General features: G+C 71.9%; 49 protein-coding genes and 1 pseudogene (2 of these 50 running past the window's edge). 32 read left to right on the forward strand and 18 right to left on the reverse strand.

Annotated elements, in window-relative coordinates; genetic code table 11:
• The 6 genes in view from IOD16_RS15210 to IOD16_RS15235 are tightly spaced (at most 51 nt apart) and all read left to right on the forward strand, a layout consistent with a single transcriptional unit that may run on beyond the window.
• Positions 1 to 181 carry the 3' portion of an ESX secretion-associated protein EspG gene (locus IOD16_RS15210; RefSeq protein WP_201440590.1) on the forward strand. Its footprint begins 617 nt before the window's first position, so only the last 181 of its 798 coding nucleotides appear in the window; the start codon falls outside the window, past its left edge; the stop codon is at positions 179 to 181.
• A gap of 51 nt (positions 182 to 232) precedes the next feature.
• Positions 233 to 580 carry a YbaB/EbfC family nucleoid-associated protein gene (locus tag IOD16_RS15215; RefSeq protein ID WP_201440591.1) on the forward strand — a complete coding sequence of 116 codons (348 nt, stop codon included), beginning with the start codon at positions 233 to 235 and terminating at the stop codon, positions 578 to 580.
• A complete protein-coding gene (locus IOD16_RS15220; RefSeq protein ID WP_201440592.1) occupies positions 577 to 900 on the forward strand; it encodes a WXG100 family type VII secretion target in 324 nt (107 codons plus the stop codon). Before IOD16_RS15215 ends, IOD16_RS15220 begins: the two co-directional genes overlap by 4 nt.
• Positions 897 to 1805, forward strand: a complete 909-nt coding sequence (locus IOD16_RS15225; RefSeq protein WP_201440593.1) for a WXG100 family type VII secretion target — start codon at positions 897 to 899, stop codon at positions 1803 to 1805. The genes IOD16_RS15220 and IOD16_RS15225 overlap by 4 nt, the downstream gene beginning before the upstream one ends.
• Positions 1802 to 2551, forward strand: coding sequence for a serine hydrolase (locus IOD16_RS15230; RefSeq protein ID WP_201440594.1), 750 nt, complete (start codon positions 1802 to 1804; stop codon positions 2549 to 2551). The genes IOD16_RS15225 and IOD16_RS15230 overlap by 4 nt, the downstream gene beginning before the upstream one ends.
• The gene (locus IOD16_RS15235; RefSeq protein WP_201440595.1) at positions 2548 to 3615 is read left to right on the forward strand and encodes an alpha/beta hydrolase; all 1068 of its coding nucleotides are present in this window, start codon (positions 2548 to 2550) and stop codon (positions 3613 to 3615) included. Before IOD16_RS15230 ends, IOD16_RS15235 begins: the two co-directional genes overlap by 4 nt.
• 123 nt (positions 3616 to 3738) lie before the next feature.
• On the opposite strand, the gene IOD16_RS15240 is transcribed toward IOD16_RS15235, so the two are convergent.
• From IOD16_RS15240 to IOD16_RS15270, 7 genes are all read right to left on the reverse strand, one after another.
• Positions 3739 to 5334 (reverse strand): cellulase family glycosylhydrolase, encoded by a 1596-nt coding sequence (locus tag IOD16_RS15240; RefSeq protein ID WP_201440596.1) that lies wholly within the window; start codon positions 5332 to 5334, stop codon positions 3739 to 3741.
• Positions 5335 to 5434: 100 nt separating this feature from the next.
• A complete protein-coding gene (locus tag IOD16_RS15245; RefSeq protein ID WP_201440597.1) occupies positions 5435 to 6052 on the reverse strand; it encodes an alpha-ketoglutarate-dependent dioxygenase AlkB in 618 nt (205 codons plus the stop codon).
• 76 nt (positions 6053 to 6128) lie between these two features.
• Positions 6129 to 6296 carry a hypothetical protein gene (locus tag IOD16_RS15250; protein ID WP_170184915.1) on the reverse strand — a complete coding sequence of 56 codons (168 nt, stop codon included), beginning with the start codon at positions 6294 to 6296 and terminating at the stop codon, positions 6129 to 6131.
• Positions 6297 to 6428: 132 nt separating this feature from the next.
• Positions 6429 to 8555, reverse strand: a complete 2127-nt coding sequence (glgB, locus tag IOD16_RS15255) for a 1,4-alpha-glucan branching protein GlgB (RefSeq protein ID WP_201440598.1) — start codon at positions 8553 to 8555, stop codon at positions 6429 to 6431.
• Positions 8552 to 9820, reverse strand: a complete 1269-nt coding sequence (locus IOD16_RS15260) for a maltokinase N-terminal cap-like domain-containing protein (RefSeq protein ID WP_201440599.1) — start codon at positions 9818 to 9820, stop codon at positions 8552 to 8554. Before IOD16_RS15260 ends, glgB begins: the two co-directional genes overlap by 4 nt.
• Entirely contained in the window at positions 9817 to 11499 is a 1683-nt protein-coding gene (gene treS, locus IOD16_RS15265; protein ID WP_201440600.1) for a maltose alpha-D-glucosyltransferase, read from the reverse strand. The genes IOD16_RS15260 and treS overlap by 4 nt, the downstream gene beginning before the upstream one ends.
• A gap of 4 nt (positions 11500 to 11503) precedes the next feature.
• A complete protein-coding gene (locus tag IOD16_RS15270; RefSeq protein WP_201440601.1) occupies positions 11504 to 13489 on the reverse strand; it encodes an alpha-1,4-glucan--maltose-1-phosphate maltosyltransferase in 1986 nt (661 codons plus the stop codon).
• Positions 13490 to 13782: 293 nt separating this feature from the next.
• Here IOD16_RS15270 and IOD16_RS15275 point away from each other — a divergent pair, with 293 nt between their 5' ends.
• The 10 genes from IOD16_RS15275 to IOD16_RS15320 all read left to right on the forward strand — a co-directional run bounded on the left by IOD16_RS15275 (position 13783) and on the right by IOD16_RS15320 (position 24891).
• A complete protein-coding gene (locus IOD16_RS15275) occupies positions 13783 to 14607 on the forward strand; it encodes a type 1 glutamine amidotransferase domain-containing protein (RefSeq protein WP_123741368.1) in 825 nt (274 codons plus the stop codon).
• A gap of 121 nt (positions 14608 to 14728) precedes the next feature.
• Positions 14729 to 16255, forward strand: coding sequence for a thiamine pyrophosphate-binding protein (locus tag IOD16_RS15280; RefSeq protein ID WP_236594997.1), 1527 nt, complete (start codon positions 14729 to 14731; stop codon positions 16253 to 16255).
• Between the two features lie 16 nt (positions 16256 to 16271).
• On the forward strand, positions 16272 to 16958 hold the full coding sequence (locus tag IOD16_RS15285; protein ID WP_123741370.1) for a DJ-1/PfpI family protein: 687 nt from the start codon (positions 16272 to 16274) through the stop codon (positions 16956 to 16958).
• 89 nt (positions 16959 to 17047) lie between these two features.
• Complete coding sequence (locus IOD16_RS15290) at positions 17048 to 18874, forward strand: AGE family epimerase/isomerase (protein WP_236594998.1); 1827 nt, start codon at positions 17048 to 17050, stop codon at positions 18872 to 18874.
• Positions 18875 to 18877: 3 nt separating this feature from the next.
• The gene (glgX, locus tag IOD16_RS15295; protein WP_201440603.1) at positions 18878 to 20926 is read left to right on the forward strand and encodes a glycogen debranching protein GlgX; all 2049 of its coding nucleotides are present in this window, start codon (positions 18878 to 18880) and stop codon (positions 20924 to 20926) included.
• Positions 20927 to 20932: 6 nt separating this feature from the next.
• A complete protein-coding gene (locus tag IOD16_RS15300) occupies positions 20933 to 21253 on the forward strand; it encodes an STAS domain-containing protein (RefSeq protein ID WP_201440604.1) in 321 nt (106 codons plus the stop codon).
• Entirely contained in the window at positions 21250 to 21705 is a 456-nt protein-coding gene (locus tag IOD16_RS15305) for an ATP-binding protein (protein ID WP_123741374.1), read from the forward strand. The genes IOD16_RS15300 and IOD16_RS15305 overlap by 4 nt, the downstream gene beginning before the upstream one ends.
• Positions 21665 to 22858 carry a PP2C family protein-serine/threonine phosphatase gene (locus IOD16_RS15310; RefSeq protein WP_201440605.1) on the forward strand — a complete coding sequence of 398 codons (1194 nt, stop codon included), beginning with the start codon at positions 21665 to 21667 and terminating at the stop codon, positions 22856 to 22858. The genes IOD16_RS15305 and IOD16_RS15310 overlap by 41 nt, the downstream gene beginning before the upstream one ends.
• A gap of 187 nt (positions 22859 to 23045) precedes the next feature.
• A complete protein-coding gene (locus IOD16_RS15315) occupies positions 23046 to 23474 on the forward strand; it encodes a GlcG/HbpS family heme-binding protein (RefSeq protein ID WP_170184916.1) in 429 nt (142 codons plus the stop codon).
• 166 nt (positions 23475 to 23640) lie between these two features.
• Positions 23641 to 24891 (forward strand): MFS transporter, encoded by a 1251-nt coding sequence (locus IOD16_RS15320; protein ID WP_201440606.1) that lies wholly within the window; start codon positions 23641 to 23643, stop codon positions 24889 to 24891.
• A 553-nt stretch (positions 24892 to 25444) separates the two neighbouring features.
• Here the strand turns inward: IOD16_RS15320 and IOD16_RS15325 are convergent.
• A complete protein-coding gene (locus IOD16_RS15325; protein WP_123741378.1) occupies positions 25445 to 26230 on the reverse strand; it encodes an oxidoreductase in 786 nt (261 codons plus the stop codon).
• A 201-nt stretch (positions 26231 to 26431) separates the two neighbouring features.
• On the opposite strand from IOD16_RS15325, the gene IOD16_RS15330 reads away from it, so the two are divergent.
• Positions 26432 to 27031, forward strand: a complete 600-nt coding sequence (locus IOD16_RS15330; RefSeq protein WP_201440607.1) for a TetR/AcrR family transcriptional regulator — start codon at positions 26432 to 26434, stop codon at positions 27029 to 27031.
• Here IOD16_RS15330 and IOD16_RS15335 read toward each other — a convergent pair.
• The 5 genes from IOD16_RS15335 to IOD16_RS15355 form a co-directional block, all read right to left on the reverse strand.
• Positions 27028 to 28725: an FAD-binding oxidoreductase gene (locus IOD16_RS15335; protein ID WP_123741380.1), complete on the reverse strand. Its 1698-nt coding sequence runs from the start codon at positions 28723 to 28725 to the stop codon at positions 27028 to 27030. The genes IOD16_RS15330 and IOD16_RS15335 overlap by 4 nt on opposite strands.
• Before the next feature lie 20 nt (positions 28726 to 28745).
• Complete coding sequence (locus tag IOD16_RS15340; protein WP_123741381.1) at positions 28746 to 29183, reverse strand: nuclear transport factor 2 family protein; 438 nt, start codon at positions 29181 to 29183, stop codon at positions 28746 to 28748.
• A gap of 67 nt (positions 29184 to 29250) precedes the next feature.
• The gene (locus IOD16_RS15345; RefSeq protein WP_123741382.1) at positions 29251 to 29943 is read right to left on the reverse strand and encodes an EthD domain-containing protein; all 693 of its coding nucleotides are present in this window, start codon (positions 29941 to 29943) and stop codon (positions 29251 to 29253) included.
• Between the two features lie 10 nt (positions 29944 to 29953).
• On the reverse strand, positions 29954 to 30262 hold the full coding sequence (locus IOD16_RS15350) for a muconolactone Delta-isomerase family protein (protein WP_077008801.1): 309 nt from the start codon (positions 30260 to 30262) through the stop codon (positions 29954 to 29956).
• Between the two features lie 43 nt (positions 30263 to 30305).
• Positions 30306 to 31751, reverse strand: a complete 1446-nt coding sequence (locus tag IOD16_RS15355; protein ID WP_201440608.1) for an ankyrin repeat domain-containing protein — start codon at positions 31749 to 31751, stop codon at positions 30306 to 30308.
• A gap of 296 nt (positions 31752 to 32047) precedes the next feature.
• Here IOD16_RS15355 and mdlC point away from each other — a divergent pair, with 296 nt between their 5' ends.
• The 9 genes from mdlC (at position 32048) to IOD16_RS15400 (ending at position 44028) form a co-directional block, all read left to right on the forward strand.
• Entirely contained in the window at positions 32048 to 33700 is a 1653-nt protein-coding gene (gene mdlC, locus IOD16_RS15360; RefSeq protein WP_268957712.1) for a benzoylformate decarboxylase, read from the forward strand.
• A gap of 27 nt (positions 33701 to 33727) precedes the next feature.
• The gene (locus IOD16_RS15365; RefSeq protein WP_123741385.1) at positions 33728 to 34120 is read left to right on the forward strand and encodes a cupin domain-containing protein; all 393 of its coding nucleotides are present in this window, start codon (positions 33728 to 33730) and stop codon (positions 34118 to 34120) included.
• Between the two features lie 117 nt (positions 34121 to 34237).
• Positions 34238 to 35041, forward strand: a complete 804-nt coding sequence (locus IOD16_RS15370) for a helix-turn-helix transcriptional regulator (RefSeq protein ID WP_201440609.1) — start codon at positions 34238 to 34240, stop codon at positions 35039 to 35041.
• Between the two features lie 1080 nt (positions 35042 to 36121).
• Positions 36122 to 37324 carry an IS701 family transposase gene (locus tag IOD16_RS15375; RefSeq protein WP_268957713.1) on the forward strand — a complete coding sequence of 401 codons (1203 nt, stop codon included), beginning with the start codon at positions 36122 to 36124 and terminating at the stop codon, positions 37322 to 37324.
• A 127-nt stretch (positions 37325 to 37451) separates the two neighbouring features.
• Positions 37452 to 38078, forward strand: coding sequence for a TetR/AcrR family transcriptional regulator (locus tag IOD16_RS15380; RefSeq protein ID WP_123741388.1), 627 nt, complete (start codon positions 37452 to 37454; stop codon positions 38076 to 38078).
• A 100-nt stretch (positions 38079 to 38178) separates the two neighbouring features.
• Positions 38179 to 39081, forward strand: coding sequence for a LysR family transcriptional regulator (locus IOD16_RS15385; protein WP_236595000.1), 903 nt, complete (start codon positions 38179 to 38181; stop codon positions 39079 to 39081).
• 82 nt (positions 39082 to 39163) lie between these two features.
• Entirely contained in the window at positions 39164 to 42406 is a 3243-nt protein-coding gene (icmF, locus tag IOD16_RS15390) for a fused isobutyryl-CoA mutase/GTPase IcmF (RefSeq protein WP_201440611.1), read from the forward strand.
• Between the two features lie 111 nt (positions 42407 to 42517).
• Positions 42518 to 43099 (forward strand): hypothetical protein, encoded by a 582-nt coding sequence (locus tag IOD16_RS15395; RefSeq protein WP_201440612.1) that lies wholly within the window; start codon positions 42518 to 42520, stop codon positions 43097 to 43099.
• Positions 43096 to 44028 (forward strand): hypothetical protein, encoded by a 933-nt coding sequence (locus IOD16_RS15400; RefSeq protein WP_236595001.1) that lies wholly within the window; start codon positions 43096 to 43098, stop codon positions 44026 to 44028. Before IOD16_RS15395 ends, IOD16_RS15400 begins: the two co-directional genes overlap by 4 nt.
• Positions 44029 to 44037: 9 nt before the next feature.
• Here the strand turns inward: IOD16_RS15400 and IOD16_RS15405 are convergent, their stop codons facing one another.
• Positions 44038 to 45072, reverse strand: a complete 1035-nt coding sequence (locus tag IOD16_RS15405) for a LacI family DNA-binding transcriptional regulator (protein WP_123741391.1) — start codon at positions 45070 to 45072, stop codon at positions 44038 to 44040.
• Between the two features lie 273 nt (positions 45073 to 45345).
• Here IOD16_RS15405 and IOD16_RS15410 point away from each other — a divergent pair, with 273 nt between their 5' ends.
• From IOD16_RS15410 to IOD16_RS15425, 4 genes are read left to right on the forward strand one after another with little or no spacing between them, the layout of a single operon-like run.
• Complete coding sequence (locus IOD16_RS15410; RefSeq protein WP_236595002.1) at positions 45346 to 46593, forward strand: ABC transporter substrate-binding protein; 1248 nt, start codon at positions 45346 to 45348, stop codon at positions 46591 to 46593.
• Entirely contained in the window at positions 46593 to 47513 is a 921-nt protein-coding gene (locus IOD16_RS15415) for a carbohydrate ABC transporter permease (protein ID WP_123741392.1), read from the forward strand. Before IOD16_RS15410 ends, IOD16_RS15415 begins: the two co-directional genes overlap by 1 nt.
• A 10-nt stretch (positions 47514 to 47523) precedes the next feature.
• Positions 47524 to 48402, forward strand: coding sequence for a carbohydrate ABC transporter permease (locus tag IOD16_RS15420; RefSeq protein WP_123741393.1), 879 nt, complete (start codon positions 47524 to 47526; stop codon positions 48400 to 48402).
• Positions 48399 to 49769 (forward strand): GH1 family beta-glucosidase, encoded by a 1371-nt coding sequence (locus IOD16_RS15425; protein ID WP_123741394.1) that lies wholly within the window; start codon positions 48399 to 48401, stop codon positions 49767 to 49769. The genes IOD16_RS15420 and IOD16_RS15425 overlap by 4 nt, the downstream gene beginning before the upstream one ends.
• A gap of 103 nt (positions 49770 to 49872) precedes the next feature.
• On the opposite strand, the gene IOD16_RS15430 is transcribed toward IOD16_RS15425, so the two are convergent.
• Positions 49873 to 50670: a DUF3152 domain-containing protein gene (locus IOD16_RS15430; RefSeq protein ID WP_201440614.1), complete on the reverse strand. Its 798-nt coding sequence runs from the start codon at positions 50668 to 50670 to the stop codon at positions 49873 to 49875.
• Positions 50667 to 52244 carry a putative glycoside hydrolase gene (locus IOD16_RS15435; protein ID WP_201440615.1) on the reverse strand — a complete coding sequence of 526 codons (1578 nt, stop codon included), beginning with the start codon at positions 52242 to 52244 and terminating at the stop codon, positions 50667 to 50669. The genes IOD16_RS15430 and IOD16_RS15435 overlap by 4 nt, the downstream gene beginning before the upstream one ends.
• A gap of 128 nt (positions 52245 to 52372) precedes the next feature.
• Between IOD16_RS15435 and IOD16_RS15440 the strand changes: the two genes are divergently transcribed.
• Complete coding sequence (locus IOD16_RS15440) at positions 52373 to 53413, forward strand: polysaccharide deacetylase family protein (protein WP_236595003.1); 1041 nt, start codon at positions 52373 to 52375, stop codon at positions 53411 to 53413.
• A gap of 98 nt (positions 53414 to 53511) precedes the next feature.
• On the opposite strand, the gene IOD16_RS15445 is transcribed toward IOD16_RS15440, so the two are convergent.
• The gene (locus tag IOD16_RS15445) at positions 53512 to 55518 is read right to left on the reverse strand and encodes a hypothetical protein (RefSeq protein WP_236595004.1); all 2007 of its coding nucleotides are present in this window, start codon (positions 55516 to 55518) and stop codon (positions 53512 to 53514) included.
• Positions 55519 to 55626: 108 nt separating this feature from the next.
• Positions 55627 to 56112 (reverse strand): hypothetical protein, encoded by a 486-nt coding sequence (locus tag IOD16_RS15450; RefSeq protein ID WP_236595005.1) that lies wholly within the window; start codon positions 56110 to 56112, stop codon positions 55627 to 55629.
• A 157-nt stretch (positions 56113 to 56269) separates the two neighbouring features.
• Here IOD16_RS15450 and IOD16_RS41255 point away from each other — a divergent pair.
• Positions 56270 to 57350: pseudogene (locus IOD16_RS41255) on the forward strand (ATP-binding protein); its annotated part runs 323 nt beyond the window's last position; the annotation flags it as partial.

Raw genomic sequence — 57350 nt, forward strand, 5'->3', positions numbered from 1 at the left:
CGGCGTCGTCCGCCGGACCGGCGACACCGTCACCCGGCCGCACGAGGTGTCGTGGCTGGACGGCGCGCGGGGACGGCTCCGGGTCGACCGGGGCGACACCGGCTGGGTGAGCGTCAACCCGCTGCGGCACGGCGAACTCGTCCGCCTGCTCGGCGAGACCGCGTCGGTCGCCCGCGCCTGAGGGCCGGGCCGACCACCGAAGACCACAAGTGGCAGAGGGAAGGGGAGGACCATGGATCCAGCGCAGTGGCTGGCGGACTACCGGGAGCGCCTCGAACGCGCGGCGCACGGCGCCCGTGCGGCGAGCGCGAGCCTGCGCGAGGTGGGCGCGACCGCGACATCGCCTCGTGGTGAGGTCAGCGTGACCGTGAACGCCGGGGGACTGCTCGACGACGTCACGCTGACGCCGGCGGCACGCAGGTTGGAGGCCGACGCCTTGTCCGTGCTCATCGTCGCCACCGCGCGCGAGGCGCAGCGGCTGGCCGGCGCGCGGATGGCCGAGGTGATGTCCGGCTACCTCGGCGAGGGCGAGGCGCTGGAGCGGATCACCGAGCACCAGCCCGCGGAGGTCGTGCGATGAGCCGGGGCGACTTCACCGTCGACCCCGAGCAGCTGCGCGGGCACGCGGGCAGGCTCGCGGGCCACGCCGACCGGCTCGCCGCGACGGGCGCCCGGTTGCCCGACGCGCTGGGGGAGCAGTCGCTCGGCTCGTTCGCCGGGTTCCTCACCGCCGGGTTGAGCGGCGCGATGGCCACGACGCTGGACGCGTTCGGCCACGTCGCGGCCGCGGTCGACCAGGTCGGCGGCGGCCTGCGGCAGGTGGCCGACCAGTACCAGCGCACCGACGACGACAGTTCCGCCGTGCTGACCGGGATCGAGACGGAGGTCGCCGAGTGGTGACGACACTGCCCCGCGCCGAGGCCGGCGAGACGTCACCGGACGCCGGCCGGATCGCCGCGCTGCTGGCCGAGCTGCGGACCGCGAGCGCCGCCGTCGACCGCAAGGAGTGGCTGTCGGGCGGCCTGGCCGGCGACCCGGACGCCCCGATCGGCACGATGAGCTCGACGGAACGGCCGCTGTCCGCGCTGGACGGCGCGGGCGTCGGGTTCCTCACCCCGATGATCTCGTTCCTGGAGGAGCCGCTCGACCAGCTGCGCGGCGACCCGGACTCGGTGTCCGCCGGCGCGGGCGAGTTCGACTCGGCGGGCAAGGACGCGACGTCCGTGGCCGACGAGTACCGGTCGTCGGTGGGCGCGGAGACCAGCGAGTGGTCCGGCCAGGCCGGGACGGACTACCTGAAAGCCGGCACCGAGCTGGCCGACGGCATCCTCTCGATCGGGGAGACCGCGCTGACCTCCGGCAAGGCGATGATCGCGGCCGGCGAGGTCGTGGCCAAGGTCGTCGCGGCCGTCACCCAGCTCATCACCGAGGCCCTCGCCAAGATCACGCCGATCATCACCCAGGCGCTCGCCGCCGCGCCCGCCACGTTCGGCCAGAGCCTCGCGGTGGCGATCCCGCAGTGCGTGCAGATCGCCGTCGAGTACGGCGGGAAGATCGCGGGCAAGCTGGCCGAGCTGCTGGCCGGCGGCGAGAACCTGATCAAGCTGGTGGAAGGCGCGCTCGGCGTGCTGAAGGTCGTCAAGGAAGTCGTGTCGTTCATCGGCGAGCAGAGCCAGTCGGGCTCTCCGAGTTCTCCGACCTCCCCGGGCGGCAAGCCGATCGGCGCGTCGGACCAGGCCACCGTGCCCGACGAAGACCCCACCCCGCCCCCGTCGACCACCTCGCGCGCGGAGGAACCCGCGTGACCGGCCGGAACCGTCGCCTGCTCGCCGGCGGCGTCGTCCTCGCCGTCACCGTCGCGGTCACCACGCCCGCCGTCGCGGTCGCCGCGCCGGCCGACCACCCCGCCACCCGGGCCGTGCTCGACCGCTACCAGGCGCAGGCCGGACCGGGCGCGGCCGTCCACGCCGGTGACGAGACCGGGTCGTGGACCCTGAGCAGCGGCACCGCCAAGATCGGCCAGAACCGGCCGGTCACGTCGACCGAGCACTTCCGGATCGGCAGCCAGACGCCGCTCGGGCTCGCGCACACGTCGTTCCCCGCGCGGGGGACGCGGGCGCCCGCCGACCCGTACCTGCCCGGCTACGTGGGCGGCAGGGTCGGCCCGTTCTTCTTCTGGACCGAGGGCACCACGAACACCGAGCTGACCTTCTGGAGCACCGCCGGCGCGATGGCGTCCACGTTGGAGGACCTGGCCGCCTTCTACGGCGCGCTCCTCGACGGGCGGGTCGTGTCGGCGGCGGCGCTCGCCGAGATGCGCCGGACCACCGCGCCGGACCACTCGTACGGGCTCGCGCTGTCCAGGGTGGACCTCACGTGCGGCGGTGAGGCGTGGGGCCACGACGGGGCGCTGCCCAACGGGCACTGCTCGATCACCCTGACCACCGACGACGGCCGGTTCGCGTCGCTGGTCACCAACGGGAACGTGGTCGGCTCCCGGCTCGTCTCGATCGAAGTGCTGGACACGGCGTTGTGCGAGGAGGCGGCATGATCCGACGACTGACCGCGGTGGCGATCGCAGGGGTGCTCGGCCTGCCCGGCGCCGGTGCGACCGCGACGGCGGCGAGCGGGCCGCCGGTGTTCACCGACGGCCAAGGGCTGACCGTGGTGAGCCAGCCCGCCTGGGTGGACGGCAACGAGCGGACGTTCGTGTTCACCGTGCGCACCGCCCAGGTGCCGGCCTACTCGGTGATGGAGGGGCAGGTCTCCGGCGAGCACACGATCATGGTGACCCTGCCCGAGGGCTACGACCAGGCCGCCGCCACGCGGTACCCGGTGCAGTACCACCTGCACGGGCACCCCGACCGCCCGAACACCGTCGCGAACCAGCGGATGTTCGAGGAGACCACGGTCGGCGTCCCGCTGATCACGGTGGCGCCCAACGGTTCCGGGCGGGGGTGGTACACGAACTGGCTGTACCCGCCCGCGTCGCTCGGCCCGCAGAACTGGGAGACCTTCCACCTGGACCAGGTGATCCCGTTCGTGGACGCCAACCTGCGCACGATCGCCCGCCGTGACGGGCGGGCGATCTCGGGGCACTCGATGGGCGGGTTCGGCGCCTTCCACTACGCCGAGCACCGGCCGGAGCTGTTCGGCTACGTCGGCGCGTTCTCCGGCGGGCTCGACCTGCTCAGCCAGGAACAGCGGGCGGCGGTCCTCGCCTCCACCCAACTGCCGGGGAGCGGCACGCCGACGGTGCCGGTGGAGTCCGTCTTCGGTCCGCCGATCTGGCCGTTCGACGGTGGGTGGAACCGGGAGAGCCCGGCGCAGCACGTGGCTTCGCTGCGCGGCATGGGGGTGGCGATGTACACGGGGAACGGCGGGGATCTCACCGTGAACCCGGTGCAGGCCATCATCGAGAACCGGGCGTGGGCGACCAACGTGGTGACGAGGGACCACCTGCTCGCAGCCGGCATCCCGCACACGTTCGTCGACTACGGCAACGGCAGCGGTTGGGCCGAGGGGTGCACGGGCAAGCACGCCGAACTGCCGTGCCTGCTGGCCGACATGGACCACTTCGTGAACCTGCTGATGACCACCCTGACCCACCCCTAGTCGGTGCGGCGTCGTCACCGTTCCCCATGCTCCGGTGACGACGCCACACCTCCCTGACCTGCGGTTTCGGCGTGGTCAGCTCCACTGACGGGTGCCAGGGGAGCGACGCGTGCTAGCCGGAGATCACGCCGTGCACGAAGCCCCGCCCAGGGTCACGCCGGCAGGCGTGCTCGCGGCGCCGTTGGCGGTGAAGCCGAGCGCCACCGAAGCGCCTGCCCCGAGCGACGGGGAGTACGAAGGCGCCGTCACGGTGACGGTCGTGCCGCTCTGGCTGAACGTGCCGTTCCACCCGCTGCCGATCGTCACGCCGGCCGGCAGGGTGAACACCACCTTCCACGGGTTGACCGCGCTCGTCGCGCTGTTCGTCACCGTCAACGACCCCTGGAAGCCGCCCTGCCAGGCGTTGTCCTGCCGCCACACGGCCTTGCACGCCCCGGAACCGTTGCCACCGGACGTGGTGGTGGTCGTGGTCGTCGTCGTGGTGGTCGTGGTGCCGCCACCGGTCGGCGGGAGCAGGTAGGGCTGCAGGATCGACTGCTTGGCCTGGTTCACCGTGGTCCAGTCGTCGCCGACGATCCCGCCGGTGTCACCCGAGTTCGGGTTCCACGCCCAGTACGTGAACGAGATGCCGCCGACGCCCTTGCCGGTGTAGGCCATCAGGTTCTCCAGCCACACCTTGTCCTTCGGGTTGGCCAGCGTGGAGCCGAACTCGCCCATCATCAACGGCGCGGTGCCGTTCTTGTACAGGTAGCCCCAGTACTTGTCCCAGATGGCGGGCAGGTTAGCCGGGAAGTCCGGCGCGGTGAACCACTTCTGCTCGAACACCGAGGTCGCGTACTCGTGCGGCGAGTAGACCAGCCGGTTCGCCACGTTCAGGCGCACCGGGAACTCGCCCGCCTTGGACAGGTTGCCGCCCCACCAGCCGCAGTCCTCGTCGTTGGACGGGTCGTTGTCCCACGTGTCGGACAGCCCGCCGCTGGGGCAGCTCACGCCCTCGACGAAGATCAGCCAGTTCGGCTGCACGGACAGGATCGCGTTGCCCGCCCGCTCGGCCGCCAGCCGCCAGTCGCGCTCCACGACGCCGCAGCCCCAGCACGCGCCGGTGGCGTTGGGGTTGGTCCCCTCGGCGTGCGGCTCGTTGTGCAGGTCGGCGCCGATCACCGTGGTGTTGCCCGCGTACCGCTGCGCGAGCATCTTCCAGTCGTTGATCCAGGTGCTCTCGGGCACGGTCGCCGTGTACCAGAGCGCGGACTGCCCGGCGCTGGTCGGGCGGTGCCGGTCGAGGATGATGCGCATCCCCTTCTGGCCCGCGTAGTCGATGACCTTGTCCAGGATCTGCAACGGCGACAGCCCGACCAGGTCGGGGTTGGTGAAGTCGTTGACGCCCGACGCCGTCGCGCCCGGCTTGAGCGCGTCGTTGGAGAACGGCACGCGCAGGGTGTTGTAGCCGAGCGAGGCCATCTGGTCGAGCTGCTGCTTCCACGTGCGGCTGGACCACAGCCCGTGGAACGTCTTGTTGTCGGTCTCCATGCCGAACCAGTTGATGCCGGTCAGCCGGACCGTCGCGCCGGTGCTGTCCACGATCTTGTTGCCCGCGGTGTGCAGGTAACCACCGGCCGGGGCCGCCGTGACCTGTCCCGCCGTCGCCATCGCGACGACCCCGCTGACGGCGACCGCCGCCGTCAGCAGAGCGCCGAAGATGGATCTCCGTTGCCGCATACCGCTCTCCTTCGAGGATGTTCGCAACGCGTTCTGGGAGCGCTCCCAGACGGAGAGTAGTGACGGCGGTCATGCTTCACAAGCACGAGATTCCAGGTGGTCAGCGCACTCCGCGCGGCCGGAACTGGATGCTCACGCGGGGTCCGACCGCTTTGCCCGCTTTGGGCACCGCGTGCTCCCACGTCCGCTGGCACGACCCGCCCATGACGATCAGGTCGCCGTGGCCGAGGGCGTACCGGACGGTCGCGCCGCCGCCGCGCGGGCGCAACGCCAACGCGCGCGGCGTGCCGACGGAGACGATCGCGACCATCGTGTCCTCGGTGGAACCTCGCCCGATCGTGTCACCGTGCCAGGCCACGGAGTCGCGGCCGTCGCGGTAGTAGCAGAGGCCGGCGGTCCGGAACGGCTCGCCCAGCTCGTCGGCGTACCAGGCGCTCAAGCCGTCCCGTGCCTCGGTCAGCACCGGGTCGGGGAGGGGGGCGTCCTCGCCGTAGAAGCAGAGCAGGCGCGGCACGTCGACCACGCGCTCGTACATCTGCCTGCGCTCGGCCCGCCAGGGCACCTCGGCGACCAGGCGTCGGAACACCGCGTCCGCGCCGGTCAGCCAGCCGGGGAGCACGTCGACCCACGCGCCGTCGCCCAGCTCGGTCCGCCGCGCACCGGTCAGCGGGCGCAGCGCGGGCGCCTGGGCGCCGTCATCGAACAGCGACACCTGCATGAGGTCAGCATAGCCCGGGGATCGAACACCCGTTCGATCCCAATAGGCTCTATAGCTTCAGTGTTAACTGAAAAATTTAGGCATCCGGTTCGGGCTTGCGACGGCGGCCACCGGCGCGGACCTGCTTCGACGCGTCGTCGGCCGACTCGGCCTGCGGCTGCCCGGCGGCGGCCGCGTCGGCGGTGCCCGGGTGGTCGGCGAGCAGGATGGCGGCCAGCTCGTCGTAGATAGGTGTGCTGCTCATGGAAGATCCTCTACCCCGTTTGGACGGAAGTTACACGCCTGTTCGGAGAGGGGTGCGGCCAGGGTTGCGAAAACGATCGACGGCGAACGGGTGGGGCCCGGCCCGGGGGAGGAGAGCCGGGCCCCACCGGGGTCACGCCGGGGTCAGCCAGACCACGCCCGCCGCCGGCAACCGCAACGCCGCCGACGCGGGCAGGCCGTCCAGCGGTTCGCCGACCGCCGCCACCTCGCCGTTGACCACGCCCGACCCGCCGTACCCGGGCAGGTCGGTGTTCAGCGCCTCCCGCCACGGCCCGGTGCGCGGCAGGCCCAGCCGATAGTCGTGGTGGGCCACGCCGGCGAAGTTGACCGCGCAGACGAGCACCGAGCCGTCCGCGCCGTGCCGCTGGAACGCGATCACGTTGTTCGCCGCGTCGTCGGCGCGGATCCAGGAGAACCCGTCGGGCGTGGTGTCGAGGGTGTGCAGGGCCGGTTCACGCCGGTAGACCTCGTTGAGGTCGGCGACCATCCGCTGGATGCCGCGGTGGTAGTTCATCCCGCCGTGCTCGGCGAGCAGCCACCACGGCAGCGAGTCGTCGGCGTCCCACTCCCACGGTTGGCCGAACTCGCCGCCCATGAACAGCAGTTGCTTGCCGGGGTGGGCCCACTGGTAGGCGAGCAGGGCGCGGACGCCCGCGGCCTTGCGGGCGTCGTCGCCGGGCATGCGCTGCCACAGGGAACCCTTGCCGTGCACGACCTCGTCGTGGGAGAGGGGCAGGAGGTAGTGCTCGCTCCACGCGTACTCGATCGAGTGGGTGATCTCGTGGTGGTGGTGCGCCCGCCGGATGGGGTCGTTGCGCAGGTAGCGCAGCGCGTCGTGCATCCAGCCCATGTTCCACTTGAAGTCGAACTTGAGGCCGTCGTCGTCGGTGACGCCGGGCCAGGCGGTGGACTCCTCGGCGAAGACCAGCACGTCGTCCGGCGCGGCCTCGTTCAGCTCGCGCAGGAACGCGACCGCCTCCAGGTTCTCCCGCCCGCCGTGCTCGTTGGGCAGCCAGTGGCCGTCCGGGCGCGAGTAGTCGAGGTACAGCATGGAGGCCACCGCGTCGACCCGCAGCCCGTCCAGGTGGAACTCGGTGAGCCAGTAGAGGGCCGAGGAGACGAGGAAGTTCCGCACCTCGGGACGGCCCAGGTCGAACACGAGAGTGCCCCAGTCGGGGTGTTCGCCCCGGCGCGGATCGGGGTGCTCGTAGAGCGGTGCGCCGTCGAAGCGGGCCAGCGCCCAGGCGTCGCGGGGGAAGTGGGCGGGCACCCAGTCGAGGATGACGCCGATGCCGAGGGAGTGGAGGTGGTCGACCAGGTGCCGGAAGTCGTCGGGCGTGCCGAACCGGGCGGTGGGCGCGTAGTAGGAGGTGGCTTGGTACCCCCACGATCCGCCGAACGGGTGCTCGGTGGCGGGCAGCAGCTCCACGTGGGTGAAGCCCATCTCCCGCGCGTACTCGCCGAGCTCGACGGCCAGCTCCCGGTAGGAGAGGCCGGCGCGCCAGGAACCGAGGTGCACCTCGTACACGCTGATCGGGGCGCGGCGCCAGTCGACGGTGCGTCGGCGGGCGATCCAGTCGTGGTCGTGCCACTCGTGGTGGGTGTCGGCCACGACGGAGGCGTTGGCGGGTGGGACCTCGGTGGCGAAGGCCAGGGGGTCGGCGTGCTCGTGCCAGCCGCCGTCGGCGCCCAGGACGCGGAACTTGTACCGGCAGCCGGGTCGCACGCCGGGCACGAACAGCTCCCAGACGCCCGCGCCGAGGTGGCGCATGGGCGTGCCCCGGCCCACCCACGCGTCGAAGTCGCCGGCGACGCGGACGCCGCGGGCGTTGGGCGCCCACACCGCGAAGGCGACGCCGTCGTCTCGCGGGTGGGCGCCGAGCACGTCCCAGAGCCGGGGGTGCTCACCGCGGGCGATGAGGTCCAGGTCGGTGGGTGACACGGTCGGTGGGTGCGCGTAGGGGTCTTCGACCACGCGTGGTCCTCGGCCGGTGTCGACTTCGAACCGGTAGTCGGTGACCGGGCCGGGGAGCACGCCGGAGAACAGGCCGTGCGCGAGGTCGGTGAGCGGGTGTCGGACGCCGTCGGCGACGACGGTGACGGCGTGCGCGCCGGGTTGCAGGGTGCGCACGACGGTGCCGGGTCCGGCGGGGTGCGCGCCGAGGAGGGCGTGCGGGTCGCGGTGGTCGCCGACCAGGAGCCGGTCGACCTCTTCGAGGGTCGGGAGGACGGCGGTCATGACGCGGCTCCGAGGATGCGGGTGATCGCGCCGAGGGGGATGGAGACCCAGTCGGGGCGGTGCGCCCGCTCGTAGGCGACCTCGTAGACGGCTTTGTCCAGTTCGAGGGCGTGCAGCAGCGCGGGTTGCCCACGCGGGTCGTCGAGGACTTCGGCGTAGCCGTCGCAGAACGCGTCGCGCATCCGCTGCGCCCACGCCGTGTCGGCCGCGCCGCCGTGGTGGGCGGCGTAGTCGAAGGAGCGCAGCATGGTGGCGACGTCCTGGAGCGGGTGGCGCAGCGCGTTGCGCTCCGCGAGGGGCTGCCCCGGTTCGCCCTCGAAGTCGATCAGGGTCCAGCGGCCGTTCGCGCGCAGCACCTGCCCCAGGTGCAGGTCGCCGTGCACGCGTTGCAGGGTGAACGGTCCGCGTGCGGCGCGGACGCGGTCGAAGGCCTCCCGCAGGGCCCGCTCGTGCGGCGCGAGCTCCGGGATGCCGTCCGCGAGCGCGGCGAACCGCAGGTGCAGGCGGTCGGCGGTGTCGGAGAGGTCGTCGACGGCGATGTTGCGCGGCTGGAACGCACGGGCCAGGGCGCTGTGCACGGTGGCGACGGAGCGGCCCAGCTCGGCGGCCTCCCCGGCGAACGCGGCGCGGTCGGTGGTGGCGAGGGTCCAGCCGTCCTGGGCGTCGGGCAGGAACTCCTGCAGGATGCCGAGGGCGGCGGGGACGCCGTCGACCTCGGTGGTGAGGGCGCCGAGCATCCGCGCGACGTGGTGGGCGCCCACGGCGTGCAGGGCGCGGTGGAGTTCGATGTCGGGGTGCGGGCCGGGCAGCACCCGGCGGAACAGCTTGAGGATGTACCGGTCGCCGAGGATCAGCGACGTGTTGCTCTGCTCGACGGGCAGGACCCGGGCGGGCAGGTCGAGCGCGACGCGGGTGCCGGGCTCGGTCTCGAACACGGGTCCGTCGGAGGTGCCGTGGAGGCGTTCGAGGAGCCGGGACATCAGCTCGCGGTCGTGGGTGGCCGCGTAGACGACGCCGTGGGGGGTGTCGAGGATGGCGGCGTCGGCGAGGTCGTCGGGCAACGACGGCCGCTTGCCCAGCAGCAGCTGGTACTGCTCGCCGTCGACGGACACGAGGGCGTGCAGCAGCGCCGGGTCGCCGTGCAGCAGCGGGGTGACGCGTTCGAGGCGCACGGCCTGCGGCGTCCGGTCCTTGGCCGCGTACCAGCGCTGGCGGGGCAGCCAGTCGGTGAGCGCGCCGGCGAGGGTGTCCACCGCGGTCGTCATGACGCACCGCCTTCGAGTCGGAACCAGTAGAAGCCGTGCCCGGGGAGGGTGAGCTGGTAGCGCTCGCCGCCGACGGCGGGGAACCGCGCGCCGCCGGTGAGCTCGACCGGGACGGCGCCGTCGAGGCCGGGCAGCTTCACGTCCACCGCCTGCGGGTGGCTGGAGAAGTTGAAGACGCACAGCAGCGTCTCGTCGTCGTGGCGGCGCAGGTAGGCGAGTACGGCGGTGTTGGACACGTCGGCTTCGGCGAACGTGCCGAGGCCGAAGGTCTCGTGCTCGCGGCGCACCGCGAGCATCCGGCGGGTCCAGTTGAGCAGGGACGCCTGGACGGGCCGCTGGGCCTCGACGTTGACGGCCTGGTAGCCGTAGACGGTGTCGCTGACCGCGGGCAGGTACAGCTTGCCGGGGTCGGCGGTGGAGAACCCGGCGTTGCGGTCGGGGGTCCACTGCATCGGGGTGCGCACGCCGTCCCGGTCGGGCAGCCAGATGTTGTCGCCCATGCCGATCTCGTCGCCGTAGTACAGGACGGGTGAGCCGGGCATGGACAGCAGGACGGCGGTGAGCAGCTCGTGCTGGGCGCGGTCGTTGTCCAGCAGGGGAGCCAGGCGGCGGCGGATGCCGACGTTGGCCTTCATCCGGGGTTCCGGGGCGTACTGCTCGTAGAGGAACTCGCGTTCCTCGTCGGTGACCATCTCCAGGGTGAGCTCGTCGTGGTTGCGCAGGAACAGGCCCCACTGCGCGCCGGTCGGGATGTCCGGCGTGCGGGCCAGGATCTCGGACACCGGCAGCGCGGACTCCTTGCGCAGCGCCATGAACAGGCGGGGCATCAGCGGGAAGTGGAACGCCATGTGGCACTCGTCACCGCCGACCTCGGGGTCGCCGAAGTAGTGGGCGACGTCGGCGGGCCACTGGTTGGCCTCGGCGAGCAGGACCCGACCGGGGTACTCGTCGTCGACGACCTTGCGGACGAGCTTGAGGAAGTCGTGCGTCTCGGGCAGGTTCTCGTTGTTGGTGCCGTCGCGCTCGAACAGGTAGGGCACGGCGTCGAGGCGGAAGCCGTCGATGCCCAGGTCGAGCCAGAACCTCAGCACGTCGAGCATGGCGCTCTGCACGGCGGGGTTGTCGTAGTTGAGGTCCGGCTGGTGGGAGAAGAAGCGGTGCCAGTAGAACTGGTTGCGCTCGGTGTCCCAGGTCCAGTTGGACTTCTCGGTGTCGATGAAGATGATGCGGGTCTCGTCGTAGCGCTGGTCGGTGTCGCTCCACACGTAGAAGTCGCCGAACGGGCCCTCGGGGTCGCGGCGCGACTCCTGGAACCACGGGTGCGCCGACGAGGTGTGGTTCATGACCAGGTCGGTGATGACCTTCATGCCGCGGCGGTGCGCGGAGTCGAGCAGCCGGACGAAGTCGCCCAGCTCGCCGAACTCGGGGCGCACGGCGCGGAAGTCGCTGATGTCGTAGCCGCCGTCGTTCATGGGCGAGGCGTAGAACGGGGGCAGCCAGACGCAGTCCACGCCCAGCCACTCCAGGTAGTCCAGCTTGGACTCGAGGCCGGCGAGGTCGCCGACGCCGTCGCCGTTGGCGTCGGCGAAGGCGCTGACCAGCACCTCGTAGAAGACCGCCCGCTTGAACCAGTCCGCGGCGCCGGGGTCGGTCAGGGCTCTGTCGTTGTTGCGGGTCACGGGGTCACGCTCCTTCGGTGCGACGCGCGGGGTGACCGACGTCGACGATGTGGGCCACGGCTGCGGCGGGGTCGAGCCGGACGTAGTTCTCCCGGCCCCAGCGCCAGGTCTGCCCGGTCACCTCGTCGTGCGCGGTGAACTGCTCTTCGAGCCCGAGGGCGGCCAGGTCGAGCCGCAACGTGCCCTCTTGGGGTTCGTGCGGGTCGAGCGTCACGACGCACACCACGGTGTCGCCGGAGGCGGGGTCGGTCTTGGAGTAGGCGATCAGGGCGTCGTTGTCGATGTCGTGGAAGCGCAGCTCGCGCAGTTGGCGCAGCGCGGGGTGGGCGCGGCGCAGCTCGTTGAGCCTGGTCAGCCACGGCTCCAGGGAGCGGCCCTGCCGGAGGGCGCCCTCGAAGTCGCGGGGGCGCAGCTCGTACTTCTCGGAGTCGAGGAACTCCTCGCCGCCCTCGCGCAGCGGCTCGTGCTCGTGCAGCTCGAAACCGGAGTAGACGCCCCACGTCGGCGCGAGGGTCGCGGCCAGGGTCGCGCGCAACGCGGACATCGCGGGCAGACCGAGTTGAAGGCTCGTCGGCAGGATGTCCGGCGTGGTCACGAACAGGTTGGGGCGGGCCTCGTGGCCGTGCGCGGCGATCTCGGCGCCGAACTCGGTCAGCTCGGCCTTGGTGTCGCGCCAGGTGAAGTAGGTGTAGCTCTGGTCGAAACCGAGCCGCGCCAACCCGTACAGCCGCGCGGGCCGGGTGAACGCCTCGGCCAGGAACAGCACGTCCGGGTGCTGGTGCTTGACCCGCCAGATCAGCCAGTGCCAGAAGTCCGGCGGCTTGGTGTGCGGGTTGTCGACCCGGAAGATCTTCACGCCGTGCCCGACCCAGTGCAGCACGACCCGCAGGACCTCGGCGCGCAGCCCTTCGGGGTCGTTGTCGAAGTTGAGGGGGTAGATGTCCTGGTACTTCTTGGGCGGGTTCTCCGCGTAGGCGATGGTGCCGTCGGCGAGGGTGGTGAACCACTCGGGGTGCTCGGCGACCCACGGGTGGTCCGGCGCGCACTGCAGGGCCAGGTCCAGCGCGACCTCCAGGCCGAGCTGCTGCGCCCGGTCCACGAACGCCTTGAAGTCGACCAGCGTGCCGAGGTCGGGGTGCACCGCGTCGTGGCCGCCGTGGCGCGAGCCGATCGCCCACGGCGAGCCGACGTCGCCGGGGCCGGCGGTCAGGGTGTTGTTGCGGCCCTTGCGGTTGACCTCGCCGATCGGGTGGATCGGCGGCAGGTAGACCACGTCGAACCCCATCCGGGCGATGCGGTCCAACGCGTCGGCGGCGGTGGCGAGGGTGCCGTGCACGGGCTCGCCGTCCGCGTCCCGGCCACCGGTGGAGCGGGGGAAGAACTCGTACCAGGAGCCGAACACCGCGCGGGTCCGGTCCACCCACAGCTCGTGCGTCTCGCCGCGGCTGACCAGGTCGCGCACCGGGTGCTCGCGCATCGCCCGCGCCACCCCGTCCGCCAGGGCCGCCGCCACCCGCCTGCCGGGCGGGAACGACGGGTCGGCGAGCACGCGCGCCGCGTCGAGCAGCGCGGCGCGCTCCTCGCGGGGCCGCTTCACCAGCGTCGCCCGCCGCAGCAGGTCCACGCCCGCGGCCAGGTCGTTCGCCAGTTCCGCCGCGCCCTGGCCCGCGTCCAGCTTGGCCCGCACCGCGTGCGTCCAGGTGGCCCACGGGTCCGACCACGCGTCCACGCGGAAGGTCCACGCGCCGGGCGCGTCCGGCGCTATCGTGACCGCCCAGCGGTCCGCGCCCGGGTCGACCAGCGCCATGCGCGACCGCCGTGCCGCCCGGTCACCCGGCCCTCGCCACACCACGGTCGCGCCCGCCGCGTCGTGCCCCTCACGCCAGATCGCCGCGGTGACCGGCACGTGCTCTCCCACCACTGCTTTCGCGGGATAGCGTCCTGCGGCGACCACCGGCATCACATCTTCGACATAGATTCGGCCGGACATTGCTGCCGTCCTTTCTCGTGGATCAAACAAAAGGATGCCGCACCGCCCCACCGGCGATAAGCTCCGCTCGATCGGTTCGGAAAGTTCGTGACCAGCGACTACGTCGTTGTCCAGTGGTGAGCTGACGAAGTGCGCGCGCGCCGTCCGGCCGGGGTTTCGCGTTAACTTCCGGGCCTACTTCACGGAGTGTCGCCGCAGGTCAGCCGACGTCTTGTTGCGATCGGGGCGCGCTGGTCAACTTGCTCCCGGCGGACGAATTCACCACGCCTGCCGACACCAGCGACGGAGAAACGATGACGAAGAAGATTCTGATCGTCCTCTCGGAATACGGCTACTGGGGCGAGGAACTGCTCGGCCCGGTCGCCACGTTCGACGAGCGGGGCTACCAGTCGGTCTTCGCGACGCCCACGGGCGCGCGGGCCCGCGCTCTGCCGCCGAGCCTGGACCCCGGCTACATCGACCCGCCCCTGGGCCGGTCGGTGACCACGCCGGAGGTCGCGGTCGCGGCCAAGGAGCTGGACGAGTCGTCCCGGCTCGACAACCCCATCAGCCTGGCCGAGTGGATCCCGGACCGCCCGTACTTCAGCGAGCCGGACTTCCTGCGCAAGATCGAGGCCTACAACCGCGAGCTGGGCAACCTCGACGACGACATCAGGCAGTTCGACGCGCTGGTGATCGTCGGCGGCTCCGGCCCCATCGTGGACCTGGCCAACAACGAGCGCCTGCACGAGCTGATCCTCGCGTTCGTGCGCGCCGACAAGCCCATCGTCGGCGAGTGCTACGGCGTCGCGCCGCTGGCCTTCGCCCGCGACTGGGAGGACCGCAAGTCGATCATCTGGGGCAAGCACGTCACCGGCCACTGCAAGGAGTACGACTACAAGGACGGCACCGGCTTCATCGGCGTCGACTTCAACATGGGGCCGCCGCCGTACCCGCTGGAGTACATCCTCCGCGACGCCACCGGCCCGGACGGCGCCTACCACGGAAACGTGGGCAAGGAGGTGTCGGTGATCGTGGACTACCCGTTCATTACCGCCCGCTCCACGCCGGACTCGTTCCCCGCCGGCCAGAAGCTCGTCGAAGTCCTCGAATCGGGTCTGCGCCGATCCGGTTGGTGACCCGCCAGCCACTTATGAACCGGGAAGGAAATCGGTCATGACCGCAAGGCCGGGAAAGGTAGCCATCTTCGAGCAGTTCGTCGCCGATGGCTTTACCCGGATGTTCGGAAATCCGGGAACCGTGGAAGAGGGTTTCCTGGACATCCTGGAAGGCGTGCCGGGCTTCGAGTACGTGCTGGCGTTGCAGGAGACCGTCGCGATCGCGATGGCCGACGGCTACGCCAGGGCTACGGCGGGTCCCGCACTGGTCCAGCTGCACACCGGGGTGGGGCTCGGCAACGGCATCGGCATGTTGTACCAGGCCATGCGCGGTCATTCACCGCTGGTGGTCATCGCGGGCGAGGCCGGCGTGCAGTACGACGCGATGGACTCGCAGATGGCCACCGACCTCGTCGCGATGGCGAAGCCGGTGACCAAGTGGGCCACCAGGGTCACGCACCCGTCGTCGCTGCTGCGCACCCTGCGCCGCGCGGTGAAGACCGCCATGACCGCCCCGCGCGGCCCGGTCTTCGTCGCGCTGCCGATGGACGTGCTCGACGCGGAGAACACCGAGGAGGCACGGCCGAGCACCATCCCCAGCCAGGCGGTCGTCCCTGTCCCGCAGGACCTGGACAGGGCGGCCGCCGCGCTGACCGGCGCGTACCACCCCGTGATCCTCATGGGTGACGGCGTGTCGGTCTCCGGCGCCCAGAGCGAGCTGACCCGCGTCGCGGAACTGCTCGACGCGCCGGTGTGGGGCCTGGACTCCTCCGAGCTCAACATGGACAACACCCACCCGCTGTGGCAGGGGCAGCTGGGGCACATGTTCGGCGCCAACAGCGAGCGGCAGGTCGCCGACGCCGACGCCGTGCTGATCGTCGGCACCTACGTGTTCCCCGAGGTGTTCCCCAGCCTGCACAACCCGTTCCGGGCCGACGCCAAGATCGTCCACATCGACCTGGACACCTACGAGATCGCCAAGAACCACCCGGTGGACGTGGCCCTGGCCGCCGATCCCAAGCACACCCTGGCGGTCCTGGCCGAACGGCTCTTCGACGCGGGCCGCAGGCCGACCGCGCGCTCCTCCGCCCTGTGGCGCAGGCCGCGGCCGGGGCCCAACGCGCCGATGATGGAGCTGTTCGCGGTCGAGCTCGCCGAGCAGGGCGGCAGCGACCTGGTCATCTTCGACGAGGCGCTCACCGCCTCGCCGGGGCTGACCAAGTACCTGCCGCCGAGGGTGGCCGGCAACTACTTCTCCACCCGCGGCGGCTCGCTGGGCATCGGCATCCCCGGCGCCATCGGCGCCAAGATGGCCAGGCCGGACGCCGAGGTCATCGGCTTCACCGGCGACGGCGGCAGCATGTACACCATCCAGGCGCTGTGGACCGCGGCCCGGGAAGGCGTCAACGCCAAGTTCGTCATCTGCAACAACCACCGCTACGAGCTGCTGGACCTCAACATCGAGCAGTACTGGCGCGAGCGCGGCATCGACCGGCACGAGTACCCGTCCGGGTTCGACCTGGGCAAGCCGGAGATCGGGTTCGTCGAGCTGGCCCGCGCCCTGGGCGTGGACGGCATGCGGGTGGAGAAGCCGAGCCAGGTGGCGGGCGCGGTGCGGCGCATGCTCACCGCCACCGGTCCGTTCCTGATCGACCTGGTCACCAAGTAGCGGGGGAGCGCGACCGATGCCGACCCTTCCCCGTCGCGAGAACGGCCAGCTGTCCGGCCGGACCATCGCGATCCTGATGGAGACCGACTACGTCGAACCGGAGATCGCCTACTACGAGCGGAGGTTCGCCGAGGAGGGCGCGACGATCGAGTACCTGACCCGGCTGTGGGGCCAGGAGTCGATCACCTTCACCGGCCACGAGTACCAGGTGCCGATGACCGTCAGCGGCGACCTGGAGGCGGTGGACGACGCCCGGCTGAAGAGCTACGACGCGATCATCGTGCCCTCGGGAATGGTGTCGGACCGGTTGCGCTACAGCGAGGACGTCACCACCAACGCGCCGGCGGTGCGGCTGCTGGAACGCGCGTTCGCCACGCCGGGCGTGCTCAAGGGGATCATCTGCCACGGCATGTGGCTGGTGGCGCCGATCCCCGAGGTGGTGGCCGGTCGCCGGGTCACCTGCCACAACAACCTGATCGGGGACGTGCGCAACATGGGCGCGGTCTACACCGACCAGGACGTGGTGGTGGACGGCGACCTCGTCACCGGCCGGAGCGCCGACGCCGCGCACCTGTTCGCGCGCACCCTGATCGACCTGATCGCGGCCCGCACCCCGGTCGGCAGCATGCGCAGCCGGCAGCGCATGTTGCGGGGGATCGGGATGGCGCCCTCGCCCCGCCACGCCGCAGAAGACCGCGTGTAGCGGGGAAGCGCCGGTGGACCTCCTGGTTCGTCCCCCGGGGTCCACCGGCGCTGCCCCCGAACCGATTCGAGCCGATTGGACTACGACCGATGGTCGCTGAAAATCCCATGGACTTCGTGTTCTCCGACCTGGTCGCCGGGTACGTGGTCGGGTACGACCCCACTCGGGGCGCGCTCGACCTGCGCACCAGCGACGGCCGGCCGGTGCGGGCGAAGATCACCCGAGACACCTACGCGGAGATGATCCGCAACCTCGGCGAGCGGCCCGTCGGCGTGTCGGAGCCGATGGTCGACCTGCTCCGGCCCGGACGGCACGTGTTCGTCCACGGCCTGTTCTACCCCGAGCGGGGCGCCACCACGTTCGACGCCAAGCGGGTCGTGCTGGTCGGGCCCGGCGAGAGCTACCGGTTCGAGGAGACCGACTGGTGGCCCCGGCAGCTCGCCGAGCTGGCCCGCTTCTACCGGCACGCCCAGTTCGGCTCCGCCGACCCGGTCGACTTCGCCGACTACCGCACGATCCTGCGCCTGGGCGGCGACAAGTCCGACGACCACGTCCAGGAGACCGACACCGTCTCCCGCCTGGTGTACGGCATGGCCAGCGCCTACATGCTCACCGGCGACGAGGACTTCCTCGGCGTCGCCGAGCGCGGCACCGAGTACCTGCGCGACAACATGCGGTTCGTGGACCGCGACGAGAACGTCGTGTACTGGTACCACGGCATCGACGTGCGCGACGGCATCCAGTCGCGGTGCTTCGCCTCGGAGTTCAGCGACGACTCGCAGTCCATCCCGGCCTACGAGCAGATCTACGCCCTGGTCGGGCCGACGCAGACGTACCGGATCACCGGCGACCCGCGGATCGCGTCCGACATCGACGGCACGCTGCGGCTGTTCGAGCGGTTCTTCAAGGACCCGGTGCGCGGCGGCTACTACTCGCACATCGACCCGATCCTGCTCAGCCCGCACCACGAGTCGCTCGGCCCGAACCGGTCGCGGAAGAACTGGAACTCCATCGGCGACCACGCCCCCGCGTACCTGATCAACCTCTACCTGGCCACCGGCGAGGAGCGGCACGCGCGGATGCTGGAGGAGACGTTCGACCTGATCGTCGACCACTTCCCGGACGCCACCAGCCCGTTCGTGCAGGAGCGGTTCCACGGCGACTGGACACCCGACCGCACCCACGGCTGGCAGCAGGACCGCGCCGTGGTCGGCCACAACCTCAAGATCGCCTGGAACCTGACCAGGATGAACGCCATCAAGTCGAAGGACTCGTACTCGGTGCTGGCCGACCGGATCGCCAGGTCGCTGCCCGCGTACGGCGCCGACCGGCAGCGCGGCGGCTGGTACGACGTGGTGCAGCGGGTGCTGGGCGTCGGCCAGGACCGGCACCGGCTCGTGTGGCACGACCGCAAGGCCTGGTGGCAGCAGGAGCAGGCGATCCTGGCCTACCTGATCCTCGCCGGCACCACCGGCGACCCCGAGTTCCTCAAGCAGGGCCGCGAGGCGCAGGCCTTCTACAACGCGTTCTTCCTCGACCACGACGAGGGCGGCGTCTACTTCAACGTGCTCGCCGACGGCCACCCGTACCTGCTGGGCACCGAGCGGCTCAAGGGCAGCCACTCGATGTCCATGTACCACGCGGCGGAGCTGGCGTTCCTGTCCACCGTCTACGGGCGGCTGCTGCTCGGCGGCGGCCCGCTGTCGCTGTGGTTCAAACCGCGCGCCGACGGGTTCAAGGACCGCGTGCTGCGGGTCGCGCCGGACGCGCTGCCCCCGGGTTCGGCCCGGCTGGAGTGGGTGGAGGTCGACGGGCGGCCCTACGCCGACTTCGACCCGGTCGCGATGACGGTCAACCTGCCCGACTCCGACCACGACCTCACCGTGCGGGCGCACCTGGCGCCCGCCGAGGGGTGAGCGGTGACCGCGGACCTGTCCACCCGGTGGATCGCCGGCTTCGAGGTGCGCGCCGGGCGGCAGCTGCCGTTCGGCGCGACCCCCGTGCCCGGCGGCGTGAACTTCGCGGTGTCGTCGAACCACGCCACCGCGGTGACCCTGGTGCTGTTCCGGCGCGGCTCGGCCGACGTGCTGGCCGAGCTGCCGTTCCCGGAGGACTTCCGGGTCGGCGGGGCGTGGGCGATGACCGTGCTCGGCGTGGACGCCGACGACGTCGACTACGGCTACCGGGTGGACGGGCCGTTCGACCCGGACGCCGGGCACCGGTTCGACCCGGCGGTGGTGATCGCCGACCCGTACGCCAAGGCGCTGGCGGGCGCCGAGGAGTGGGGCGTGCGGCCGGTGCGGTACGCGCAGACCGCGTGGCGCTCCCGCGTCGTGCGCGACGACTTCGACTGGGAGGACGACCGGCGGCCCGGCATCGCGCAGGAGGACCTGGTCGTCTACGAGGCGCACGTGCGCGGCTTCACCCGGCACCCGAACTCGGGGGTCGCGCGGCCCGGCACGTACGCGGGCCTGGTGGAGAAGATCCCGTACTTCAAGCGGCTGGGCGTCAACTGCGTCGAGCTGATGCCGGTGTTCGAGTTCGACGAGTTCACCAACTCCCGGCACGACCCCGAGACCGACACCTGGTGGTACAACTACTGGGGCTACAGCACCGTGGGCTTCTTCGCCCCCAAGGCCTCCTTCGCCGCCGGGCCGTCCGCTGTGGACGAGCTGAAGACGCTGGTCAAGGAGCTGCACCGGGCCGGGATCGAGGTCGTGCTCGACGTGGTGTTCAACCACACCGCCGAGGGCAACGAGTGGGGGCCGACGATCTCGTTCCGCGGGCTGGACAACCGCACGTTCTACATGCTCACCCCGGACGGCGAGTACCACAACTTCAGCGGCACCGGCAACACGGTCAACTGCAACGACCCGGTGGTGCGCGGGTTCCTGCTGGACTGCCTGCGCTACTGGGCGTCGGAGTTCCACGTCGACGGGTTCCGGTTCGACCTGGCCGCGATCCTGTCCCGCGGCCCCGACGGCTCGGTGCTGGCCAACCCGCCGCTGGTGGAGGCGCTGGCGGGCGACCCGGTGCTGCGCGACTGCAAGCTGATCGCCGAGGCGTGGGACGCCGCCGGCCTCTACCAGGTCGGCACCTTCCCGGGCTACCGGCGGTTCGCCGAGTGGAACGGCCGCTACCGCGACGCGCTGCGCCGGTTCATCAAGGGCGACGACGACGTGGTGGGGGAGATGGCCACCCGGTTCGTCGGCTCGCCCGACCTGTACGGCGACCGCGAGCCCGCCGCGTCGGTCAACTTCGTCACCTCGCACGACGGGTTCACCCTCGCCGACCTGGTCGCCTACAACGACAAGCACAACGAGGCCAACGGCGAGGACGGGCGCGACGGCGACCCCGCCAACAACTCGTGGAACAGCGGCGTCGAAGGGCCGACCGACGACCCGGAGGTCCTGGCGCTGCGCGACCGGCAGGTGCGCAACGCGCTGCTGCTCCTGCTCACCAGCCAGGGCGTGCCGATGCTGCTCTCCGGCGACGAGGTCGGCCGCACCCAGCACGGCAACAACAACGCCTACTGCCACGACAGCGAGCTGTCGTGGTTCGACTGGGACCTGGTCGAGCGCAACGAGGAGCTGTTCGAGTTCACCCGGCGGGTGATCGCGTTCCGCGCCGCGCACCCGGCGCTGCGCCGGCGCGGGCACCTGGCCGGCGGGCAGGACGTCACGTGGCACGGCGCCCGGGTCGGCGAACCCGACTGGTCGCCGGGGGGCAGGCTGCTCGCCGCGTCGGTGCGCTTCGGCGACGACCACGTGTACGTGGCCGCGAACGCGCACTGGGAGGGCGTGGAACTGGCGCTGCCGGAGGGGTACGACTGGCGCCTGTTCGCCGACACGGGCGCGGGCGTGGTGTCCGAACCGGGGCAGGAACCGCCGTTGGCCGACCGGTCGCGGCTGTGGGCGGGACCGCGGTCGGTGGTGGTGCTGACCTCCCGTCCGACGCTACAGGAGTGAGGGACGATGAGTTTCGAAGCCAAGAGCCACGTGTGGGACGGCATCGCGACGATCCGGTTGCGCGGCGAGCTGGAGTCCAAGTCCGCAGGCCGGCTCAACCGGGTGATCGAGGAGGTGGCCACCCAGGAGCTGCGCCGGCTGGTGCTGCTGATGGACCAGCTGACCTACCTGTCGTCGGCGGGGCTGCGCAGCCTGGTGTACGCGCACCAGAAGCTGGGCCGGGGCGTGGAGATCGTGCTGGTCGGCGCCCGGCCCGAGGTGGCCGAGACGATCCGGCTCACCGGGTTCGACCGCAGCGTGGTGATGCAGGAGCCGACCGGGGCATGACCGACGAGGCGTCCACCCCCGAGGGGGTGAGCTCGCGGGTCGCCGAGTTCGTGTGCGGCCTGGCCGAGTACGGCGGGCTGACCCGCGAGCAGGCGTACCGGTTGCGGCTCGCCACCGACGAGATCGCCACGAACGTCCTCCAGCACGGCTACCGCGGCCCCGGCCTGCTGGACCTGTGCGGCGGCGTCGAGCCCGACCGGGTGTGGGTGCGCACCGAGGACGAGGCGCCGCCGTTCGACCCGCGTGATCACGACCCGGGACCGCTGCTGGCCCAGGACCCGATCACCCGCGCGGCCGGCGGCCTCGGCCTGGTGCTCGCGCTGGAGTCGCTGGACGAGTTCGAGTACGAGCGCGTCGGCGACCGCAACCGCATCACGATGGCCGTTCGGCGCGGTCGGAACGGAGGCGGCGGTGGTCCCGGCCACGGCGCTGGTGGTCGGGCGCACGGCTGACGTGCGGCCCGACCTCGTCCACGCCGTGCGCGGCGCGGGCCTGCGGGTGCGGTCGGTGGCCGCGGCGGACCTGGAGGCCGACCCGTCCCTGGCCGGCCGCCCCGACGTGGTGCTGCTGTCCGCGTCGCTGGGCCTGCGCCGCGTCGCGCTGCTGAGCGGGCGGCTGGCCGAGACCGGCTCCCGGCGCAGCGCGCTGGTGTTCGCCGACGGCGACCTGACCGCGCTGGAGACGTGCGTGCGCGCCGGGTTCGACTACCTCACGCCGCCGTACTCGCCCAGCCTGGTGCGCGGCCGGCTCACCGCCGCCTGGGAGCGGGGTGAGCTGGTCGGCGCGGTCGAGCTGCTGGCCGTCGAGTCGACGGTGCGCGAGTACGAGCGCGACCTGTCGCTGGCGCACGACCTCCAGGCCGGTTTCCTCCCCGAGTCGCTGCCGCGCCCACCCGGCTGGGAGCTGGCCGCCCGGCTGCGGCCCGCGCGGCTGGTGTCGGGCGACTTCTACGACGCGTTCGAGCTGTCGGACGGCCGGCTGGGGTTCGTCGTGGCCGACGTGTGCGACAAGGGCTTGAGCGCGGCGCTGTTCGTGGCGCTCATCCGCACGCTCGTGCGGCACACCGCCGAGCGCTTCCCCGACGACCCGTGGCAGGACGGCGCCGGGCCGCTGGTGCACGCCGTCGTGGACACCAACCGCTACCTGGCGCGCAACCACCTGCGCCAGGGCTACTTCGCCACGATGTTCTTCGGCGTGCTCGACCCGAGGTCCGGCTCGCTCCTCTACATCAACTGCGGCCACCTCCCGCCGGAGCTGGCGCGCGCGGACGGCACCCGCGCCTCGCTGCCGCCGACCGGGCCCGCGATCGGGCTGCTGCCCGACAGCGAGTACCACCTGGGGCACGCCGTCCTGCTGCCCGGCGACGTGCTGCTCGCCTACACCGACGGCGTGGTGGAGGCCCGCGACCTCTACGGCGGGCAGTTCGGCCGGGAGGCGCTGACGGCGGCCGTCGTGCCCGGCCGTTCGGCGGCGGCCCTGCTCGACGGCGTGGACGAGGCCCTGCGCGGCCACGTGGACGGCGCCGAGCAGTCGGACGACATCACGATGCTCGCTCTGCGCAGGCAGGGCGCGCCGGACGACGCGGCGGGGTCGACCGGATCGTGATGACGGGAACAAGGAGTACCCCCCTTGCCGGGACGAGCTGGCCTGTACTACGTTACGCTCATGATAGGGATGGTTCCCTGACCTCGATATGGTGACGCACGGACGACGCAACATGTTCTGTCCGGTGCGGCGCGTAGTCCTGGCTGAAGGCGTACCGGCGATCGAGAATCAGCGGAGTGGAGTGATTGTGAGTACTGCACCGACGATCTCTATCCGGAACGCCCGACGACTGGTCGACGCGGCGCTCGAGCACGCCGAGAACCTCGGTGTGAACGTCGGCGTCGCGGTGGTCGACCAAGGCGGCAACGTGAAGGCGTTGGCCCGCATGGACGGCGCGTCGTTCCTCCAGACGACGTTGGCCACGAGCAAGGCGGTCACCGCCGCCGGTCTCGGGCTGCCCACCGATGGCCTGGCCCAGTTCCTGTCGGGCAACCCGGTCCTGTTGGCCGGTCTGTCCACCCAGCCCGGGATCGCCGTGGTCCCCGGCGGCGTGCCGATCGTGGTCGACGGCGTCGTCGTCGGCGCGGTCGGTGTCGCGGGAGGGCAGGGCGGCGAGGACGAGCCCATCGCCAACGCGGGCCTCGCGGCCCTCGTCGGCGACACGGTCGCCGGCTGAACGCACGCGCGGGTGACGGCGGATAGCCGCTGATCGACGCGGGATCGGTCGCCCGCGACCCGCCGGGTCCGGACGTTCTCACCCGACGCGTCCGGACCCGGCGCGCGGCGGCCGAATGGCTGGCCGGATCGACGCTCCACAACCAAATCAGCTGAGGAAGGTGCACATGAGTACGACCCTGCGATCAGGGCTAAGCCAGGCGCGCAGCAACTGGGCGATGCTCGCCTTGTTCCTGGGTGCGTTCGTCGTCGGGACCGCCGAACTCGTCGTCGTCGGCGTGCTGAACATCATCGTGAAGGACATGGGGGTGTCCATCAGCACGGCAGGCACCCTGGTGACGGCCTACTCGCTGGGCATCTCGATCGGTGGACCGGTCCTCGCGGCGCTCACCATCAAGTTCGGCCGCAGGTTCCTGCTGTGGCTGTCGTTCCTGGCCTACGTGCTGGGCAACGTGGCCGCGGCCTTCGCGGTCAACTTCGGCATGCTGGTCACCGCCCGCATCATCACCGGCGCGCTGCACGGCCTCTTCATGGGTGTCGCGTTCGCCGTGGCGGGCGCGCTGGTCCCGCCGGAGCGCATGGGCCGCGCCATCGCGGTCGTGTTCGGCGGCTTCGCCGTGTCCACCGCCCTCGGTCTGCCCCTGGGCAACCTGATCGGCCAGGGCTTCGGCTGGCAGGCCGCGTTCGGCGCGGTCATCATCCTCGGCGTCATCGCGCTGATCGCGGCCGTGGCCTTCATCCCGCAGGTGCCCAACGCGGGCACCGGTGGCATCGGGGCGCAGGCCAAGCACGCGTTGGCGCCCCGCGTCCTGGCCGTGCTCGCGGTCGGCTTCCTGCTGCTGGGCGGCCAGTACGCCGCGTTGACCTACATCACGCCGTTCCTGGAGCAGGTCACCGGCATCTCGGGCTCGCTGATCGGCGCGTTCCTGCTGGCGTACGGCATCGCCAACGCGATCGGCACGTTCGGCGGCGGCTGGGCTGCGGACCGCAACCCCAGCCGGACGCTGATCATCGCGAACATCGTGCTGATCCTGGCGCTGGGCGGGTTGTGGCTCATGGGCGACGCCCCGGTCATGGTCGCCATCGCCCTGTTCGTCTGGGGCGTCGTGGGCTTCGGCCTGGTGCCGTCGTTGCAGCACCGCGTGGTCACGCTCGCCGGACCGGGCCGGGACCTGGCCGCGACGCTGCCGCAGTCCGCGGTCACCGCGGGCATCGCGATCGGCGCCCTGGTCGGCGGTCTGGCCGTGGAGGCCTACGGCCCGCCCGCCGCGGTGATCACCGGTCTGATCGCGTTCGCCATCGCCCTCCCGGGCGTCTGGGCCATCTCGTTCCTCAAGGTGCCCGATTTCGGAGAGGCCGAGTCCTCGTCCACGGACGACGACACGACCGCTTCCTCAAGCGTGCCGGCGTCGAACTAACGCCCCCCGTACCGCCGGCCCGTCGAGGCCCGATCGCCACCCCCCCGGGCGATCGGGCCTCGTTTTGCCATGCCCCGGTGACGGCGCGGGGGAGACCCGGGCGCCGGCGGCCACACCCCGGGAAGAAGACCCCGACGAGGGGCCCCACCGGCTGCTCGCGCGTCGACGGTCGGCTGGTGGCGTGGACCGCGCCGGCCGAGCCGCTCCGCACCCCGCGACCCGGTGGTTCTCGCGCGTCCGCCCGCCCGCGTGCGGGGTTGCCGCGGCATCGACCCCGGGCGCCGCGGTCACAGGTGGCGGCGCACCGAGGTCGAGGCCGCCACTGTGGACAGAGGACGATCGGCGCGACGTGGCCACCCCCGCGCACCCGCCCTGTCCACCCGCCTTGCCGGACCCACCTTGCCGGACCCGCGCCTGCCGAACCCGCCCTGCCGAACCCGCCCTGCCGGACCTGCCGTAGCCGGCCGCGCCGGAGCCGCACCAGCACCGGGAACGCCGAAAGGGGCACGTCCGGGGGTGAGACCCACCCGGACGTGCCCCTTCCTCCTGCGGATCAGACCTCCGGCAGCGCGCCGCCGTCGATCACGTAGGCCGCGCCGACGATCCGGGACGCCCGGTCGGAGGCCAGGAACGCCACCAGCTCGGCGACGTCCTCGGGACGGCCGGGGCCGCCCAGCGGGATCGCCTCACCGGCGATCAGCATCTCCTTGGCCTCCTCGAAGCTCATGCCGGTGGCCGCGGCGATGCCGGTCATGACCGCCTCGGAGCTCGGGGTGAGGGTCAGGCCGGGCATCACGCTGTTGACCCGGACGCCCTTGGGCGCGACGTCCGTGGCCAGGCCCTTGGCGTAGTTCGCCATCGCGGCCTTGGCCGCGGTGTAGGGCAGCAGCGGGGCGATCGGGCGCCGCGCGGCGTTCGAGCCGATCTGGACGATCGCGCCGGAACCCTGCTTGATCATGTGCGGCAGCAGCGCGCGGTCCAGGCGCACGGCGGCGAGGAAGTTGAGGTTGAGCTCGTTGACCCACACCTCGTCCGGGATGGCCGTGGGGCCCTCCAGGTTCGGCAGCGCGCCGCCGCCTGCGTTGTTCACCAGGATGTCGATGCCGCCGAGGGCGTCGAGCACCTTCTCGGCCAGCTCCTCGGCGCCGGCCTGCGAGCTCAGGTCGGCGGTGATGACGCGGGCGCCCTCGGGGAGGTCCGAGACGGCGTTGCGGGCCGAGGCGACGACCGTGGCGCCCTCCTCGACGAACTTGCGGACCACGGCGGCACCGATGCCCTTGGTGCCACCGGTGACCAGTGCGCGCTTGCCGCGCAGCAGTCCTGAGCTGTTGGAAGACATCCCTTACACCCTTCTACCAATGCGGATCTTCTGGAAGCGCCGCGGCGATGACCGCCGGGCTGTGCTGCTCCGGTCGACCCCTACGTCGTTCCGACTGGGCACCGAGGAGGTGTCCTGGTCAGACCCTACAACGAAAGGGAACCATCCCTATCGTTTTCCTGACGTAGTACAGTCGAGTTCAACGGAGCAAAGGGGGGTGCCATGACCCGAACCGCCGCCGAGACCCGCGAGCACGTGCTGCAGGTGGCCCACGACCTCTTCTACTGGCACGGGATCCGAGCCACCGGCGTGGACAAGGTCGCCGCCGAGGCAGGCGTCGCGCCGACCACGCTCTACCGGTTGTTCGCCTCGAAGGACGACCTGGTCGCCGCGTACGTCGACCGCGTCGACCAGCAGACCAGGGAGTGGTTCCGGAAGGCGACCGAGGACGACGGGCGCGACGCGCACAGCCGCATCCTCGGCCTGTTCGACGCGGTGGCCGAGCACATCGAGCACGACTGCCGCGGCTGCGCGTTCATGATGGCGCTGGCCGAGTTCCCGAACCCGGACCTGCCGGCGCACCGCAACGCGGTGGCCGCCAAGACCTGGGTGCGGGCCACGCTCGGCGAGCTGACCGCCGCCCTGGCCGCCGACGAGGAGGTCGACGACCCGAGCGCGCTGGCCGACCAGCTCGCGCTGGTCATCGAGGGCGTCCACGCCTCGGCGCAGGCCCTCGGCTCGCACGGTCCGGCCCGGCAGGGCAGGCTGCTCGCCGAGCGCATCCTGCTGGCCTGCACCGGCCGGGCGCCGGTCGAGGTCTAGTACTTCACGACCTCGTAGCGGCCGGAGGCCACGGTCGTCACGTCCACCGAGGCCAGGAAGTCCTGGGTCTCGGGCGCGCCGAAGAACGCCTGGATGGTCGCGTCGGCGTCCTCCGCGTTCGACCAGTGCACGACGACGAGGTACTCGCCTTCGTCGCTGCGGGACGTCTCGCGCGAGACGAAGCCGGGCCGCAGCTCCATGTACTCGCGCTGCATCTTCAGGTTGCGCTGCTGGAACTCGGCGTCGGTGACGCCCGGGCGCAGCTTGAAGCGGATGGTCTCGACGGTGGCCGTCATCTGGTTCGCCTTTCGTCCGGCGGCCTCGTGCGCCGCCACGTCGATCTGGGGCACGGCGGTGAACACGCCCGCCGGGTCGAAGCGCCGCTTGAGCTCGACGAGCCGGTCGGCGTTGGGGCCGTAGCCGAGCAGGACCCGGTCCTGCTCGTCGGGGCCGAGGAAGTTCGGGTAGCCGCCCGGCAGCGCGTGCGGCGCGAGCTTCTCCGACAGCGACCGCGCCCACCGCTGGTGCGGCGCGGCGTCCTCGGTGGGCAGCCACTGCGCGGCGATCTCGACGAGCACGTGCTCGCGACGGGTCGCGAACGCCGACTCGGCGACCGGGACGCGGGTGGCCGCGCCGTGGAAGTGGTGCAGGAACATCGCGGAGAACGGCGAGGTCATCTGCGCCATGCCCTCGGCGATCACCGAGGCGATGTCGTCGGAGACCTCCGGCACCCAGCGGGTGCGCATCTCCACGTGCCTGCCGTCGACGATCGAGTCGGCGAACATGCCGTGCAGCTCCGGGAAGGTCATCTGGCGCACCTGCGACATGATCGGCGTGCCGAGCGACTCGAGCCGGGTGACGTGGCGCTGCCCGCCGCCCAGCGCGCCGACCCAGGTCGGCAGCATGAACAGCATCGGGGTGCCGTCCGGTCCGCCGAAGAAGCCGGACATGACGGTCAGCTCGTCGGGCGCCTCGGCGATCAGCTCGCGGTAGCCGCGCAGCACGCTCGCCGCCTCGGAGGCCGGGAACAGGATCAGGCCGGCCGCCAGCGACTGCAGGGCGTGCACCCGGTAGCGCAGGTTCGTCACGACGCCGAAGTTGCCGCCGCCGCCGCGCAGCGCCCAGAACAGGTCCGGGTTCTCCGAGCCGCTGGCGATGACGCGCCGGCCGTCGGGCAGCACGACCCTGGCGCTGATCAGGTTGTCGGCGGCCAGGCCGTGCTTGCCGAGCAGCAGGCCGTACCCGCCGCCCAGGGTGAGGCCCGCGATGCCGACCGCCTGCACGGTGCCGGTCACCGGCGCGAGGCCGTGCCGGCCCGCCGCGTCGGCCAGGTCGCCGGAGGTGGCGCCGCCCTGGACGTCCGCGGTGCCCAGGATCGGGTCGACGTTCACCCGCCGCAGCGCGGACATGTCGACGACGAGGCCGCCCTCGGCCATCGCCCGGCCGCCCCAGTCGTGGCCGCCGCCGCGCACCGACAGCCGAAGCCCGTGGTCGTGCGCCACCCGCACGGCCGTCTGCACGTCCTGCTCGTCGGCCGCGCGGACGATGAGCCCCGGCCGGCGGTCCACCGCGCCGTTCCAGACCCGGCGCGCGCCGTCGTACTGCTCGTCCGCGGGCACGAGAACACCGCCGCGCAACGACGAGCGCAGGTGGCGCGCGGCGGCGGACAGGTCCCCGGGAGTCGAGGAAGTCATAAGTTCGCTCCTGAACTCGGTCAGAGGTAGGTGATCCGGGCGAGGCCGAACTCCTCGGCCGCGATGATCGGGTCGAAGTACTCGTGGTACTCGTAGATCAGCCCCGCGTCGGTGAACTTGAAGATCGACAAGTAGTGGTTGCGGTAGCGCCTGCCGTTGGCGAACAGGCAGTCGCCGTCGAACCGGGCGAGCACCGTGTCACCGTCCGCCCAGGTCTCGACCAGCGGGAACGTCCAGCTCTCGAACAGGTCCGGGGTCGCCTTCCAGCGGTCGTACACCGCGGTCTTGCCGATGAAGTGGGCGGGGAACATCCGGGTTCCGAAGGGGTAGAAGTGGTCTGCGCCCTCGGCCCACAGCTCGATCCACGCGTCGATGTCCTTCTCCTCCAGCAGGCGGAGGAAGTCGCGGACCGTCTCGGCGTTGCGTCGCTGGGCTTCCGGCGGTTGGGACCGGGCCATCTGGCTCTCCCTGTGTGGTCGGCGGACGCGACCCCCGCCGCGGGGGTCGCGTCCGCGTCTGCGGGCCTCAGCGGGCCTGCGGGCCGATGATCCAGTGCTCGCGGGTGACCAGGCGGTGCACGTACCGCGTGTTCACGAACGCGTCGAAGTCCTCGGTCATCTGCTTGTACTCCGGGGACTCCAACGCCGTGCGCAGCTGGTCGACGTCGTCGAACCAGAGCTGGTAGGCGGCGTCCAGGGTGGGCTCGCCGATGCCGTACCAGCCGTCGACGGTGTGGCCCTGGATGTAGCGGCGCAGACCGGGCAGCTTCAGGCCGAGCTCACCGTGCTGGTGCAGGCTGTAGGCGCGGAAGTCCTCCAGGGACACGCCTTCCTTGCGCTTGACCAGGATCATCAGCTTGACCCAGTTCTGGCCCTTGTACAGCGCCGGGCCCGACTTCAGCTCGTGCGCGGTCGTGTCCAGCACCAGCGACTGCCAGAACGCGGCCCAGTTCGGCTCGTCCAGCCGGGCGCCCTGGAGGAACTCCTCGGTCTGCAGGGAGGCGATCTGCTCCTCGGGGCGCAGCCAGATCTCCGCGACACCCTGCCACTTCGGGTCGCCGTTGCCCAGGTCGAAGTCGAACGTGGTGTCGATCATGTACTTGCGGATCTGGGGGATCTTCGAGGCGTACTGCACCGCGTGCACCTCGACCCAGTACCGCTGGAACTCCTCGACCGTCATGCCCGGCTTGGGCGCGGCGAAGATGAGCTGGTGGATCATCCTTCCCCCCTCAGACCTTGTAGCGCTTGATGACGTCTTCGGCGAACCCGAGGTAGTCGCGCAGCGGCCACACCTCTTCGAACTCCAGGTACTCCCGCATGGGCAGCCGGCCGAGCGCGGTGCGGTCCAGCTCCTCGGCGTTGGGCGCGTCGATGATGCCGATGACCCGCTTCTGCGCGGCCACCTTCCACAAACCGACGGCGAACCCGGAGTCCAGGGTCTCCTGGGCGTGCTCCGCCTCCTCCTGCTCGATCTCCCACAGCTCGTCGAGCGTGATGCGGCCCTCGTGGTTCCACTTCATCTGGACGTAGAACAGCATTGCGGTTTCCTCCATCCGACCGTCGGCTCGGCCGACGTGCCGCTCAGCCGACCTTCGCTCGGATCAGCTCGGTCAGGGGGTGGTCGGCGCCGAACTCCTCGACCGCCAGCGCCAGCGGGGTCTTGCCGTCGTGGCCCACCAGGTCCAGGCGCGCCCCGGCGTCGATGACGATGCGGGAGCACTCCTCGTACCCGTGCCACAAGGCGTCGTGCAGCGGCGTGTAGCCGTTGGTGGCGCCCTGGAAGTCGAGGTCGACGCCGGGCCAGTTGGCGATCAGCCGGGTCAGGTCGACGTGTCCGTTGTAGACGGACTTGTGCAGCGGCACCGCGCCGAACGTGGGCTCGCTGGCGTTGACGTCCGCGCCCGCCTCCAGCAGCAGCCGCGCGATCTCGGTGTGCCCGTCGCGCGAGGCCACCAGCAGCGGCGTGTGCGCGTCGTTGAAGCCGTTGACGATCGGGAACCGCTCGTCGACCTCGGCGCCGTCGCCCAGCAGCTTGCGCACGCCGTCGACGTCGCCCTGGGTCACCGCGGCCATCAGCAGCTGGTCGGCCGCACGGCGCTCGTCGGCCGCCTGGCGCTCCTGGATGTACTGGTGCGCCAGCAGGATCTTGTCCTTGCCCATCGTGTTGACGTTGAGCTCGTACTCGAAGTGCTGCTGCAACGAGAAGCCGTAGTGGGTGCCCAGGTTCAGCCCGGCGCCGCGGTCGAGCAGGTACTTGGCGATCTCCGGGTTCTTGAACCACACCGCGTCCATCAACGGCGTGTGGCCGGTGTTCGGCGTGACGGCGTCGACGAACGCGCCCGCCTCGACCAGCGCCCGCACCACGGCCAGGTCGCCGCCCTGGCAGGCCTTGTGCAGCGCGGTCGCGCCGCCGCCGCTGTCCACCGCGTGCACGTCGGCGCCCGCCGCGATGAGCTGGCGGGTCAGGTCGGCGTCCGCCCGCCCGGCCGCGATCAGCAGCGGCGTCAGGCCGCTCTCGGGGTCGCGGTGGTTGACGTCGGCGCCGAAGCGCAGCAGCTCCGCCACCGTCTCCCGGTCGCCGGCCCAGCACGCCCGCACCAGCCGCTCCTCGCGGTCGGCGTTGAAGGCGGCCACCTCGCTGTTGGGGTCGAAGTAGACCTTCCAGGTCACGATCCGGCCCCGCTCGTCGACGACGAGCTTGTGCACGTCCTCGATCTCGAACTCCTGGCGGGTGCGGGTGTGCGCGGCCCGGGTGTAGATCACCGCGTAGGCGGTGTCGCCCTCGGCCCGCAGGTCGCGCACCGCGTAGTCCAGGATCTCCGTCGTGTCGCCGCGCACCGCGAACGCCGCTTTGACCGCGTCGATGCCCAGGTGCCGGCCGAGGTAGGGGATGACCTCGTTCCACCGGTCCACCGGCAGTTCGAAGTCGATGTCGTGCGCCAGGGCCGACAGCGCCGACCCCAGATCGCCCCGCTCCAGGTCGGCGAAGTACTTCTCCACCACCTCGCGGGTCCGCTCACTGCTCATCGCACATCCTCGCTGGTTGTGTTCCGCTTTCCACGCGGCCGGCGTCGCCGAATGACGAAGTGCCTTGTCAGGCGTGCCGCGGTAGTGGCCGGGCCGCCGATTCAGTAGTTCACGGGACATCATCGGCGGCAAGCCGTCCAGACCGCTGTGACGGGACTGCGTGATGTTCCCCGACCTAGCTCACGAAGTGCCCTCCGGCAATTCCATCCGCCTTGTCGCACGACCTGTCACGTCGGCAGCATTGCGGTCACAACAGGCGAATTCTTCCTTCCACCCACCGTAGGAGTGTGTTCACCGTGAGCGCGGATGGAACCAATTCCCGAACTGTCCGGGAAGAAACGCTGGAAGTGTTCCGGCAGCTCGGCATGACGACCATCTTCAGCAATCCCAGCCATACCGAGATGAAGCTGTTCGAGGAATGGCCCGACGACTTCCGCTTCATCATGGGCCTGCAGGAGGCCACCGTCGTCGGCATGGCGGACGGCCACGCCCAGGCCACCGGCGAGCCCTCGCTGGTGATCATCAACGGCGGCCCCGGCGTGGGCAACGCGATGGGCTCCATCTACACCGCCGCCAGCGCGCACACGCCGATGGTGATCATCGGCGGGCTCCAGGCCCGCAAGCTCCAGCTGGGCGCGCCGTTCCTCGACGCGCCCGAGGCGACCTCGCTGCCCCGCCCCTTCATCAAGTGGGCGGGCGAGGCGGCCCGTCCGCAGGACGTGCCCGCGCTGATCGAGAAGGCCTACCACATCGCCAAGCAGGCGCCGGCCGGTCCGGTGTTCGTCGGCGTGCCGGAGGACGACTGGATCCGCCCCGCGCAGTCCACGCCGCACAAGGTGCGCTCGGTGCGGTCCGCCGTGGTGCCGGACCCGGAGGTGCTCGCCACCGTCGCCGACGCGCTGAACTCGGCCGAGCGCCCCGCGATCGTCGCGGGACCGGGTGTCGAGATCGGCGGCGCGCGCCGCGACCTGATCAAGCTCGCCGAGCGGCTCAACGCCCGGGTCTACGGCAGCCCGGTGTGGCCGCGGGGCAGCTTCCCGGAGAACCACCCGCTGTTCGGCGGCGTGCTCGCGCCGATGCCCGAGCTGATCAACCAGCGCCTCGGCGAGCACGACGTGGTGGTGATCCTGGGCAGCCCCGCCTTCACCCTGTTCACCACGGCGGACCTGTTCAGCAACGCGCCCGCGCCGCTGGACGGCACGGACTCGCCCGCCCTGCCCGAGGGCACGGCGTTCTACCACGTGACCGACGACCCCGAGGCGGCCGCGTGGTCGGCGGCGGGCCACGCGTTCGTCGCGCCGCCCGCGCGGTTCGCCCGCGACCTGGTGCCGCTGCTCCCGCAGCGCCAGCGCGTGCCGCTGCCCGCCCTGCGCGAGCCGGTGCCGGTGCCGCAGCCGTCCGAGCCGCTGACCCAGGCGTACCTGTTCCACCTGCTGTCGCAGGAGCTGCCCGCCGACGCCCAGCTGTTCGAGGAGCTGCCCATCGCCCGGGCGGACTTCCACGAGCAGATCCCGCTCGGCGCCGACAACGGCTACTTCGCGACCGCCAGCGGCGCCCTCGGCTTCCCGTTCGCGGCGGCCGTCGGCTACGCGATCGCGCGGCCCGACCAGCGCACGGTGGTCGTGGTCGGCGAGGGCTCGGCGCAGTACACGCTGCACGCGCTCTGGACCGCCGCCAAGCACAACCTGCCGATCACGTTCGTCATCCCGGACAACGCGGGCTACCTGTCGCTGAAGTACTACCTGGACGACACCAGCCAGAAGGCGTGGCAGATCGGCTGGGACCTCAGCGGCGTCGACATGGCCCAGCTCGCCCGCGGCTTCGGCTGCCGCGCCGAGCGCATCGAGTCACCGGAACACCTGCGCGCGTCGCTCAAGGACGCGCTCAGCGCCGACGGCCCCGTCCTGCTGGACGTCGTCGTCGACGACCCGGGCCTGTTCCGGCTCTGAACCACCACGCTGAAGGGAACCTGGCTCATGGAGGTCATCAAGAGGGGCACGCTGCCCACCATCCAGATGGACGGTGAGGTCGCGGCCTACATCTTCGACGGGCGCTCGCACGGCAACCTGGAGTCGTCCGCGTTCATCGTGGACGTCCCGGTCGGCCGCGGTCCCGGCCTGCACACCCACCCGTACGACGAGATCTTCGTCGTGGTCGAGGGCACCGTGCGGTTGGAGGCCGACGGCGAGACCGTCGAGGCGACGCCCGAGGAGATCTGCGTGGTGCGCGCGGGCGTTCCGCACGCGTTCACCAACGTGGGTCCGGGACGCGCGCGAATGGTCAACGTGCACGCCGCCGCGGACGTCTCCACCGAATTCGTGCAGGACGGCAGGCCCGGCGACCCGACTTACCGCTACAACGTGCGCTGAGTCGTCGGCGAGTCGGCTCCGGCCGGCACACGCCCCGTGGTGGGTCCGCTCATCGGACCCACCACGGGGTTCTTCGCGTTTCAGAGGGATCGTTCGTCGATCGACAGGGGCTCGTTGATGAAAGCCGATGGCACCAGGAGGGGCGAGCTGGCGGGTTTCCTGCGCAGCCGCCGGGAACGGCTGCGGCCCGCGATGGTGGGATTCCCCACCGGTCCGCGCCGCCGATCCCGGGGATTGCGGCGCGAGGAGGTCGCGGTGCTCGCCGGGGTGAGCCCGACCTGGTACACCTACCTGGAACAGGGGCGCGAGATCCGCCCGTCGCCGGACGTGCTCGACCGGCTCGCCCAGGCGTTGTGCCTGACCGAGGACGAGCGCCGGTACGTGCACACCCTGGCCCTGGGCCACGTCGTCGACCCGCGGCCGCTGGACGACGACGTGTCGGCGGACGAGGTGGTCCGACAGGTGGTCGCGCGGCACGACGACAGCCCTTACCCGGTGTACGCGTCGGACTGGCGGTCCGACCTGTCGGCGTGGAACCCGGCCGCGGCCGAGTGGTACGACGACTGGGGCGCGCTGCCCCGGGAAGAGCGGAACCTGCTGCGCTGGACGCTGACCTCGCCGCGGGCCAAGGCCCGCCTGGTGGACTGGGAGAGCGAGGCGAGGTACCAGGTGGCCCGGATGCGGGCCGAGAGCGCCCACCGGCTCGACGACCAGGAGTTCCGCCGTCGGGTGGCGGAGCTGGAGCGCCTCGGCGGGAGCTTCGCGCAGTGGTGGCGCGAGCGGGACGTCCGGGAGGCGCGGCCGCGGGTGCGCGGCTTCCGGCACCCCGGGCTGGGCGAGCGGTCGCTGTTGCTGGTGCCGACGCGGATGGCCGAGTCCTCCGTGACGCTCGTGTTCCACACGCCGGTGCCCGGTGCGTGACGTCGGCGCCTCCTGGTCGCCCGCTCCGCCGCACCGGACCGCCTGCGCGCCGGGGTGCGCCCGTCGACGCGTCGACGCGCCCACTGCGCCCCCTCGCGGGGTGACGCAGCGGGCCGGCAAGCCATCGGCAACCCGTATCGCGGCTATCGGGGAATCGTGCGGCATCGCCTTCCCGGTGTCCGCGTCACCGACTTTGGGTAGCGTCGCGACGGTTACCGGAGTGGCCCAGTCGGGTGTGAAGGGAGCTCGAGTGCCCCAGCGTTCCTCGTGCGCGCGCATTGAATCCCACGCACCGCACTCGCGGGTTCGGCACTTCGTCAAGTCCGGGTCGGCAATGGCGTGTGATCCACGTCACCGGCCTGTCGCGCGTCCGGTGAGAGGTCCCACGTATGGGGACGGGTCCCGGCGTATCGCGGTCCACCGCACGTCGAGCGGGCGGCGCCCTCGTGGGAGATCCCCGGGATAAACGGTCCCGGTCGGTATCCGGTGGGCGGTCCGTCGCGCTACCTCGACAAATGCGCCGCGGTGTGCGGACCGGGGAGATCGATCTCACTCACCGGTGGGCGAGGTCATCGCTCACCGGTATGTCGCCATGCATTTTTCACGATAGTCGGCGACGTTCCGGTCGTATTACCGGACGTCCGTTCGCCGTACTGGGGCATGCCCGAAAGGGGGAGCCCGGGGTGGCGAACGGACGTTCGCCGGTGGTGGAACCGGTGATGCCACCACAACTCCGGTCTAGACAGCCGGCTGGAAACCTTGAAAGTCTGTGTTCGCTTGATTGACGCCGCTGCGTCACGTCGAGCGCCGGGTGGAAAGCCCGGCCGACTGGGGATGGGGACATGAAGTGAAGGTAATTTCGCTGGTTTGAGGCGGGTCGGCTTATGGGGAGCCACCGCGTCTCACCGCTCGACGGGTCGACGGCCATAGCGGTCCGGCGGGCCGCGGTCGTCGACGGTCGAAGCGGAAATAGGGGTACGTCGATACAGGCCGGCGCGTGTTCCAGGCGTCGGCCGTGCCGCGCGGCCTCGGGAGGGTCAACTTGCGATTATCCAGGAAAGCTGGAGGGGGATAGTGAGTATGTGGCAAGCAGTTCAACTGGGGGTTGAACCATCGGACGTGTCCGATCTGTCCGATTTTTGCAATGAGCTGTTCGCTTCTCTTGGTCGTTCCGACCAACGGCGCTGGGCGGAGGTCTACGTGCGGGGTCTGCTGACCGTGCCGGGCCGCAAGTCCATCCGCCGGATTTCCGAGCAGGTCGTCGGTCGTGACGCCGACCAGTCGCTCCAGCAGTTCGTCAACCAGAGCCCGTGGGACTGGAACCAGGTGCGGCGCAGCCTGGCCGAGCAGGTCGCCCAGGCGATGCGCCCGCGGGCCTGGGTGGTGCGGGAGGTGGTGTTCCCGAAGAACGGCGGCAGCTCGGTGGGCGTCGCCCGGCAGTACGCGCCGGTCGCGGGGCGGATGCTCAACTGCCAGCGGGCCATCGGCGTGTTCCTCGCCGGTGACCACGGCAGCACGCCGGTCAACTGGCGGCTCGTCCTGCCGAAGGCGTGGGACGACGACGCCGAGCGCCGGGTGCGCAGTCGGCTGCCCGAGCAGGAGAGGTCGAAGCCGACCTGGCAGTACCTGCTCGACCTGTTCGACGAGACGATCGGCGACTGGGGGATGCCGGCGGCGCCGGTGGTGGTCGACCTGAGCAGCGATCCCGGTGCGTTCCCGCTGCTGGGCGGCCTGGAGGAACGGCGGCTGCCGTACCTCGCCCAGGTGTCGGCGGCGATGCCGGCGCTGCCGGTCAACATCGTCGGCTCCGCCGGCGGCGGGCGCACGATCGGCGAGCTGGTGGCCGCCGCCGCCAAGCGCGGGCGGACGAAGCTGTCCTGGCGCGACGAGAAGACCGGCGAGCTGGTCGGCTCGGACTTCGTCGTCACCGCCATGCCCGGGCACACGGGTCCGGTGGCCGGGCCGCACGGGCGCGGCCTGCCGAGGGTCCGGCACGTGCTGGCCGAGTGGCCGGTCGGGCACGCCAGGCCGCGATCGGTGTGGCTGACGAACCTGGGCGCGACCGGTGTCCGGGAGATGGTCGGGCTGCTGCGCGCCCGCGCGCAGGTCGAGGTGGACGTGAACCGGCTCACCGAGGAAGTCGGTCTGCGCCACTTCGAAGGACGTTCGTTCCAGGGTTGGCACCACCACGTGACCCTGGTGTCGGCCGCGCACGGTTTCCATCTGATGCGCGAGCTGGAGCGGCAGGGCTTCACCGAAGAGCGCCTGCGTCCTTACGCCTGATCCCGACGTCGGGTGGACCAACGTCGTTCCACCCCGACCTCGATCGGGGGCTTCGAGACCCCGGCGGGTTCCCGACGTACGCTGGTGACCGGAAACGGGGTCAGCCACGCCGGGCAAGGGGGTTCTCATGCGTCGCAAGTCGGCGGAAACCCGGGAGCACGTGCTCGATGTCGCGCACGAGCTGTTCTACTGGAACGGCATCCGCGCGATCGGCGTGGACCGGGTGGCCGCCGAGTCCGGCATCGGCCCGACCACCCTGTACCGGCTCTTCGCCTCCAAGGACGACCTGGTCGCCGCGTACACCGAGCGGGCGGGCGACCGTTACCGGCAGTGGTTCAGCGAAGCCACGGCCGATGACGGTCGCCACCCGCGCGACCGCATCCTGGCCGGCTTCGACGCGCTGGCCGAGCAGGTCAGGCCGGAGAACTGCCGCGGCTGCCCGTTCCTGATGGTGCTGTCCGAGTTCCCGGACCTCAACCTGCCCGCCTCGCGCGCCGCGGTGGCCACCAAGGCGTGGATGCGGTCGCGCTTCGGCGCGCTCGTGGACGACCTGGCCGCCGTCGAGCGGGTGGCGAACCCGGTCGCGCTCGCCGACCAGCTGGCGCTGGTCATGGAGGGCGTCTACGCCTCGGTGCAGGCGCTGGGCGACCAGGGGCCGGCCAAGCAGGCCCGGGCGCTGGTGGCGCTGCTGCTGCCCGGCGGGGGTCGTGGGGACGAGGTAGGTGCCGGCCGCCGTTCCGCGCAAGCGCTGTGACGTCATCGCCTGTTTTGGCTGGGCAACACCGAACCTCATACGGGTAATCCTGGGCCACGACGGGTCTCCAGTCCATGACCCGCTGTTATAACCAACGGTTGTGGACGTTCACGTCAGGGAGTTGCGCTATTTCGTCGCGGTAGCCGAGGAGCTCAGCTTCACGAGGGCGGCGAAGAACCGGCTGTTCGTCTCCCAGCCCGCCCTGAGCAAACAGATCCGGCAGCTGGAGTCGATGCTGAAGGCGACGCTGCTGGAGCGCGACCGGCGCACGGTCACGCTGACCCCGGCCGGCCGGGCGCTGCTGCCGAGGGCGCGCCAGATCGTCGAGCGGTGGGACGCGGCGGCCCGGGCGGTCGCCGAGGTCGTGGCGACCCACCAGATGACGCTGACGGTGGGTTTCCACACCAGGATCGGCCGGGGGCTGATCCCCCGGGTGACCGCGCGGCTGGACGAGGTGATGCCGGGCTGGCGGCTGCAGTTCCGGCAGGTCTCGTGGGGCGACCCGACGGTCGGGCTGGCCGGCGGCGACGTGGACGTGGCCATCGCCTGGTTACCGGTGCCCGACGACGGCACGCTGTCCTGGCGGGTGGTGAGCACCGAGGAGCGGTGGGTGGCGCTGGCGGTCGGGCACCGGCTCGCGGACGCGGGCACGGTGCCGTTCGACGACCTGGTGGACGAGCCCTTCATCGCCCTGCCGTCGGCGGCGGGCTCCCGGCGGGACTTCTGGCTCGCCGCCGAGCAGCGCCGCACGCCGCCGCGCGTCGCGGCCGAGGCCGACACCGCCGAGGAGACCTTCGAGGCGGTGGCGTCCGGGCTGGGCGTGGTGCTGCTCTCGGCGGGCAACGCGGAGGTCTACCGCCGCGACGACGTGGTCTGCCTGCCCGTCTCGGGCATCCCCCCGAGTCAGCTGGCCGTGGTGTGGCGCACCGGCGACCACCGTGAGACCGTCCGCGTGTTCGTCGAGGCGTGCCTGCGCACGTTGGGCGCCGAGGTCGAGGGGTGACCCGGCGCACAACACCCTAGTACTTCCGATAGACGGATGTCCTAGTAATCTGGTGGCAGTCGCCGATGCCGGAGGAGCCGTCGTGACCACCGACAGTCCGCTGCACACCCCTCAGCACCCCGTCCGCTTCGTGACCGCGGCCAGCCTGTTCGACGGGCACGACGCCGCGATCAACATCATGCGGCGGATCCTGCAGTCCCAGGGCGCCGAGGTCGTGCACCTCGGCCACAACCGGTCGGTGCGCGAGGTCGTCGCCGCCGCCGTGCAGGAAGACGTGCAGGGCATCGCCATCAGCGCCTACCAGGGCGGGCACGTCGAGTACTTCAGCTACCTGGTCGAGCTGCTGGCCGAACGCGGCGCGGGGCACATCAAGGTCTTCGGCGGCGGTGGCGGCGTGATCGTGCCGGAGGAGATCGAGCTGCTGCACTCGCGCGGCGTGGCGCGGATCTTCTCCCCGGCCGACGGGCAGGAGCTCGGCCTGGCCCGCATGATCAACACGATGGTGCGGGCGTGCGACGAGCCGCTGGCCGAGCGCCCGCCGTCGTCGTGGGACGGGCTGTTCACCGGCGACGAGGACGTGCTGGCCAGGGCCATCACCCTGATCGAGGCCGGTGTGCTGCCCGCGGCCGTGCGCGACCGGATGGCCCACGTCGCGGGCGAGCGCTCGGTGCCGGTGCTGGGGATCACCGGAACGGGCGGTTCGGGCAAGTCGTCGCTGACCGACGAGCTGGTCCGCCGCTTCCGGCTGGACCAGCAGGACAAGCTGCGCGTGGCGGTGCTGGCGGTCGACCCGACCCGGCGCCGCGGCGGCGGCGCGCTGCTCGGCGACCGGATCCGGATGAACTGCCTGGACGGCGACCGCGTGTTCTTCCGCTCGCTGGCGACCCGTCGGGCGGGCTCGGAGGTGCCCGACGGCCTGGGCGACGCCATCCTGGCGTGCAAGGCCGCCGGGTTCGACCTGGTCGTGGTGGAGACGCCGGGCATCGGCCAGGGCGACGCGGCGATCGTGCCGTTCGTCGACCTCTCGCTGTACGTGATGACGCCGGAGTTCGGCGCCGCGTCGCAGCTGGAGAAGATCGACATGCTGGACTTCGCGGACGCGGTGGCGATCAACAAGTTCGAGCGGCGCGGCGCGGACGACGCGCGCCGCGACGTGGCCCGCCAGCTGGTGCGCAACCGGGAGGCGTTCGGCGCGTCGTGGGAGGACATGCCGGTCTACGGCACGTCGGCGGCGACGTTCAACGACGACGGCGTGACCGCCCTGTACCAGCACCTGCGCGGCGAGCTGGCCCAGCGCGGGCTGGACGTGGCCGAGGGCGCGCTGCCGGTGGTGGCGGGCAAGGTGTCGACGGCGGCGGCGACCGTGGTGCCGCCGACGCGGGTGCGGTACCTGGCCGAGATCGCCGAGACGGTGCGCGGCTACCACCGGGCCACCGAGACGCACGTGGACGCGGTGCGGCGGGTCGCGCACCTGCGGGCGGCGCGGGCGGAGCTGGAGGGCGCCGGGCACGACACGGCGGCGATCACGTCGGTGCTGGAGTCGGCCGCGCGGCGGGTCGACGCGGTGTCGGCGGAGCTGCTGGCGTCGTGGCCCGGGGTGGTGGAGGCCTACAGCGGCGACGAGATGGTCGTGCGGGTGCGCGACCGGGAGATCCACACCAAGCTGACCCGCGAGACGCTGTCGGGCAACAAGGTGCGGCGGGTGTCGCTGCCGCGCTACGAGGACGACGGCACGCTGCTGCGGTTCCTGCGCAAGGAGAACCTGCCCGGCCACTTCCCGTACACGGCGGGGGTGTTCCCGTTCAAGCGGGACGGCGAGGACCCGGCGCGGATGTTCGCGGGCGAGGGCGACGCGTTCCGCACCAACCGCCGGTTCAAGTACCTGTCGCAGGGCTCGGAGGCGACCCGGCTCTCGACCGCGTTCGACTCGGTGACCCTGTACGGCCGCGACCCCGACACCCCGCCGGACGTCTACGGCAAGGTCGGCACCTCCGGCGTGTCCATCGCGACGCTGGACGACATGAAGGCGCTCTACGACGGCTTCGACCTGACCGCGCCCACCACGTCGGTGTCGATGACGATCAACGGTCCGGCGCCGACGATCCTCGCGTTCTTCCTCAACACGGTGGTCGACCAGCAGGTCGTCGAGTTCCGCGCCGAGCACGGCCGCGAGCCGTCCCCGGCCGAGGCGGACGAGCTGGCGGCGTGGGCGCTGTCGACCGTGCGCGGCACCGTGCAGGCCGACATCCTCAAGGAGGACCAGGGGCAGAACACCTGCATCTTCTCCACCGAGTTCTCGCTGCGGATGATGGCCGACATCCAGGAGTGGTTCATCCGGCGCAAGGTCCGCAACTTCTACTCGGTGTCGATCTCGGGCTACCACATCGCCGAGGCCGGGGCGAACCCCATCAGCCAGCTGGCGTTCACGCTGGCCAACGGGTTCACCTACGTCGAGTCGTACCTGGCGCGCGGGATGGCGATCGACGACTTCGCGCCGAACCTGTCGTTCTTCTTCTCCAACGGCATGGACGCCGAGTACAGCGTGATCGGCCGGGTGGCGCGGCGGATCTGGGCCGTCGCGATGCGCGAGCGGTACGGGGCCAACGAGCGGTCGCAGAAGTTCAAGTACCACGTCCAGACGTCCGGTCGGTCGCTGCACGCGCAGGAGATGGACTTCAACGACATCCGGACCACGCTGCAGGCGTTGTGCGCGCTCTACGACAACACCAACTCGTTGCACACCAACGCCTACGACGAGGCGGTCACCACGCCCACGGAGTCGTCGGTGCGCCGGGCGATGGCCATCCAGCTGATCATCAACAAGGAGTGGGGCCTGTCGGCGAACGAGAACCCGTTGCAGGGCTCGTTCGTAGTCGAGGAGCTGACCGACCTCGTCGAGGAGGCGGTGCTGGCCGAGTTCGACCGGCTCTCCGAGCGCGGCGGCGTGCTGGGCGCGATGGAGACCGGCTACCAGCGGGGCCGGATCCAGGACGAGTCGATGCTGTACGAGCAGCGCAAGCACGACGGCTCGCTGCCGTTGATCGGGGTGAACACGTTCCTGCCCGGCGACGGCAAGCGCGAGAACGCGACCATCGAGCTGGCGCGGGCGACGGAGGACGAGAAGCGGTCGCAGGTCGAGCGGACGCGCGCGTTCGCCGCCGCGCACGCGGCCGAGGCGGAGCCCGCGCTGCGGCGGTTGAAGGAGGCGGCGGCGTCGGGGGAGAACGTGTTCGAGGTCCTGATGGACGCCGCCCGCGTGTGCACGCTGGGTCAGATCACCGAGGCGTTCTTCGAGGTGGGTGGCCAGTACCGGCGCAACGTCTGACCCTCACCACGCCTGGCCGCCGCCCTGATGCTCGACCGGTTGTATCCAGAGCGGTGCTCCGAATCTCCTAATGGGTGAACCCATAAGGAGTAGCAGGGGCGGTGAGGTCCGATGAAGTGGTGGACCGGAGGGGCGTTCGCGATCCTGGCGTGCGCGGTGGCGGTCGGCTGCGCCGACGAGCCCGGGCGGTCGGTGTCCGGGCAGGTCACCGCGGGCCGGCCGGAGGGGTCGGCGGACCCGGCCGCGCCCGTCGAACCCGGGCCGACCACCGGGACGCGGGCGGGGGCGCCGCGGTCGGACACCGAGCCCGCGCCCACCGCGCGCACGCGGGAGGAGACGGAGCTGCCCGGCGTGCCCGGCAGTCCCGTCACCTACGACGTCACCATCTTCTACGCCTTCCCGCCGGACGAGGTGCGGCGGAAGATCGAGGTCCAGTTGGCGCCGCAGCTGCCGGCGCACTGCCGGCCGGACCTGTGCGGGATCACCTTCGAGGTCGAGCCGCGGGAGGGCGGGGACTGCGTCACGTCGACCTCCCCGCTCACCGTGTACCCCGGTGGCGTCATCACCATCGTCCTCGGGGCGCCGTGCCCGGGGACCACGCCTTCGGAGGCGTCGTCCGAGCCTCCCGCGGACCCCACCGCCGACAGCACGGCGGAGTCGACGCCCGCGACCACCACGGGCAGCGGGCCGTGACCACCGCGACCGCCCGCCGGGCCGCCGCCCCGCCGACGGCGCCCGACCCGGCCGAGTCGCGGACCGGGCCGGCGCGGGCGTTGCGGATCGTGGCGTCCGTGGTCGCGAACACGACCCTGCTCACCGCCCTGCTGTACTTCTTCGGCCTGGTGGCCACGCAGGTGTTCTTCGACCACTTCCGGGTGCACTACACGCTGCTCGGCCAGACCTCCGACGAGATCCTGGCGCGCGGCGCGGACGGGCTGTTCATGCCGCTGGCGGGCACCGCGATCGCCGTCCTGGCCGGCACCTTCCTGGCCCGCTACCTGCGCTCCCGGCTGTCCGCGCGGAGGTGGGCGGCGCTCCTGCGGGTCTGCGCGCCGGTCGCCGCCGTGCTCGGCCTCGTGCTGCTCGCGGTGACGGTGCCGATCACCGTCGACCCGGAGCCGTTCCACGGCTACCCGGGCCTGCCCGGGTTGGGGTTCGCGCTCGGCATCGTGCTGCTGGCGTTCGCCTGGCGGCGGTGGAGCGTCACCGGCGGCCGCGGCCGCAAGGGCGCGGGCTTCGGCGTCGTGGAGTCGGTGGCGGCGTTCCTGCTGGCCAGCATCGGCCTGTTCTGGGCCGTCGGCGACTACTCGGCCTCGGTCGGCACGCGGCGCGGGTTCGAGGTCGAGGCGCGGATACCGGACATGCCCGCTGTGGTCGTCTACAGCGCGGAGAGCCTGAACCTGACCGGAGGCGGTGTGCGCCAGGTCGCCTGCGGGCAGTCCGGCACCGCGTACCAGTACCGCTACGACGGCCTGAAGCTGCTCCTGCAGTCCGGTGGCCAGTACGTGTTCGTGCCCGCGACGTGGCGGACGTCCTCCGGCACGGCGTTCGTCGTGCCGCGCACCGACTCGCTGCGCCTGGAGTTCGGCCCGCCGGGCAGCACCCCGCCGCCGTCCTGCTGACCCGGCGGCTCACCGGCTGGAGGAGCGCACCACCAGCCTGGTCGGCAGGAACGCGGGGGCCGGCGTCCCGCCGCCGTGCACCATGGTCAGCACGGCCCGTGCCGCGGCCACCCCGATGCCCGCCTTGTCCTGCGCCAGCGTGGTCAGCGGCGGGTCGACCAGGGCGGCCAGCTCGATGTCGTCGAACCCCACCACGGCCAGCTCCTCCGGCACCCTCAACCCGGCGTGCCGGGCCGCCAGCAACGCGCCGACGGCCATCTCGTCGCTCGCGCAGAACACCGCCGTCGGCGGCTCGGGCAGCGCGATCAGCGACCGCATCGCCGCCTGGCCGCTCGGTCGGTAGAAGTCGCCCTCCACCACGTACTCCGGCGGCACCGCCAGCCCTTCCCCGGCCATCGCCGCCCGGAAGCCGTCCAGCCGGTCCACCGCCGGGCGGTTGGCCCGCGGCCCGGTGACGGTGGCGATCCGGCGGTGCCCCGCGCCGACCAGGTGCCGCACCGCCATCGCCGCGCCGCCGACGTTGTCCGACGTCACGTAGGTCGCGCGCGGCCCGTCGACGTCCACGTCCACCGCCACGCACGGCAACCCGGACTGGGCGAACGCGGTGAACGCCGAGGCGTCCGACCCGCTGTCGATGAGCACCAGCCCGCCCAGGTGGTGCCGCCGGGTCATGTTCACGTACGCCACCGGGTCCGCCAGCGACGCGCCGACCGCCCGCAGCGCCGCCGACCCGCTCGTGGCGAGCATCAGCAGGTGGTAGCCGTGCGCGCTCAGCGCCGACTTCAACCCGATCAGCAGCTCCTGCAGGTACGGGTGCCGCCAGCCCGGCCGGCGGTGGTCGGTGTCCCACACCAGGCCGATCAGCCCGGACCGCTTGGTGGCCAGCGCGCGGGCCGACTCGTTGGGCCGGTAGTCGAGCTCGCGGGCCACCCGCTCCACCACTTCGCGCTTTTCCTTGCTGACCGTCAGCGGCTGGTTGAAAACGCGGGAAACGGTCGCCACCGACACCCCGCACAACTGGGCGATCTCGCGGATCGTGGGCATCTCCCGCCCTTTCTTTGTAACCGGTTTCAGCCGCTCCGGCAGTGCCTTCTGACCAGGGTGGACACGGTATCACCTGCGGAAACGCCGAAGCCCGGAAACAGCCAGGTTATCGCTTCGTTACTTGACGGTGTCGCGGCCCGGGGCTGTCATGTACACCACACCGGCCGGGCGCGGACCCCCGGTCGAATTCGCCGGAAACCCCCGGATGGACCCTGCGCGGGTCCGACGTGCCCGAAATAGGCCCGCTCAGTGATGGAGAAGGAGAGCCGCGTCATGAAACGAACTCCGACCCTGGTCGGCGCCGGTCTGCTGGCCGCCGCCCTGGTCGCCACCGCCTGCAGCGGCGGCGCGAGCGACGGCAAGACCAGGATCACCATCGGGCTGTTCGGCAACTTCGGCTACCAGCAGCTGTTCGAGGAGTACGAGAAGGCGCACCCGGACGTCGACATCACCGACCGCACCGCCTCCTACTCCGACCACCACAAGAACCTCGCCGCCCACCTCGCCACGAACAACGGCGCCGCGGACATCGAGGCCGTCGACGTCGGCTACATCAACCAGTTCAAGGCCAACCCCGGCCAGTTCGTCGAGCTGAAGTCCGACGTCAAGGACCGCTGGCTGGACTGGAAGTGGGAGGGCTCGCTGTCCAAGGACGGCAAGCAGATCGGCTACGGCACCGACATCGGCGGCCTGGCCATCTGCTACCGCCGCGACCTGTTCGAGGCCGCCGGCCTGCCGTCCGACCGCGACCAGGTCTCCGCGCTGTGGCCCACGTGGGAGCAGTTCATGGCGACCGGCAAGCAGTTCGCGGCCAAGGCGCCGGCCGGCGCGAAGTTCTTCGACGGCGGCCCCACCGTGCTCAACGCGATCGTCGGCCAGGCCCCGACCGGCTACTACGACAAGAGCGACAAGATCGTCGTGGGCGACAACGCCGAGATCAGGAAGGGCTGGAACCTCGTCGCGCAGGGCGTCGCCGACGGCCTGTCCGCCGGGCTGCTGCACAGCACCCCGCAGTGGAACACCGGCTTCAAGCAGGGCCAGTTCGCCACCCTCGCCTGCCCGGCCTGGATGATGGCCAAGATCAAGGACCAGGCGCCCGACACCGCGGGCAAGTGGGACCTCGCGGCCGTGCCCGGCGGCGGCGGCAACTGGGGCGGCTCGTACCTGACCGTGCCCAAGCAGGGCAAGAACGTCGACAAGGCCGTGGCCCTCGCCGCCTGGCTCACCGCCCCCGAGCAGCAGGCCAAGGTCTTCGCCAGCGCCGGCCTGCTGCCCTCCGCGCCCAAGCTGTACAGCGAGGAGTCGGTGGCCAAGAAGCAGGACCCGTTCTTCAACAACGCGCCCGTCGGCAAGGTCTTCACCGACGCCGCCCGCGCGCTGAAGCCGCAGTACCAGGGCCCCAAGGCCGGTGACGTGCAGACCGAGCTCGGCAACGCCATGCAGCGCGTCGAGCAGGGCAAGCAGAGCCCGGACGAGTCCTGGAACCAGTTCGTCGGCGACGTCAAGAGGCTCGAAGACTGATGAAGACGGACTGGCGCGAACGCCGCCACCGGTGGGACATCCGGTACGCGCCGTACGCCTACATCGCGCCGTACTTCCTGCTGTTCGCGGTGTTCGGCCTGTTCCCCCTGCTCTACACCGCGTGGGTGTCGCTGCAGGACCGCAACCTGCTCGACGGCGACGCGGCCACGTTCATCGGCGTGGACAACTACGTCCAGCTGCTCACCGCGGACCCGTACTTCTGGAACGCGATGGGCAACACGCTGAGCCTGTGGCTGCTCACCACCGTCCCGCAGATCCTGTTCGCGCTCGGCATCGCGCAGCTGCTCAACCGGCGGCTGCGCGGCCGGACGTTCTTCCGGATGGGCGTGCTGCTGCCGAACATCACCTCGGTGGCGGCGGTCACGATCATCTTCGCGCAGCTGTTCGGCCGAGACTTCGGGCTGATCAACTGGGGGTTGGAGCTGTTCGGCGCCGGCCGGATCGACTGGCAGGCCGGCACCGGCAGCTCCCACACCGCCATCGCCGCGATGGTGGTGTGGCGCTGGACCGGCTACCACGCGCTGATCTTCCTGGCGTCCATGCAGGCCATCCCGACCAGCGTGTACGAGGCGGCCCGGCTGGACGGCGCGTCCGCCTGGCAGCAGTTCTGGCGGATCACCGTGCCGATGCTGCGCCCCCAGATCATCTTCTCCACGGTGATCGCCACCGCGGGCAACATGCGGCTGCTGGCCGAGCCGCTGCTGTTCAACCCCGGCGCGGGCGCGGCGACCGGCGGCTCGGACCGCCAGTTCCAGACCGCCGCGCTCTACCTCTACGAGCAGGGCTTCTCGAAGTTCGACTTCGGCTACGCGTCGGCCATCGCCTGGCTGCTGGTCATCGCGACGGTCCTCATCACCGGGTTGAGCTACCTGGCCGCGCGCCGCATCCGGACCGACTGAAGGGCTGGACATGACCACCACGCTCGAACGGCCGGCTCCGGCCTCGCCCGCGCCGTCGCGGCGGCGCCGGGCGTTGCGGATGCCCGGACCGTGGACCTACGCGGCGTTGATCGCGGTGATCGCCGGCTCGGCGTTCCCGGTGTACTGGTCGCTCGTCGTGTCGTCGCAGACACCGGACAAGGTCGACAGCGTGCCGCCGGTCCTGGTGCCGGGCGGCAACCTGTTCGCCAACATCTCGCGGGTGTTCGACCAGTCGGACTTCGCGCTGGCGATGATGAACTCGCTGATCGTGTCGGGGACCATCACCGTGTCGGTGGTGTTCTTCTCCACCCTGGCGGGCTTCGCCTTCGCCAAGCTGAAGTTCCGCGGCCGGTCGGCGCTCATGCTGCTCGTCGTCGCCACCCAGGCCGTGCCCACCGAGCTCGGCGTCATCCCGCTGTACATGATGATGAGCGACTTCGGCTGGGCGGGGGAGATCCACGCGGTCATCGTGCCCGGCCTGGTGACCGCGTTCGGCGTGTTCTTCATGCGCCAGTACTTCGAACGCGCCGTGCCCGACGAGCTGCTCGAAGCGGGCCGGATGGACGGGTGCAGCTCCCTGCGCCTGTACTGGCACGTGGTCCTGCCGGCGGCCCGCCCGGCCGCCGCCGTCCTCGGCCTGTTCACGTTCATGCAGGCGTGGAACGACTTCTTCTGGCCGCTGGTCGTGCTGACGCCGGAGAACCCCACCGTGCAGACCGCCCTGTCCACCCTGGCCAGCGGCTACACGACCGACTACACCCTCGTGCTCACCGCGGCGACCATCGGCACCGTGCCGGTGCTCGCGGTGTTCCTCCTGTTCGGCCGGCAGATCGTCGGCGGAATCATGCAAGGAGCTCTCAAAGGATGACCGACTTCCCCCAAGGATTCCGCTGGGGCGTCGCCACTTCGGCCTACCAGATCGAAGGGGCCGTGGACGCCGACGGGAGAGGACCGTCGATCTGGGACGCGTTCGGCGCGGTGCCGGGCGCGGTCGCCGGTGGCGACACCGGCGCGGTCGCGTGCGACCACTACCACCGGATGCCCGAGGACCTGGCGCTGCTCGGCGAGCTCGGCGTGGACGCCTACCGGTTCTCGGTGGCGTGGCCGCGGATCGTGCCGGACGGCGCGGGCCGGGTCGAGCAGCGCGGGCTGGACTTCTACCGCAGGCTGGTCGACGGGCTGCTGGACCGCGGCATCGAACCGTTCCTCACCCTCTACCACTGGGACCTGCCGCAGGCCCTGGAGGAACTGGGCGGCTGGCGCTCGCGCGACACCGCCGAGCGGTTCGCCGAGTACGCCGCGGTCGTGCACGACGCCCTGGGTGACCGGGTGTCGAAGTGGACGACGTTCAACGAGCCGTACGTGTCCTCGATCGTCGGCTACGGCGAAGGCCGGCACGCGCCGGGCGCGCGGGAGGGCCACGGCTCCCTCGCCGCCGCGCACCACCTGATGGTGGCGCACGGGCTCGCGGTGCGCGCCATGCGCGGCACGCCCGGTCACGAGTTCGGGATCGTGCTGAACCAGTCGCCGTCGACCCCGGTCACCTCGTCGGACGCGGACGTCGCCGCGGCGCGCAGGCACGACCTGCTGCTGCGCCGCCAGTTCACCGAACCGCTGTTCGCGGGCCGCTACCCGGACGACTACGAGGACACGTTCGCGGGCGTCACCGACCTGTCGTTCCGGCGGGACGGCGACCTGGAGCTGATCTCCACGCCGCTGGACTACGTGGGCATCAACTACTACTACCGGCAGCACGTGGCCGACGCGCCGCACCGCGACCCGGACCCGGCCACCCGCACGTCGATCGACATCGGCATCGACACGACCCGCCTGCCGGACGTGCCCCGCACCGCGATGAACTGGCCGGTCGAGCCCGAAGGGCTGACCCAGACGCTGGTGGGGCTGAAGGAGCGCTACCCCGACCTGCCGCCGGTGTACGTCACCGAGAACGGGTGCGTGTACCCGGACCACCCCGGCTTCGTCGACCAGGAGCGCATCGAGTACCTGCGCACGCACCTCGCGGCGGCCAACGACGCCGTCGCCGCCGGCGTCGACCTGCGCGGCTACTTCGTCTGGTCGTTCCTGGACAACTTCGAGTGGGCGCACGGCTACAAGCACCGGTTCGGCCTCGTGCACGTGGACTACGAGACGCTGGTCCGCACGCCCCGGGCGAGCTTCCACTGGTACCGCGACCTGGTCGCCGAGCAGCGCGCCAGGACGGCCGCGGCGGGGTGACCTGCGTGGCTGCCGTCGCGCGGGGGCGCGTCCGCGCGACGGTGGCCGTGCCCCTCGCGGCCCCGCTGCTCCCGACCATGCCGGCCGCGCCTCGGCCCGACCGTCACGGCCACGGGTTCGGCGTGCACGACTTGCCGTCCGGGACGATCGCGACACCCTGGTCGCTGCCCGTCGTGATCGACGCCAACCCGTCGTTGTCCACGCTCAACGTCTGCTGCATCATCACCGGCGCCGGCGAGCCGTCCGCCGGGCACACCTCGTGGCCGAGGCCGAGGAAGTGCCCGACCTCGTGGTTGACCGCGTAGACCCGGTAGCCGCGCAGGTCCTCGCCGTAGGTGTGCGCGCCCCGGAACCAGCGCGCCGAGCTGAGGTGCACCGTCGACCCGACCCGGCACGACGTGTCGTAGGGCAGCTCGAACCCGCACAGCGACCGCGCGGTGCGCTGCGAGGTCAGCCGGATCCGCAGCTCCGGCTCCACGTCGTCGCCCACCCGCCGGAACGCGTGCCTGCCCGCCCACCCGCGGGGGTGCCGCAGCACGTGGTCGACCACGGCCGCGAACGAGTCGTCGCCGTGCGGCAGCACCACCCCGTCCTCGACCTCGACCGAGTACGCGATGCCGGAGGCGCGGGCCGAACCCGGCGGCGGCACGACGTGCCACGTGCCCGTGCCCTGCTCCGGGAACGCCGGACCGGCCGGCAGGTCCGCGCCGGAGCGCAGCGAGTCGACCGTCGGCGCGCCGCGCTGCGACGAGGGCGCGGGCGCGGACGTGGCCGGCACGACACCGGACGGGGGCCACGTCACCGTCGCGGGCCGGGCCTCCAATCCGACGTCCAGCGCCACCACCGTCGCCGCCGCCAGGCAGACACCGGCCAGGTAGGGCACCGCGGCGACGGGTTTCACGCCGGCTCCAAGCCGGCCGAGCCGTACGCGCAGGCGGCGTTCCACAGCAGGAACGACGGCGCGCCCGCCTCCGCGGTGGCCCGCACCTGCGCCTGGACCTCGGCCGGGCCGTACGCGTGACCCAGCGAGAACGCCTGCAACCACGGGATCACCGTCGCGCCGCTGTCACCGGTCAACCGGACGAAGTCCGCGACCGACGCCCGCACGATCTCGTAGGGCTGCGCGTTCGGGTTGTCCACGCCGTACTCGCCCGGACCCCAGTGCGACGGGTAGACCATCGGCGCGACGTAGTCCACGTGCGCCGAGATGGCCGGGATGTCCTGCGCCACGTCCACCGGGCTGTGCGCGGCGATGCCGAACACCGACGCGCCCAGGTACGCGCCCAGCGGCCGGACCGCGGCCCGGTTGTCCTTCAGGAAGTCCACGATGGACTGCTCGGGGCTGGTGGTCAGGCCGGGGAACACCATCTGCCCGATCGGGCCGTCCGGCCGCCGCACGTAGTCGTAGAGGATGTCGTCGAAGCCCAGCGACGCGGCCTCCTCGGCGATCGCGATGTTGTAGGCCCGCACGTCCGGGTTGGCGAAGTTGGTGAACGCGTACTCGCCGTAGTGCGCCGACCAGGGCGCGCCGGCCGTGTTCTGCGCCACCCGGTCGCGCGCGCCCGAGTCCCACGACGCCTTGCCGAGCACCGGGTCGCGGAACGCCACCAGCCTGCCGACCACCCGCAGGCCCAGCCCGTGCAGCTCCTGCACCGCCGCGCGGGCGTCGTAGTAGTTGCGGGTCGCCCCGATCTGCCTGGCCAGCGGCACCTGCGAGTCGTAGCCGATCTCGCCGCTCTCGTCCTTGATGTCGAGCTGCACGGTGTCGATGCGGCCCTCGCGCGCCATCGCCAGCACCGGGTCGCGCAACGACGCCGTGGCCCACGCGGCGGCGCTCATGTGCACCCCGCGCATCCCGGGGTGGGTGACCTTCACCGCGACGTCCTGGCGCTGCGCGTTGCCGGCGGCGTCGCTGGCCTCGACCCGGACGCTGGTGGCCGTCGACGCCAGCGAGGCCTCGAACTTCCCGTCGCGCACCGGCACCCGCTGGTCGCCCACCAGCACCACGTCCGCGCCGTCCGCGCTGCCCTTCACCGTCACCGGGCCGCGCGGCGACTCGGCCTCGGCCACGTCCACCTTCAGCGCGGGCGGTGTGGCGTCGACCGTGAACTCGCGCTGCACCTCCACGTCCGGCATCCAGGGCAGCGGGTTGGCCGCCCGCACGGACAGCGTGTGCCTGCCCTCGGCGAGCTTGACCCCGGTCAACGTCATGCGGCCGTCGGCGCGTCGCGCTTCCACCGGCTGTCCGTCCACGTGCACGGTGACACGGTCGAGCCCGCTGACCTCCGCGGTGGTGATGGACACGCGCTCTACACCCGAAGGAGTGACAGCGGTGCCGTCGCCCAGCTCCGCCACGGCGAGGCCCACCCCGCGCCCGTGCACGATCGTCGTGACGACCCCGGCGACCAGCAGCAGCACCACGAAGCCGACGACCGGGATCAGCACGCGCTTGAGCTTCCGGGGCGAATCCGACATCGAGTGTCTCCGATCTGGCGGGGCATCGGTCACCAGCGACTTGACCGGGCGGCGGGGCACCAAACCCGTGGTCATCCGATGGGGTGTACGACCGTGTCGACCCGGCGCCGGCGCGGAACCATGCGACCGTGAACACCACGTCGACGCGGGTCCGGACCGTCCTGGCGCTCGTCGCGGCCCTGTGCTGCGGCTGCGCCGGCCAACCCGGGGCGGTGCCGCCCGACGAGGCCGCCGCGCAGCTGCCCGCACCCCCCTCGTCCGCCCCGCCATCCTCCGCCACACCGCCCGATCCGGCAGCGGTGGGCGCCAACGAGCTCGGCCAGGTGCCGATCCTGATGTACCACCGGCTCGTCGAGCAGCCCGCGTCGGTCTACGACCGGACCCCGGCGGCGTTCCGCGCCGAGCTGGAACGGCTCGCCGCCGAGGGCTACGTGCCGGTGACCACCGCCGAGTACGCGACCGGGCGCGTCGACCTCCCGGCCGGCGCGCACCCCGTCGTGCTGACCTTCGACGACGGCGACGCGACCCAGTTCGCGCTCGACGCCGAGGGCAAGCCGGCGGCGGGCACGGCCATCGCGATCCTGCTGGACGTCGCCGCGCGGCACCCCGGCTTCCGGCCGGTGGCGAGCCTGTACGTCAACGCCGGGCCGTTCGGGTCGCCGGACGGCGCCGCCCTGCGCTGGCTGCGCGACCACGGCTTCGAGATCGGCAACCACACCCGCGACCACACCAACCTCTCCCTGGCCGACGACGGGGGAGTGCAGGAGGCGATCGCGGCCGGGCAGCGGGAGATCCAGCGGGCCCTGCCCGACTACCCGGTGTCCAGCCTGGCGCTGCCGTTCGGCGCGATCCCCGGCAACGGCGCGCTCGCCCGGCGCGGCGGCTTCGAGGGCACGTCGTACGACTACGCGTGCGTGCTGATGGTGGGCGCGGGCCCGGCGCCGTCCCCGTACGCGGCGGACTTCGACCCGGCGCGCACGCCGCGCATCCGTTCACAGGACCCGACCGGCGAGGACGCGCGGTACGGCTCGACGGTGTGGCTCGACCAGCTGGCCGCCGCACCGGCCCAGCGCTACACGTCCGACGGCGTCCTCGACCGCATCTCCTACCCGGCCTCGGCGGGCACCGCTCCCGCGGCGGGGTTCGCGGACCGGGCCGTCGCCTACTGAACCGCACCTGCCGAGACCGCCGACCCGCACCGCCGCCGGCCCCGCCTGCCCACCCGCCTACACCCGGCCCGCCGGCCCCGACCTGCCGCGACCGCCGCTCACGCCGTGGCGCGGGCGTGGTCGCGCAGGGCGATCGCCGCCCGTTCCAGGCTGCCCAGCACACCCGGCGGCAGCTCGTGGTGCCGACCCACCACCTCCTGCGCCATGACCTGCATCGGCGCCGACTCCTCCGCCTCCACCACCGCGAGCACCTTGAACGCCGTGCCCGGCGCGAACAGCACCCGCTCCTGGATCACGCTGCCGAACGAGTCGACCACCGACACCCGCCGACCCGTCGCCGACCACAGCAGGAACTCGACCCGCCCGTCGACCGGCACCTCCGGCCCCGCCACGGTGTTGAGCAGACCGTGCTCCACCAGCACGTCACCGGTCCGGAACCGGCGCGCTTCACCCCAGCACACCGTCACGCCCCGGTGCGTCGGCAGCCGTCGCAGCCCCGACACCACCGACGCCGCGTACGGCCACAACCGGCCCAGCTTCCCGCTGCGCAGCGCCTCGACCAGGACCTCCTCGTCGTCGCGCAAGCACGCCGACACCGCCGCGAGGTCCGTCACCACCGCCTCGAACGCCTCCGGGTCGTCCGGCCGCTCGACGATGTGCCGGCACGCCACCGCCGCGTGCTCGCCGTACCGCTCGCCCAGCATCCGCCGCAGCGCGTCGCGCTCCGGCTCCGTGCTGCGGTGGTCGACCGGCACGACCTCCTCGCCCAGCTGCTCGCCCCACACCGGCGCCGGGGTGTCCGCCAGCGGGCCGTCCACGCTCAGCGGCACCGGCTCGTCGGCCGTCACGGGCGGCGGCGGTTCCTCGGCCACCGGCGGACGCGGCATCGGCGACGGGTCGCAGAACACGACCTTCAGCAGCCGCCGCACCTCCGGCTCCAGCCGTTCCACCAGCGACGCGCCCGCCACCGCGACCGCGCCCGCGGTCGTGCGGCCGGGCGAGCCGACGGTCAGCCGGGCCCACTCCGGGTCCACCGGCAGCGACCGCACCTCCGGCCCGTTGTCCTCCGCGTCGCGCACCCACAGCCCGGACGGCACGACCTCCAGCACCACGCCGCCGCCCAGGTCGAAGATGCCCGGTCCGCGTTCCACCAGCCCCTGCACCGGCACCCGGTAGCCCGAGACGACCGGCGCGCCACCCGGCGCGTGACGGACCTCGGTCACGTACGGCCGCCACGTCTGCTGACCGCGCGGGTTCACCGCCACCACGGCCGCGCCGCTGCGCACCGAACCCACCGGCAGCCCCGTGTACAGCGAGATCGGCTCACCGAGCTGGTCGGCCACCGCCTGCGCCTGGTGCTCGCCGCCGTACCAGACCAGCCGCACCCGCGACCGCGCCACCGACGGCAGCCCGCCCAGCAGGCGGCACACCTCGTCGGTCGGGATGGGCGGCTGGCCGGGCCCGCCGACCACGACGGTCAGCACGTTGTCCCGGCACGGCAGCCCGATCACCGCCCGCGCGTCCGGCGCCTGCGGGTCGAACTGCGCGCGTTGCGCCCGCAGCCACAACCCCGCCGGGATCGGCTCGGAGATGCCCACCTCGCCCGTCGGCCACGGCGTGTTCGGGTCGACCGCCTCCCAGTTCGGCACCGGGAACCGCCGGCCCATCGGCACCGGCGACGCGCCCGGCAGGAACCGCAGCCAGCAGCCGTACCCGCCGTTGCCCGCGACGAACGCCGCGCCCGGCACCGTGGTGACCGCGCCGTCCGGCGCCACCACCTCCGCCTGCAACTGCTCGCTCAGCCACTGCGCGGGCGCCGTCGGCCGCATCGACCCGGAGTGCGCGGTCATCAGCCGCACCGGCCCCCGGCCGTGCAGCGCGGCGGCCACGGCGGGCCAGAACGACGTCTCGTCGCCACCGGGCGGCTCGACGACGACCACCGTGCGACCGCGGTCGACCGGCAGGCTCCGGCCGAGCGCGACCGCGGCGGGGCTCGCGCCACCGGGCGGCCCGACCACCAGCGTCGCCCCGGCGAACGAGGCCGAGAACTGCGCCGGCGCGGGTGCGGGCGCCGGTGGCGGCGCGACGGGCTCTCGTTCGACCACCGGCTCCACCTGCGGGGCACGCTCCTTCGGTGCGGCACGTCGGAACATCAAGGCGCCCGATCACCTCCAGGCACGACTGCGCGGGAACGCCCGCACTCTACGCGGATGTCACCCGAACGAGTGTGGGCGCGGTGCCCCACGCTCGTCCACTGTGGACCTGAGAGCGGCTCCGACCAGCGCGCCGAACGCCACGTGGTCCGCCCACTGCGCCGCCCGGGGCAACTCCCGGACGGCCGGGAACCACCGTCCGACCAGCTCCAGGTCCACCACCGCGATCACCGCGCCGGCCACCGCGCCCGTGCGCGCGTCCAGCGGCCACCGCCGGTCCACGGCCGCCAGCACCGCCGTCCAGCACGCCGACACGCCGAGGTGGGCGACCGCGCCGCGGATCACACCCGTGCCGCCCAGCAAGGACGCCGCCGCCCGCGTCGACCGCAGAACGTCACCACCGGTCCACAGCGCGTGCGCGGTCGACGGCACGCCGCCGAGCACCGCGGCGACCACCCACGCCCGCCCCGCGCGTGGACCGGACCTGCGCCGGGTACCCGGCACGCCGGGAACTCCCGGGGCCCGCCTGCTCCGTTGTGATTCCATGTTCGAACCTGTGTTCGAGTATGACAAGATCACGGGTGAACCACACCGACGACGTGCCCGACCGTATCCGGTCACCGGGGACCGCGCGGGTCGCCCGCCTCGCTCGGCTACCGTGAACGCCGCTCGACACACGCCACGACCTGGGGAGAACGACCCGGTGACCGCTGAGATCCTGTACGGGGCCGACGACCTGACCCACCTGGAGGGTCTGGAGGCAGTGCGCAAGCGCCCCGGCATGTACATCGGGTCCACCGACAGCCGGGGCATCAACCACCTGTTCACCGAGGTGGTCGACAACTCCACCGACGAGGGCGTGGCCGGCCACGCCACCAAGATCGTCGTCACCCTGCACGCCGACGGCAGCGTCCAGGTCGACGACGACGGCCGCGGCATCCCCACCGGCACCCACGCCAAGTCCGGCCTCTCCGGCGTCGAGCTCGTCCTCACCCGGCTGCACGCCGGCGGCAAGTTCGGCGGCTCCGGCTACAAGACCTCCGGCGGCCTGCACGGCGTCGGCGCGTCCGCCGTGAACGCCCTGTCGCTCCGCTACGACGTCACCGTCCGCCGCGAGGGCAAGACGCACGAGATGTCGTTCGCGCACGGCGTCCCCGGCGTGTTCGACGGCCCCGGGCCCGAGGCCGGCTTCACCCGCCAGTCCGGCCTGCGCGTCACCGGCCGCACCAAGCGTACCGGCACGTCCACCCGCTACTGGCACGACGCCCGCTACTTCGAGAACGGCGCCGCGCTCGACGTCGAGGCCGTCCGCACGAAGCTGCGCAACACCGCGTTCCTCGTGCCCGGCGTGACCTACACCCTGCGCGTCGCCACCGACGACGCGATCGGCGAGGAGACGTTCCACTACCCGGGCGGCCTCGTCGACATGGTCGACCACCTCGCGCCGAGCAGCGACAAGCCGGTCACCGGCACGCTGCTCATCACCGGCACCGGCGTCTACCACGAGAACGCGGCCGACGAGAACGGCGTCATGCGGTCCAAGGTCGAGCGCCAGGCCGAGGTCGAGATCGCGCTGCGCTGGGGCACCGGCTACGAGCGCATCGTCGAGTGCTTCACCAACACCATCCGCAACGTGCACGGCGGCACCCACCGCCGGGGCTTCGAACGCGCCGTGCTCAAGTCGGTCCAGGACGCCATCGGCAAGACCAGGGGCCTGCTCAAGCCCAAGGAAGACCCGCCGACCCTGGACGACGTCCTCGAAGGCATGACGGCCGTCGTCCACG

This window comes from Saccharothrix sp. 6-C (assembly GCF_016695385.1).
In the GTDB taxonomy this organism is placed as follows: Bacteria; Actinomycetota; Actinomycetes; order Mycobacteriales; family Pseudonocardiaceae; genus Actinosynnema; species Actinosynnema texasense.

What these genes read in the sequence shown, in the direction of transcription:
- glgB (WP_201440598.1), bottom strand. Translation starts at nt 8,555, where the DNA reads ATGACCGCCGTCCTCCCGACCCTCGAAGAGGTCGACCGGCTCCTGGTC.
- IOD16_RS15300 (WP_201440604.1), top strand. Translation starts at nt 20,933, where the DNA reads ATGAGTTTCGAAGCCAAGAGCCACGTGTGGGACGGCATCGCGACGATC.
- IOD16_RS15235 (WP_201440595.1), top strand. Translation starts at nt 2,548, where the DNA reads ATGATCCGACGACTGACCGCGGTGGCGATCGCAGGGGTGCTCGGCCTG.
- IOD16_RS15350 (WP_077008801.1), bottom strand. Translation starts at nt 30,262, where the DNA reads ATGCTGTTCTACGTCCAGATGAAGTGGAACCACGAGGGCCGCATCACG.
- IOD16_RS15405 (WP_123741391.1), bottom strand. Translation starts at nt 45,072, where the DNA reads ATGCCCACGATCCGCGAGATCGCCCAGTTGTGCGGGGTGTCGGTGGCG.
- IOD16_RS15285 (WP_123741370.1), top strand. Translation starts at nt 16,272, where the DNA reads ATGCCGACCCTTCCCCGTCGCGAGAACGGCCAGCTGTCCGGCCGGACC.
- IOD16_RS15220 (WP_201440592.1), top strand. Translation starts at nt 577, where the DNA reads ATGAGCCGGGGCGACTTCACCGTCGACCCCGAGCAGCTGCGCGGGCAC.
- IOD16_RS15450 (WP_236595005.1), bottom strand. Translation starts at nt 56,112, where the DNA reads ATGGAATCACAACGGAGCAGGCGGGCCCCGGGAGTTCCCGGCGTGCCG.
- IOD16_RS15290 (WP_236594998.1), top strand. Translation starts at nt 17,048, where the DNA reads ATGGTCGCTGAAAATCCCATGGACTTCGTGTTCTCCGACCTGGTCGCC.
- IOD16_RS15240 (WP_201440596.1), bottom strand. Translation starts at nt 5,334, where the DNA reads ATGCGGCAACGGAGATCCATCTTCGGCGCTCTGCTGACGGCGGCGGTC.
- IOD16_RS15245 (WP_201440597.1), bottom strand. Translation starts at nt 6,052, where the DNA reads ATGCAGGTGTCGCTGTTCGATGACGGCGCCCAGGCGCCCGCGCTGCGC.
- IOD16_RS15355 (WP_201440608.1), bottom strand. Translation starts at nt 31,751, where the DNA reads ATGAGCAGTGAGCGGACCCGCGAGGTGGTGGAGAAGTACTTCGCCGAC.
- IOD16_RS15395 (WP_201440612.1), top strand. Translation starts at nt 42,518, where the DNA reads ATGAAGTGGTGGACCGGAGGGGCGTTCGCGATCCTGGCGTGCGCGGTG.
- IOD16_RS15260 (WP_201440599.1), bottom strand. Translation starts at nt 9,820, where the DNA reads ATGACGACCGCGGTGGACACCCTCGCCGGCGCGCTCACCGACTGGCTG.
- IOD16_RS15320 (WP_201440606.1), top strand. Translation starts at nt 23,641, where the DNA reads ATGAGTACGACCCTGCGATCAGGGCTAAGCCAGGCGCGCAGCAACTGG.
- IOD16_RS15330 (WP_201440607.1), top strand. Translation starts at nt 26,432, where the DNA reads ATGACCCGAACCGCCGCCGAGACCCGCGAGCACGTGCTGCAGGTGGCC.
- IOD16_RS15340 (WP_123741381.1), bottom strand. Translation starts at nt 29,183, where the DNA reads ATGGCCCGGTCCCAACCGCCGGAAGCCCAGCGACGCAACGCCGAGACG.
- IOD16_RS15410 (WP_236595002.1), top strand. Translation starts at nt 45,346, where the DNA reads ATGAAACGAACTCCGACCCTGGTCGGCGCCGGTCTGCTGGCCGCCGCC.
- IOD16_RS15345 (WP_123741382.1), bottom strand. Translation starts at nt 29,943, where the DNA reads ATGATCCACCAGCTCATCTTCGCCGCGCCCAAGCCGGGCATGACGGTC.
- IOD16_RS15365 (WP_123741385.1), top strand. Translation starts at nt 33,728, where the DNA reads ATGGAGGTCATCAAGAGGGGCACGCTGCCCACCATCCAGATGGACGGT.
- IOD16_RS15425 (WP_123741394.1), top strand. Translation starts at nt 48,399, where the DNA reads ATGACCGACTTCCCCCAAGGATTCCGCTGGGGCGTCGCCACTTCGGCC.
- IOD16_RS15420 (WP_123741393.1), top strand. Translation starts at nt 47,524, where the DNA reads ATGACCACCACGCTCGAACGGCCGGCTCCGGCCTCGCCCGCGCCGTCG.
- IOD16_RS15270 (WP_201440601.1), bottom strand. Translation starts at nt 13,489, where the DNA reads ATGTCCGGCCGAATCTATGTCGAAGATGTGATGCCGGTGGTCGCCGCA.
- IOD16_RS15305 (WP_123741374.1), top strand. Translation starts at nt 21,250, where the DNA reads ATGACCGACGAGGCGTCCACCCCCGAGGGGGTGAGCTCGCGGGTCGCC.
- IOD16_RS15325 (WP_123741378.1), bottom strand. Translation starts at nt 26,230, where the DNA reads ATGTCTTCCAACAGCTCAGGACTGCTGCGCGGCAAGCGCGCACTGGTC.
- IOD16_RS15335 (WP_123741380.1), bottom strand. Translation starts at nt 28,725, where the DNA reads ATGACTTCCTCGACTCCCGGGGACCTGTCCGCCGCCGCGCGCCACCTG.
- IOD16_RS15250 (WP_170184915.1), bottom strand. Translation starts at nt 6,296, where the DNA reads ATGAGCAGCACACCTATCTACGACGAGCTGGCCGCCATCCTGCTCGCC.
- IOD16_RS15215 (WP_201440591.1), top strand. Translation starts at nt 233, where the DNA reads ATGGATCCAGCGCAGTGGCTGGCGGACTACCGGGAGCGCCTCGAACGC.
- IOD16_RS15380 (WP_123741388.1), top strand. Translation starts at nt 37,452, where the DNA reads ATGCGTCGCAAGTCGGCGGAAACCCGGGAGCACGTGCTCGATGTCGCG.
- IOD16_RS15435 (WP_201440615.1), bottom strand. Translation starts at nt 52,244, where the DNA reads ATGTCGGATTCGCCCCGGAAGCTCAAGCGCGTGCTGATCCCGGTCGTC.
- IOD16_RS15375 (WP_268957713.1), top strand. Translation starts at nt 36,122, where the DNA reads ATGTGGCAAGCAGTTCAACTGGGGGTTGAACCATCGGACGTGTCCGAT.
- IOD16_RS15415 (WP_123741392.1), top strand. Translation starts at nt 46,593, where the DNA reads ATGAAGACGGACTGGCGCGAACGCCGCCACCGGTGGGACATCCGGTAC.
- IOD16_RS15275 (WP_123741368.1), top strand. Translation starts at nt 13,783, where the DNA reads ATGACGAAGAAGATTCTGATCGTCCTCTCGGAATACGGCTACTGGGGC.
- IOD16_RS15370 (WP_201440609.1), top strand. Translation starts at nt 34,238, where the DNA reads ATGAAAGCCGATGGCACCAGGAGGGGCGAGCTGGCGGGTTTCCTGCGC.